Source organism: Desulfobacula sp. (assembly GCF_030611305.1).
Classification (GTDB): domain Bacteria; phylum Desulfobacterota; class Desulfobacteria; order Desulfobacterales; family Desulfobacteraceae; genus Desulfobacula.
In genome coordinates this window covers 1-44,448 of the sequence record NZ_JAUWQB010000024.1, presented here as the reverse complement: position 1 = coordinate 44,448, position 44,448 = coordinate 1, and the positions used below count along the sequence as shown (strand labels likewise).

The window sequence follows — 44,448 nt, the reverse complement described above, 5'->3', positions numbered from 1 at the left end:
AGCAAAGGCTTTCTCGTTCGACTTGCATGTGTTAAGCACGCCGCCAGCGTTCATTCTGAGCCAGGATCAAACTCTCCAGTTATAATCCTATACTTACTAAACTCTTTATGGTCTTGTTTTAAGACCCGCTTCAAAATTTCTCACTGACCAATTTTCAAAGATCAAAACTTACATGTTCGTGATCACTCTTTATATGATCGACAAAAACCTAAATAACATACACGAGGTGTGATTTATTGTCAATTAATTTTTATAATTAATTGACAATAATTTTATGGTATTTTTTCTTTCCGGCTCTCAAAAGGATTTCATTATCTTTGATATCATCTTCTAAGATCATTTGGTCAAAAACTGCTATCCTGTTACCATTAATATAAGCCCCGCCCTGTTTGACAAGTCTTCTGGCATCTGATTTGGATTTACACAAACCAACGTTCATGAATAAGTCAACCACAGGTATTTTACCTATATCATTTTTAGTGTAGGATGAAGATGGTACAGAATTATCACTGGCAGCACAATGAGTTCCTCTTGGGATACTGCTGCCTGGCAAAAGATCCTTGGAGATCACTATGGATCCAAACATTGACACAGATGCCTGCAAGGCCTTGATAGCCGCATCTTCTCCATGACAAATTTTGGTAGCTTCATATGCCAGAATTGCCTTGGCTTTATTCAGATCAGCACCTTTCAGATGTTTTACCTGATTCATCTCTTCCATGGGAAGAAAAGTAAACAAAGCAAGAAATCTTGCAACATCTGCATCGTCAGCATTTACCCAGAACTGATAGTACTCGTAAGGAGAAAATTTTTCGGCATCAAGCCAGACTGCTCCCTTATGGGTTTTACCCATTTTTATACCACTGGCAGTTGTGATCAAAGGAAACGTAATCCCAAAGGCTTGTTTTCCCAATGTTCTTCGAATCAAATCAATGCCGGCAACAATATTGCCCCACTGATCAGAACCCCCCATCTGCAAAAAACAGTCATATGATTTACTAAGCTGCATGAAATCATACGCCTGAAGCAGCATATAATTAAATTCGATAAAAGTCAGTCCATCTTCAGAATCCATCCGGGCTTTATAACTTTCAGCCTTAATCATGCGATTGATACTGAAATGCCTGCCAATATCTCTTAAGAACGGAATATATCCAAGTTTTGTGAGCCATTGAGCATTGTCCAAAAGAAGCGCTTTGTCATCTGAAAAATCAAGGAAGCGGGCCAGTTGATTTCTAATTCCTTTTTTGTTTCCGTCAATCTGTTTCTGGGTAATGATTTTACGAAGTTCGGTTTTTCCGGACGGATCTCCGATTAAACCTGTTCCACCGCCAACCAGTGCAATGGGCCTGTGTCCATGTCTTTGCATATGGACTAAAGCCATTATACAGACAAGACTTCCAACATGAAGACTTGCTGCAGTTGGATCAAATCCAATATAACAGGTTGCCCTGTTATTGGTTAAATAATCTTCTAGTTCTTCCGTATTGGTGAGATCTTCAATAAATCCCCGTTCTTTTAATATCGACAGGACACTCATGTGCTCGTCACCCTTTACTTTTTAGTATATTCCACTGCCCTTGTTTCCCGAATTACAACGACCTTAACCTGCCCCGGGAATGTTAGATTTTCTTCAATTTGGCGGGCAATATCTCTGGATAGAAGCACAGCGCTTTCATCGGTAATCTTTTCACTCTCTACGATGACCCGGATTTCACGGCCAGCCTGTATAGCATACGTATTGACAACCCCGTTAAAAGAATTGGCAATGTTTTCCAAATCCTCCAACCGTTTGATATAATTTTCCAAACTCTCTTTTCTAGCACCCGGTCGTGCACCGGACAATGCGTCGGCTGCCTGAACAATGTAATCATAGACAGATTCCGGGATTTGATCTTCGTGATGAGCCGCAATGGCTTTTACCACGCTTTCAATCTCACCATACCTCTTGGCAAGTTTTGCACCGATGATAGCATGGGCACCATCCACCTCATGATCCACCGCTTTCCCAATATCATGCAATAATCCCATGCGTTTGGCCAGCTTAAAATCCAACCCCAGTTCAGCAGCAATAGCACCAGACAGAAAAGCAACTTCAACAGAATGCTGTAACACATTCTGGGCATAACTAGTTCTAAACTTGAGTTTGCCAATCACTTTAATCAGTTCGGGATCAATCCCATGTACACCCAAATCAAAAGCAGCCTGTTCTCCAGCTTCTTTAATGGCAACATCTACTTCTTCTGTCGCACGTTCGACCACATCTTCAATGCGTGCAGGATGAATTCTGCCGTCAGATATTAATTTTTCAAGTGAAAGCCTGGCAACTTCTCTTCGGACCGGATTAAATCCTGATAATATGACAGCTTCCGGTGTATCATCAATAATCAGGTCAATCCCCGTAGCAGCTTCAAGTGCCCTGATATTTCTTCCTTCCCGGCCAATAATTCTTCCTTTCATTTCATCCCCTGGAAGATGAACAACTGAGACCGTCCGTTCTACCACATATTCACCAGCATATCTTTGAATGGAAGTAGAGATGATCTTTTTGGCTTCTTTGTCTGCAGTCTCTTTGGCTTCACTGGTGATCTTTTTAATCAACTTGGCCCCTTCATGCCTGGCTTCTTCTTCCATGACCTTAAGCAAAAGATCCTTTGCTTCCTCCAGTGTAAGTCCTGACACCTTTTCAAGTTCTTTTTTCGTTTTTTCTAATAACTCTTTATAGTGGTCTTCCTTTTTAGTGGCAGAATCAAATCTTTTCTGGGCTTCGCTTTCTTTTTTTTGGACACTCTGTTCCCGTTTTGCCAACTGATCTTCAAGCTTATCAAACTTCTCACTTTTTTTAGACAGCCTTCGTTCTTCCTTTTTAAATTCAGAACGGGTTTCCTCAGTTTCAGAATCAAAATTACTCTTCATTTCAAGAAGCCTTGATTTTGCTTCCAGCTTGGCTTCTTTTAGTAAAGTTGCTGCTTTAGTTTTAGCCTCTCCGATTAAACGCACCTGCTCTTCTTCAATATTCAGGTTATCCTGAACCACCTTTTTTTTAAGAATAAAAAAGGCGACGACTCCCAATCCCAACAAAACAACAGCAATTGATGAGAGCATAACCGTATATTCCATTAAACAATTCTCCTAAAGTATATTAATAGCAACACATCATGTTGTAATTGTCTGATTTTATTCCCTGTTTTCATAAAAGCTTGCCTTTATAAAAAGATGCTTATAAAAATATGAAATGGGACAAAGGCTTGAGGAAGGACAAAACTAAAACGTATTAATTGTTACAATTACCCCCACAGACTGCCGTGTTGCTTGTTAAGGCTTTGAACCAAAGGTCCAAAAGTGGGCGTCCAATATTACCTTTAGGCTTTTCCTTACCAGGAGGAACTTAGCACACCAGTAAAAGTGTGGACTCCCTTTTTACTATGCGTTAGGACAAAGACTGTCATACAATCACGCACATTGCAGGGGTAAAAATTTATAATAATAAACACTTTTCGTTTTTTTCAATTCCCGTATCAATTTTTTTTATCAAGGATGAAATTCTGTTGTCTATCTCTTTTTCAAGTTCAGAGTGTTGCAATTTAAGCTCATGAAAATCCTTTGACAAATTCATGGCTGCCAATAACAATATTGCAATTTTATTTTTCCCTGAAGCCTTGTTTTGAAACAGTTTTTCAGCTTCTTTTATATATTTTTTTAAATATTGTGCAATTTGTTCCGGATTTTTAACCTGATCATCAGGCTTAAACCTAAACTCCTCTCCGAAAAGATCAATTACAACAATTTCATCCAATGTAATCCCTTTTGCGAACCCATTTCGGTCACATGTTTGATTAATAATCGCCTGGAGCGCTATTTGAAAAATAGTTCAGTTTTTTCAAAAGCCCATCAATTTTAGATTGAACCAAAGCCTCTTGTTCTGAAAATTGTTCTTCAGTTTCATTTTTCTTATCAAGTTCTGCTTCAAGATCCTTAATTTTTAAGATCAAGCCTTTATTTTCCTGCTGAAGCGTATGGCAAAGTTCTCTCATAGAATCGATTTTCCCATCGATATCATCAAACTTTTTTTTAATAAGATCATTACCCAAATTCATACTCTCACAAAGCTTATTGAAGTTCAGTATAATTCAAAATATTTCATAAAGTCAAGGCAATTCATTTGCCAAGTTGTTGGATCAGGTATTCAGCTTTGCCAAGCTCTTCAAGCGTATTCACACCTATAACTTGTTTTGGATCATCCATAGTGATTACAGCCATTTTTTCGTGTCTTTTTTGCGCTATCTCGACAACATCTGTCAAATAGTACTCTTTCTGATTATTATCGGGTTTTATTTCATCAATTACAGATATGAGGAGCTCCTTATCAAAACAATATATTCCTGCATTCACTTTTTTGATTTTTTTTTCATTTTCGCTGGCATCCGCCTCTTCTTTAATACAAAGCATATTATTCTGCTGGTCAAGAACAATGCGTCCATAACCGGTCGGATCATCTACATCAGTTGCAAGAACGGATACTTTGGCCTGATTCTGTTTGTGTCCATCCATCAGATTCCGAAGAGTACTCTCCTGTATCAATGGCACATCTCCGCATAATACCAGAACATCTTTAATACCGGGCTTCAATCCTGGAATTGCAACTTTAACCGCATCCCCTGTTCCGAGAAGCTCTTCTTGTACGGCATAATCTACCTTAAAAAACTTACCGACTTCATCTTTCACTTTCTGAGCCTGATAACCGACAACAACGACCACATTATCCCGAGCAATTTTTATTGCACACTCAACCACGTGGACAACCATACTTTTACTGGCAACCCTGTGAAGTACCTTGGCAATATCTGAATTCATCCTGGTTCCCTTGCCTGCAGCAAGAATAACAACCCCAACATCGTTATAAGCCATCACTATACCCGTAAATTATACTTTCTTTAAGAAAAACCTTATGCACACAATTCAAAAAAGGGAGTGCTCCAAACCACAGAAGCCCTCCCTTTTTTTATTTACCAATCCGTTTTCCGGATACTGTTATACGTTTAACTAAAGGTCACCTTATTTTGTCTCTTTAATTCTAAGCCTGTGTACTGCACGTTTCAAAGCTACTTCAGCTCTTACAAGATCCGTATCAGCAGCCTTGGCTGCAAGGCGGTTCTCAGCTCTTTCTTTAGCCTTTGTTGCCCTATCAATATCAATATCCTTTCTATACTCAGCAGACTCCGCAAGGATGGTCACCTTGTCCGGTAAAACTTCCGCAAATCCGCCGTTAATGAAAAGATATCTTTCCTTTCCTTTGGCGTCTTTGTACCGAAGTGTTCCAACCTTCAGTGATGTGAGGAATGTAGTATGCCCCTTAAGCGCACCAAACTCACCTTCTGAACCTGGAGCAACCACAATTTCAACTTCTTCACTGACAATTGCTTTCTGCGGCGTAACGACTTCAAGAAATAATTTCTCAGCCATGATATCCCTCCAGATGTTTAAGCAGATTTTGCCTTTTCAATGGCTTCTTCAATAGAACCCACCATATAGAAAGCATTTTCTGGAAGATCATCATGTTTACCATCAATAATTTCTTTAAATGATCTTACAGTGTCTTCAACCTTGACAAATTTACCCGGCATACCGGTAAATGTTTCTGCAACGGTGAAAGGCTGTGACAAAAATTTCTGTAGCCTTCTGGCTCTTTGTACAGTAACCTTATCTTCATCAGAAAGTTCGTCCATACCAAGAATTGCTATAATATCCTGAAGTTCTTTGTATTTTTGAAGTGTCTGTTGAACCACACGGGAAACATTATAATGTTCTTCACCGATATACGCTGCATCAAGAATTCTTGATGTGGAGTCTAACGGATCCACAGCAGGATAAATACCCAGCTCAGCAATCTGTCGGGAGAGAACAACCGTACCGTCAAGATGACCAAATGTGGTGGCTGGTGCAGGGTCTGTCAAGTCATCAGCCGGCACATAAACACATTGAACCGCTGTAATGGACCCTTTATCCGTTGAAGTAATACGTTCCTGGAGTTCACCCATCTCAACGGCAAGTGTCGGCTGGTAACCAACCGCAGAAGGCATACGACCTAATGTCGCAGAAACTTCTGCACCGGCCTGGGTAAAACGGAAAATATTATCAATAAATAAAAGCACATCCTGTCCTTCTTCATCACGAAAGTATTCTGCACAGGTTAATGCGGAAAGTGCAACCCTTGCACGTGCTCCGGGAGGTTCCGTCATCTGGCCATACACCAGTGCACATTTTGGAAGAACACCGGAATCTTTCATCTCATGGTAAAGGTCATTACCTTCACGGGTTCTTTCCCCTACTCCGCCAAATACGGAAATACCACCATGTGCTTTGGCTATATTGTTAACCATTTCCATCATAATAACGGTTTTGCCAACACCGGCACCACCAAACATACCCATTTTACCGCCACGGGGAAAGGGTACGAGAAGGTCAATAACCTTGATACCTGTTTCAAGAACTCTTACGGATGTATCCTGCTCTGTAAAGGCAGGTGCGTGTCTATGGATGGGAAGCATTTTTTCCTGGGAGATATCTCCCAGGCCGTCAACAGCTCTTCCCACAACATTAAGAATTCTTCCTAAAGATGCTTCACCAACAGGCATCATGATGGGAGCGCCACTATCTTTAACAGGCATACCTCTTTGAAGACCGTCGGTTATGTCCATACCAATACATCTGACTACATTATCACCCAGGTGCTGGGCCACTTCAACAATAAGATTGTCTTCCATGTCACTGATATTCGGATTCGTTATCTTTAAAGCTGTCAGAATCTTCGGAAGATTTCCGGGTTTAAACTCAACGTCGATAACCGCACCGAGTACCTGTGATATTTTTCCTATATTTTCAGCCATTTTTTTCTCCTTAAAGCTGTTTTTATATTAAGTCTATTTTAAATTTATCCCTTAAGTGCTTCCGCACCACCGACAATATCCATAAGGTCAGATGTAATGCCTGCCTGCCTTGTTTTATTGTATATTGTCTGAAGTTCTGAAACAATATCATCACATGCGCTGGTTGCATTATCCATAGCACGCATGCGAGCGGCATGCTCACTGGTAGACGTCTGAAGCAGTGCATCATATATCTGAATAAAAATATTCTTTGGCAGCATCTGACCCAGTAAAGCATCAGAAGAAGGTTCACAGATGTGTTCCGGAAGGAATTCACCCTCTTTGTCCTTTTCTTTTTCTTCTGCCACATCTTCAAGAGAAGGAATGGGAAGAATTTGCTTTATTGTCGCCTCTTGTCTTGCCAGATTTACGAAGTCAGAATAAATCAAATATACTTCATCAACAGCTCCTTCAAGGAAAGAGTCTATCAATTTTTGTCCTGAAGAGGATGCCACGCTGAACTCAATATTTCCACCCACAACACCGATGAATTCATCATCAATGGGCTGGGGTTGTTTTTTTGCCCAGTCTCTTCCTCTTTTACCAAAACAGATAAAAGAGACATCCTTGCCTTCAAATTCCGATACAATTAATTTTTGAGCTTTTGTAATTAAATGTACATTAAAACCGCCACAAAGCCCCCTGTCGGATGTACAGAGGATGAGCGCCACTTTTTTTACCTCATCACGGGGAACAAGCAAAGGACTCGCATTGTCACCTGCTTTGCCGGCAATACTTCCCAGAACCTCGGCGAATTTGCCGGCATAGGGCTTAAACTGCTCCATGCTGTTCTGAGCACCGCGTAATCGTGAAGTGGCGACCATTTTCATGGCAGAGGTAATCTGTCTAGTCTTTTTTACGCTGACTATTTTTGATTTTACTTCTTTTAAAGTTGCCATATGATCCTGCCTTTTTTGCCTATAAGTTAGTGAATTATTTCACAAAAAATTCCAAGTGCCTATACTGCATCCTTGAATTCTTCGTCATAGGCTTCAAGGCATTGTTTTAATTTGCCTTCTATTTCTTCTGTAATCTCTTCTTTTTCTTTTAAACCAGAAAAAATTTCAGGGAAACGATTTTCAACAAACGGATAAAGACCTTCTTCATATTTAGCAACGGCTTCTCTTGGATATTTATCAATATAGCCTTTGGTTCCAGCATAAAGGGCAGTTACCATTTTGTGCATTGGAAGCGGTTTAAACTGAGGTTGTTTCAAAAGTTCAACCAGTCTCTCACCACGGGTCAGCTGTTTTTGCGTTGCTTCGTCAAGGTCAGAGCCAAATGCAGCAAATGCTTCAAGCTCACGGAACTGGGCAAGATCAAGACGCAGGGTACCTGCAACCTGCTTCATTGCCTTTACCTGGGCTGCACCACCTACTCGTGATACAGATAATCCAACATCAACAGCAGGACGAATACCGGCAAAGAAAAGATCTTTATCAAGAAAGATCTGACCGTCTGTAATGGAAATAACATTGGTTGGAATAAATGCAGACACATCACCTTCCTGGGTTTCAATAATCGGAAGTGCGGTCAAAGAACCGGCACCCTCTGCATCACTGAGTTTCGCAGATCTTTCGAGAAGTCTTGAATGGTTATAGAAAATATCACCCGGGAAAGCTTCTCGTCCCGGAGGACGCCTTAGGAGCAAAGATACCTGACGATAAGCTGCTGCCTGCTTTGAAAGATCATCATAGACAATCAGGGCATGCTCGCCCTTATCCCTGAAGTATTCACCCATTGCACAACCAGCATAGGGAGCAAGATACTGCATGGCCGCAGCTTCAGAAGCAGATGCAATAACAACTGTTGTGTATTCCATTGCTCCATGCTCTTCAAGGGCTGCAACCACCTGGGCAACCGTTGATTTTTTCTGACCGCAGGCAACATAGATACATTTCATATCGGTTTCTTTTTGTGCAATAATGGCGTCAACGGCAATAGCGGTTTTACCGATCTGGCGGTCACCAATGATAAGTTCACGCTGACCTCTTCCAACCGGGGTCATGCCGTCAACTGCTTTTGCACCGGTGTAACAGGGTTCATGAACCGATTGTCTGGCAATAACACCGGGAGCAACCAATTCCACATTCATAACAGTTTCAGCGTTAATAGGACCTTTTCCGTCAACCGGTTCTCCGGTTGTGGTTACAACGCGTCCCAAAAGCGCTTCACCAACTGGAACCGATGCAATGCGTTCAGTTCTTTTAACAATATCACCCTCTTTAATTTCTTTATCATCACCAAGGATAGCAACACCGACATTATCGGCTTCAAGGTTCAATGCAAGCCCTAAAATCCCACCTGGGAATTCAACAAGCTCCATTGCTTTTACTTTTTCAAGACCATATACGCGGGCAATACCGTCACCCGCAGAAAGAACAACACCAGTTTCACTCAGGTCGACCTCTGCATCAAACCCTTTGATCTGGTCTTTTATTATTTGGCTTATTTCTTCTGCTTTAATTTCCATTAGACACTCTCACCTTTTTTTAAAGTTTCTCTCATATTCATCAGCTGAGTTTTTACGCTGCCATCCATAACAAGATCACCTATTTTAGTTACCACACCACCAATGAGGCTTGGATCCTGCTGAACATTCAGAACAATCGTTTTTCCGGTCTTTTTTGATAAAGATTCTTTAATCTTTTCAACTGCTTCCGATGACAACTGGGTTGCAGAAACGATGCTGGCTTTGACAACACCCTTAAGCTCATCTGCCAGATCTTTATAATATGAAGCAATTTCTCTTAAAAAACCGATTCTATTTTTATCAAACAAAAGAATCAGGAATGATTTCATGATGGCTGACAAATCAGTGGCAGCTAAAACTGCCTCCAGAACATTTTTTCTATCATTTTTGTTGAACAAAGGATTTGTTAATGCCTTTTCAAAACCTTCCTGTGTATCAAAGAGCCCGACAATAGAATCAAGCTCTGCATTGTATTGTTCTGCCTGGCCGTCTTCCTGGCCGATTAGAATCAATGCTTTGGCATAACGCCTGGAAACCGCTAAATTTTTCATTATGCCACCACCTTTTTCAAATATTCATCAACAAGTTTGTCCTGATCATCGGATGAAATGGAGGCAATAATCACTTCTTCAGCCTTTTCCATGGCTTTTTCAACAATTTGTTGCTGCAGTCTGGCTCTTGCAGACTTGAATTCCTGTTCGATATTGCGTTTGGCCATATCTTCAAGTTTTTCTGCCTGTTCCCCTGCTTCAGTAATAATTCTCTTTTTAGCTTCTTCACCCTGTTTAATATAATCTTCAACAATCTGTTTCGATTCCTGATCAAGATTTTTAAACTTGGTTTGATATTCGGCAAGTTTCTTTTCAGCATTTGCTTTTTTTAATTCAAGCTCATTAATCTCATCTTTAATACTTTTTGCACGGGATGAGAAAAACTGGGCAACAGGTTTTCTTGCAAGAAAAAATCCAGCAACAGCAAGAACCCCAAAATTCAATACTTTCCAGGTATCGACTTTAAGCCACGCATTGTGCACTCCACCGCCTCCGGAAGCTGCAAAAGCAATACCGGTTAAAACAAAAACAAGTATTGCCACAAAACCCATAACTTGAAGTTGTTTCTTTTTTAATCCTAATTTTTTCATTAGCAAGCCCTCCTCAAAATCTTTTCGCCTATGGCTTTGGCATATGCCTCCACTTCACCTTCAAGCGCTTTGCGGGCCTGCTCAGTCTCATCTGCCACCTGTTTTTTAATTTCGACAAGGTTGGCCTGAGCTTTCTTGTTAATTTTGTCGATTATTTCCTTTTCTTCTTGAGATGCTTCTTCTATAAAGGTTTCTTTCTCTTTCAAACCTTCTGTTCTGGCTTGTTTCAATCCATCTTTATATGCATCTTCTCCGGCGACAAGGTCTTTTGAGGCTTTTTGAGCCCCAATTTGCATACCTTCAATTTTCGCCTTTCTTTCGAGAAGAACATTACGGATTGGTTTGTACAGAACCAGATTGAGCACAAAAAGCAGAACCAGGAAATTGATCATCTGATATATCGCCGATATATCAGGAATCACAGTTATCATAAAATTCCCTCCGCCAGTTAAGAATTATAAAAAAAATCAGCTACTTATACCTAATTAACTGTTTTTACGCAAAAACAGTCTAAATTCGAATCAAATCGTGACTTGAGTACCATCCAGAAAATCATTTGTCAACATTGAAAAACAAAATATTTCAGGCTTTGCTAAGTAATCTTTTTAAGAAGTTTCTGTTGAACAAAAAGCTAAAAGGGTAATTTTTTTTCACAATCAGGGCTTACCCAAAAAGAGTTTTTATTCCGATAGTTTTATGATTAACCGGATGAAAATTTCCGCATACTGATATTTAAAAGAATGCCAAATCCCACCATGTTGGTGACGACTGATGAACCTCCATAGGATACAAGGGGCAAGGGAACACCGACAACGGGCATGAGTCCCATGACCATTCCGATATTAATAAATACCTGCCAGAAAATCATGATTGTAACACCAAACGCAAGAATAGAGCCAAACATGTTCCGGCAATTATATGCAATGTTCACCCCCCATAATAAAAGAAAAAAATAGAGGATTAAAAGGATGCTGCATCCCACAAGTCCCCATTCTTCGGCAAGAACAGATGCGATAAAATCCGTATGCTGTTCCGGTAAAAAGGACAAGGCACTCTGGGTTCCTTTTAAAAACCCCTTGCCTGTCAGCATCCCCGATCCAATGGCTATTTTTGATTGAATGATATGGTATCCCGCCCCAAGGGGATCTCTGTCAGGATTCAAAAATGTCAATATTCTTAATTTTTGATAGTCTTTTAATACAAACCAGACCAAAGGGACGGCAGCAAAACAGATGCCTGATAATGTAAAGAATACCTTTCGTTCCACCTTGACAAACAGGGTAATTGAGCCTGCGATTAAAAGTAAAAGCAGTCCTGTTCCAAGATCCGGCTGCTTCACTATTAAAACAAATGGGATTGCACATAAGATTACCGGTTTGATCAGTTTTCTGAAATTGAGTCCGGCCTGGGAAGCCGAAGTTGAATAGACAGATGAAAGGCTTATAATCAAGGCTATTTTCATCAATTCAGACGGCTGAATCCGGACAAAACCAAGAAGAAGCCATCGTCTAGATCCACCGCCAATCTGTCCAAAAAGAATAACACTTATCAAAAGTCCAACACAGAACGCATAAATAAACAGATTCAATTTATCCAGATCTCTAAAATCAATCAGCAGTGTGATCATCATTATAGTGAAACCCGCACCCATCCAGATCATTTGCTTTTTAAAAAGGATGTGGACAACACCTGCGTCTTGTCCGGCAGCCAGGGCACTGTATAAAATCACAAGACCCATAGAGCCGATCAAAAGGATTAATACAATAAATCCCCAGTCAAAATTCTCTATCAGCCTCCTGTCAAACATGGGCTACTCCGTTAATATTTCTTCTGTTGAAAAGTCTTGCGTATACTGCTCAATTAAAGCGCCTGCTATAGGTGCTGCCGTGGTTGATCCATGCTCTCCATGCTCAATAATCACAGCTATTGCGATAACAGGGTTTTCAGCAGGGGCATAACTTACAAACCAGGCATGATCCCGTAATGAATATTTCAGATCTTCTGTTTTTATTTTCTCATCTTTTTTAATACTAAAAACCTGGGCAGTTCCTGTTTTCCCTGCTATTTCAACATTTTTCAGTCTAATTCCTCTTGCTGTCCCCCTCTTACCCTGAACAACTTTTAAAAGCGCGGTTCTAACTATATGCAGTGTCTCTTTGCTTGCAGGCAGGCCGCCTGTAATTTGAGGCTCAATTTTCTTAACAATTTTTCCATGGCTGTCCTCAATAGTTTTGACAATTCTGGGCCTGTACAAGGTGCCGCCATTTCCCACAGCAGCCATCAAGACCGCCATTTGCAAAGGTGTAACCAGATCGTAACTCTGCCCTATTGCCACTGAAAGTGTTTCACCACCTTGCCAGGATTCATTGTATCGTTTCTTTTTCCAGGCCGAGGTTGGGATGAGTCCTTTTTTTTCGTTTCCAAGCATAATACCTGTTTTTTTCCCAAGTCCGCTACCCCTTGCATACTGTGCCAGTGCATCCACCCCTGTTGTGACTCCTGCCTGATAATAAAAGACATCACAGGATTGTGCAAGAGCGTCAATAATACTTAGCTCACCGTGCCCACGTTTATTCCAGCAACGATAAACTCTATTGCCATATTTGAAAAACCCCGGACAATATGTAGTGGTGTTTATATCAATATGTTTTTCTTCAAGTGCTGCAAATGAGGTAATTATTTTATACGTGGATGCCGGAGGATATTCTGCCTGAATCGCCTTGTTGATCATTGGTTTACCCGGATCAGTAATCAGCACTTTCCATTTTTTGCTGCTGATGCCACCGATAAAATCGTTTTGATCAAAATTTGGACTGCTTGCCATCACAAGAACATCCCCATTGTCAGGATCAATGGCCACGACAGCCCCATCCTTATTTTCAAGCAATTTTTGAGCTGTCTTTTGCAAATCAAGATCTAATGTAAGATTTAAATCGAGTCCTGCGACAGGATCAATAGTTCTCAAAATCTTAATCGTTCTACCGTTGGCATCAACTTCTATTTGTCTTCCGCCCCGTTTCCCCTGTAAATATTTTTCAAAACTTTTTTCAATACCATATCTGCCGATTAAGTCTCCTGACCTAACATTGGGATATTTACCACTTTTCAGTTCCTTCCTGTTTATTTGTCCTATATACCCTAAAATATGGGAGGCAGTTTTTTTATATATATAATGTCTTGTGGGCTCTATATCGATATGAATTCCTGGCAGATCAAATTTATGAGCTTCAACTATGGCAAGCTGCTCTCTTGAGATATCACTTTTTAATGTTACAGATTTGTAAAAGGTTCCCTTCCCTGCCCGGGCGATACTGTCCATGAGTTCCTGAAAAGGGACTTGGATCAATTCGGCAACCTTTTTAACAGTCTTTTTAACATCGCCTGCATCTTCACGAACTATTTTAAGGTTAAAAGAAGGTCTGTTATCAACCATCAGTCTTTTATTTCTGTCAAATACAAGACCGCGAGAGGGCTTAATACTTTTAAGACGCACGGCATTTTTTTCAGATAAAAGTCTGTATTCCTCACCTTTGATAATTTGAAGATATATCAACCGAAAAAACAAGCTGGCAAAAACAAACAGAACGCATACACTTGCGCCGATAAGTCTTTGCTTTATCCATTCTCTATCTGGATTTTTATTGAATTCGGTCAATCCTGCCCTCTATCTTTTTAAGTAATCTGTTTCGCAAAAATTTTGTTACAAAAATCCAATTCTGCCAGCAAATATTTACCAACCAGATACTGGGTGGGATAAAAATAAAACCCCAAAATGCCTGTCTTATCAGAAGGCCGAAATCGAATGTCCAGATGGTGTTGCTGCCTTGATTGATAAAGACTGAAAACAACAACAATCCATGCTGGATGAATACGGATACAAAGCTGATAATAAAAATAAAAATGATGCTTTTTTGAAAAAGTAATTGTTTAACCAAGGACACGATTATATAAATCCATAAATACGAAAAAATATGGTAGTAGAATGGAACACCGGAGATACTGTCCATGATGCATCCAATAATAATGATAGCGGCAACCATTGAATAGTGGGATGAAATAAGGCTTAAAAAAAGAACATCGATGATAAGCAGATCAAAACACTGATCAAACCAGGAAAAAGATGGCAGGACAATCGTTTGAAGGATAATTAAAAAAATCGTGAGAATGATGAAAAACAATGTATTCATTATTGGACCATTTCAAAATAATTCATCTATCGTTTTTAAACACTAGGACTTCTTCTATTCTGTCAAAATCAACGCTGGTCTCTATAGTGATATCCTGAAAAAGTTGAGAATGGACCTTTGTCACTTTTAAAATTCTGCCGATTTTAAGCCCTTTGGGAAACACTTGATCCAATCCGGAGGAGATAATCATTTCACCCTCTTTCATCTCATCTTTTCTTAATGCATATACAAAAGAACAATTGTCCTCATTGTTCCCTTTTACAATACCGCGAACACGGGAATTCTGGACAAGAGCATCAACAGCAGAGTTTCTGTCCGTAATCAAAAGAACTCTGGAATAATCGTTTGCAACTTTGATTGTTTGTCCGACAATTCCTTCGGAAACAACCACAGGACTTCCTTTCACAAGACCATCTTTTGCGCCCTTATCGATTATAATGGTTTTAAACCATGGAGATGGGTCCCTTGCAATAATTTGAGCTGCCACATAAGTGTCCAGAACCTGGCCCGTAAAATTAACAAATTTTTTAAGCCGGGTGTTTTCAAGTTCCAGCTCTTCATACCGATTTTTGATTTCTATTGCTTTCCCAAGCTGTTTTTTAAGTTCAATATTCTCTTTAACGGCAAGGACCGACATAAAGTAAGTGTCCCAGACATTCTGGGTAAAATGAATGGTCGTGGTGACTGCCTGTTGAACTGGAGAAGTAATGGTAATGAATAATCGCTCAATGCCGCTGGTCGGTATTGATTCCCTGCTGCTCATGGTCATTACGATAAAATTGATAGCAATAAAGAGAGCAACTCCAACAAAGATAAGCAATTTTTGTGAAAACATTAAATCAACTAATGGTTACTTCTTTCAAAATATCGATATTGTCGAGGACTTTCCCGCAACCAAGAGCAACAGTAGACAATGGATCATCGGCTATAACAATGGGAAGCCCGGTCTTTTCTTTAAGTAGTTTGTCCAAATTTTTCAGTAAAGCACCCCCGCCGGTTAAAATAATTCCGGAATCAACAATATCTGCTGCAAGTTCAGGAGGCGTCTGTTCAAGTGCAATACGAACCGTTTCAACAATTGCATCAATCTGTTCGGAAATGGCGATTCGAACTTCCTCAGAATCAATGGCAAGTATTTTTGGAATACCGGATACAAGGTCTCGGCCCTTGACCTCTATAGTTTCAAGATTTTCAAGATCAGGATATGCATTTCCAATAGTTATTTTGATTATTTCTGCGGTTCTCTCACCAATCAGAAGATTGTATTTTCGCTTTATATGCTGACTGATGGAAGCGTCCATCTTATCACCAGCAACCCTTAAAGATCTCGTATAAACAATACCGGAAAGTGAAATGACGGCTACTTCCGTTGTTCCGCCACCAATATCAACAACCATATTACAGATCGGTTCAGAAATGGGGAGGTCTGCACCAATTGCTGCAGCCATGGGTTCTTCAATTAAAAAAACTTCTCTTGCCCCGGCAGATTCTGCCGATTCTCTAACCGCTCTTTTTTCAACCTGAGTAATACCAGATGGTACTGCTATGATAATTCTAGGGCGGACAAGGGTTTTCCTGTTATTGTGAACTTTTCGAATAAAATGCTTTAACATCGCCTCTGTGACTTCAAAATCAGCAATCACACCATCCCTCATTGGCCTTATAGCGACAATATTACCAGGGGTGCGACCCAGCATTCTTTTTGCTTCAGTACCCACAGCAAGCACTTTGCTTTTTGCCGTTCTATCCGTTCTAACAGCAACAACTGAGGGCTCGCTCAATACAATTCCTTTTCCCTTAACATAAACAAGTGTGTTTGCAGTCCCAAGATCAATGGCCAGATCATTGGAAAACGCCCCAAGCAAAGAGTCTATTATAAAATTCATTTTACCTCTTCCAAGAAAAATATTTATACATTGTATTTAAACACAAAAGATCTTATCAAAGATTATTTGCTAACAAACTTAACAGTTTTTTACAAGTCCAAAAAGCCTTAGCACCACAATATTTCATATTAATTCAGAATATATTAAATCATGTATTTGCGGACGGAATTTTTTTATCCCCTCGTTTGATCTTAAAGGGTGTACTCTATTGGTTAAAAAAATAATTATCAATGATGTTTCAGGATCAATCCAGAAAGAGGTGCCTGTAAACCCAAGATGGCCCACAGATGAGGCTGAAAAAAATTGGCCGGAAGAAGAATTCTTTTTTGAGGGAGTATCAAATCCTGCAACCATATCATATTGATTGTTCTTTTGAACAAAGGTTTTTATAATATCCGGTGCCAATACCTTTGTTGATTTATTTAGCAATGCATTCAATATTTCACAGCAAAGTTTATATATTGAGCCGGCATCTCCGAAAAGTCCGGCATGCCCTTCTATCCCTCCAACAGCCCAGGCATTATCATCGTCTACTTCACCTTTCAAAACTTTTTTTCTCCAGGGACATTTCTGAGTGGCCACAATTTTTTGTCGATACTTGTTAAATTTTTCATTTTTTAGATTCAGATCTATAAAAAACAGATCATCTATTTCAAGGGGATAATAAATTTGCTCTGAAACAAACCGATCCAGTCTTTGGCCGGCTATTTTTTCAATTATCCATGACAGGACCATAAAGCCTAAATCACTATATATCTGGCGTTCGCCAATATTATTCTCAAGTGGTTCATGGACAAGAAGATGCCTAAGATATTGCCTTGGATTTTCATCTGTTTTTATAATTTTTCTAAAATACTCACGAAGGGCGGGAAACCCTGAAGTATGTCTGAGCAGCATATCAATGGTAATGTCTGCTTTGGGGGATGTTTTAAATTCTTTCAGAATTGATCCTGTCTTCTGGTCCAAAAAAACCTGATGTCTTTCAATGAGCTTAGATAAGGCCAGTGTTGTTGCCAGGGGTTTTGTCAAGGAAGCAAGATCGAAAATACTATCTTTTCTCATTTTTCTTTTTTCAAAAATATCAGCCATCCCATAAGATTCATGAAAGACAATTTTCTGGTTTGCGGCACATAATAGAACTGCCCCGGGGAAAACACCTTTTAAAATGGCCTGTTCCATCTCTTTGGAGATTCTGTCTTTGTCCATAAAAAATTAAATCCAGTGAATTCTTGAAGATATTGTATCCATCTTAATATAAGCTCCCATGCATAAAGATAAATTAACCTTTCCGTGGCCGGAATCCAACCCTGAAAGAATCGGAACATTGTATTCCTCAAATATTTCAGACAGTATCTCTTCTATATACTCATCATTGTCACATTTTTTAAAGGCCCCGGTAATCACTCCCCGTATCCCGTTAAACAGACCTGCCATTTTCATCTGTGTCAGCATCCGGTCAATTTTATAGGCTGGCTCTCCGATGTCCTCCAGAAATAGAACAGTGTTCTTAAAGTCCGGTTGGAATTTTGTACCCAGGAGATGGGATATGGTTGAGATGTTCCCTCCCTTTAATACGCCTGTACACTTACCGGGTTTGATAATTTGCCCGTCCATCACTTCGATTTTATCCAAAGAGCCCATTAGTGTTTTGTAAAACGAATCAATGGTTTTTTCAGGGGCACTGGCAAATGAAACCACATTGGGCCCGTGAATAACTGAATTTCCTGTTTCACCAATGATAGACAACAATATTGCCGTATTGTCAGAGAACCCGATAAACGGTTTGGGATTTTGTTTGATACAGTTCCAGTTTAAGTGATTCAGGATTCTCATCGCGCCAAAACCACCCCTGGCACAAATAATTCCATCTATATCCGAATCTGAAAAAAGTTTGTTGATCACATTTGCCCGAAGTACATCATCTCCTGCAAGATATCTCTTCTTTTTAAAAATCTCTTCGGGGACTTTAACCTCAAAACCCAAATTTTTAAGAACATGAATCCCCTTGTTTAATTTTTCAGTATCAAAGCGTGCGGACGGAGCACAGACACCTAATATATCCCCGGATTTTAAAGGAGTGGGTCTTTTCATACGATTGCTGATTTTCATGGTTTAATTTTACCCGTCTTCTCATTAATTCAATTTTCAGAGGAGCAGAAAAACAGCCTTAAAAATACCATTTTATTTCTTGTTAAGCTATTAAAAAACTTCATCCCTGTAGAACGACACAGACAGCAAGGCTTTAACCACATAAAATGTTTGTGTAGCTAAAGCCTTGGTTTCTGTCAATAAATACTTAAATATCAGCTTAAAACATTGCGTAACCTTAAAACAGAACAATTGGCATTCTTAACGATCTTCTGGGCACAGGTCTGTGAAAACGCCTCATTAACCTTGCGCCTGTGGTTATGATAAACCACAATTAAATCTGCCCCCCATTTATCTGCCATTTCCAGAATCACCTCATGATGCTTGCCAACCAGCACTTTGGCGGTGACATTGTCCCCACAGTTTTTATCCATGAATTCTTTTAATGCTTTTGCAAATTCTTTTTTGGCTTCGTTTTTCATTTCATCTGTAACAAAAGAGGCCACTATGGGCATACCAAATCCCGGCATCACGCTAACCAAATGAATATCGGCACCACTCAATCTGGCAATATCTGCTGCATTATCATATACTGCCTTTGATGTTTTTGGATAATCCACATCAATGGGTACTAGTATTTTTTTAAACATAAGTTACTCCTGTAAAAAAAAATCAGGTTGGTGCAAGTTTATCCCTTCTTTTTCGCTGCACAAAAAAGACCAATGCCAGCAAACCCAGTGCCGGAATAAACATTAGTTGTTTTGACGGCCGCTTTGATGGAATTTTGACCATTAATATTTCCTGATCAAAATCAATTCCCATTTTCTCAGCATTGCTTGAAAAAACCACATTATCCACCAGGATCTTACCATCTTCAATGCGTGTTTCAAACCCGATCTCATTAAGCCTGTCCACACCGTTTTGGGCATTACCCACTGGAAACATTAAGGCTTTTGTATACTCCTTGCCTTTAATATTCTCGCCTTTGATTTTCAGACGAAGCATGGAACCGGGTTCCAGGTTTTCAACGATCTGAACCAATTGGGTCCCGGGCTTTTCCTCAAAGGGCGGATAAACCTTGTCCCAGAAAAATCCGGGCCGGAACAGGGTAAAGGTCACCAGCAGCAGAGCAATGGTTTCATAAAACCGGCTCTTTGTCAGGAAAAAGCCCTGGGTAGCGGCGGCAAATGCCAGCATGGCAATCACGGAGGAAACCACAACAGTGATCAGGTGGAACCAGCTACCGATCCCGATCATCAAAAGCTCTGTATTAAAAATAAACATAAAAGGTAGAATAGCGGTCCTGATATCATAGGTAAACCCCTGGATGCCCGTGCGGATTGGATCACCGCCGGATATCCCGGCTGCCGCAAAGGCAGCCAACCCCACAGGCGGTGTATCATCTGCCAGGATACCAAAATAGAACACAAAAAGATGGACTGCAATCAAAGGCACAATCAAGCCGTTTTGTGCCCCCAGTTCCACTATAACCGGTGCCATCAAAGTAGATACGACAATATAATTGGCTGTCGTGGGAAGTCCCATGCCCAGGAGCAAGCTGATTATTGCCGTAAAAAATAATATGAGCGGCAGATTTCCACCGGAAATAAACTCCACAAACTCGGTCATGACAAGACCGATACCGGTAAGGGTTACTGTTCCGACAACAATACCGGCGGCTGCCGTTGCCACACCAATGCCGATCATGTTTCTTGCACCCGACACAAGGCCGTTAACAAACTCATTAAATCCTTTTTTAAAAGAAAATTCATCCCCTTTTGTTTTTCTTATAAATCCCTTTAGCGGCCGCTGAGTCAATACAATAACCATGAGCAGCATGGTTGCCCAATAGGCTGATAAAGATGGTGACAGCCTCTCTACCGTCAAGCACCACATCAGGACAACAACAGGGAGCAAAAAATAATAGCCTGCCTGGGCTGTCTCACCAAGATTTGGTAATTCGTTAATTTCATGTGTGACTTCGAGTTCCGGCACCCTGCAGGCAAGCCAGACCAATGCAAAATATACTGCTGCAAGCAAAAGGGTTACTATATAAATAGTTGCCTTACCGGCTGCAACCTTTATCCAGCCAAGACCGTAATAGGTCGCACCACCAATGATAATAATAAAAAGAAAGGTCATAATAAAGGAGAATACTTTTTGGGCTACGGTTTTTGTAACCGTTCTTTTCATGCCCTTGAGCCCCATTTTACATGACTCAAGATGGACAATATAAACCAATGCAATATAAGAAATAATAGCCGGTAAAAACGCATGCTTTATAACGTCAAGATAGGAAATACCCACATATTCAACCATTAAAAAGGCTGCGGCACCCATAACAGGCGGGGTGAGCTGACCATTGGTGGAAGCGGCAACCTCAACTGCGCCTGCCTTTTCCGCCGAGAACCCGACTTTTCTCATCAAGGGTATGGTAAAGGTTCCGGTGGTAACGACATTGGCAATGGAAGACCCTGATACAAGCCCTGTCATACCGGAGGATACGACTGCTGCCTTGGCAGGCCCCCCTTTCATATGGCCCAGGCCTGCAAATGCTGTCCTGATAAAGTAATTACCCGCACCTGCTGATTCCAATAAAGATCCGAACAGCACAAACATAAAAACCATGCCTGTTGAAACTCCTATTGCCACCCCATAAACCCCTTCTGTACCCAGCCAGTAGTGAGACATGCCTTTCACAAGACTTGCACCTTTGTGGGCAATCACATCCGGCATCCAGGATCCGGCAAAGGTATAAAAAATAAAGACTGAAGCGACCACCATTAACGGTGGCCCTAAGGCACGTCTTGTTGCTTCCAATAATAAAATCAAGCCAATCACTGCAACAACAAGGTCAATAGTCAGGGGATCACCCGGACGTTCTGAAAGCCCTGCATAAAACAGGAATAGATAGGCTGCGCAGAATGCCCCGACCAATGCCAAAAACCAATCCTGAAGGGGGATATAATCTCTTGGAGATGATTTGAACGTGGGATAGGCAGTATAGGCTAAAAACATGGCAAATGCCAGGTGGATGGCCCTTGCTTCTGTGGAATTAAATACCAGGATATTGAAAATAAACGGCAAGGGAGAGGCATACCATAATTGAAAGAGTGTCCACATTAAGGGGATAAAAAAGAGGACTTTCTTGGGAAATGCGCCGACAGGATTTCTCGCTCCGGTATCCGCCTCGGCAATCATCTCTTGGAGTGCATCCTGATCGACTGCAGTGCTATTTGCTTCAGTCATTTTGATGATTCCTCCATGGGGAAAAGGGTTGTTTAGACAGACAATTACTTAATTCTTAAAAAAAACAAAGTGTGCAGCACCCGATCATAATTGTCTTGGCTGCACACTTCTTTATTCAAACCAAGGAAAGGATTACAACAGCCCTGCTTCTTTGTAGTATTTCTTTGCACCGTCATGAAGTGGTGCGGAAAGACCATCTTTGATCATCTCTTCTTTTTTCAGATTTGCAAATGCCGGATGGAGTTTTTTGAACTGATCAAAATTTTCAAAAACTGCTTTTACAATATGATAAATAACATTTTCAGGGGTATTGGTTGAGCTGACAAAAGTTGCACCCACACCAAAAGTTGCTGTATCAGTATCAGTTCCTCGATACATGCCGCCAGGAATTGATGCTGTTCTATAATAATCAGCTTCATTAACAAGTTTGTCAATGGCAGGACCTGTCACATTTACCAGCACAGAATCACAGGAAGTGGTAGCTTCTTTGATAGACCCTGAAGGATGACCAACCGTAAATACGATGGCATCAATTTTGTTGTCGCAAAGCGCAGATGACTGTTCAGCAGATTTAAGTTCTGAAGCAAGTTTGAAATCAGCTTTTGTCCAGCCAAGGGCTTTCATGACAACTTCCATGGTTCCGCGCTGGCCAGAACCAGGATTCCCGATATTGACCCGTTTACCTTTCAGGTCTGCGAAATTTTTTATACCGGAATCTTTACGCGCAACTACTGTAAAGGGCTCAGGATGAATACTGAAAACAGCTCTCAAATTTTTATTGGGTCCTTTAGCAGCAAACTTGCTGGTTCCATGATACGCATGATACTGCCAGTCTGACTGGCAGACACCCATGTCCAGTTCGCCTGCTCTAATTGCATTAAGGTTGTATACAGACCCACCCGTACTCTCCACTGAGCAACGGATATTATGAACTTTTCTGCCCTTGTTCACCAAACGCGAAATGGCACCGCCGGTTGGATAATACACACCGGTTACACCGCCGGTTCCAATGGTGACAAAGGTTTGGTCAGCTGCCTGAACAGGAGCTGAACCCATGAAAAGAACCAATCCAAAAAGTGCTGCGATACAAAAAACAAATAACTTCTTCATTTGAACCTCCAAAATTTAAATAATTAATTATCTTTGCTGTCATGCTAAAGAATAATCCTCAATTTCAAAACTTTTTATTTGCCTTTACCTCCTCCTTTTTTTATTTACAATTATAGTCAGGTTATCACGTTACCAAAAGAGCAATCTTCATGCCATAGCCACTTTTACATGAAACACCAAAACTCCCATACATGATTCATTCTCTTAGGATTGATGATATGATCAATTATTAAGCTTGAATCCTTATAGAATCAGTCAAATAGCAATCAGAAGGATGACCACAGTAAAATTTGAGTATCTCATCAAGTTTGATCATTTCATCAACAACTATTTTGCATTGTTGCTGCCAGAAATATACTTTAAAACCTATCGTTATCATAATAATTTGTAAAGTTATTTTTTCAATATAATTCTTGCATCTACAACATCCAGCCCCTGTTCATAAAGAATCACCGGATTGAGATCCATCTCCTCAATTTCAGGGTAGGATTCGATCAGCTCTGAACACATGGATATCAGTTTTTTTAATGATTTTTTATCATACCCTTTCTGCCCCCTTACGCCATCTAAAAGGATAGAAGAGCGGGTATCTTCCAGCATTTTTTTACAGGAAGTAGGATTAATGGGCAAAACCCAGAATGTCACATCTTTCATAATTTCAACCATGATACCTCCCAGTCCATACATGATAACCGGCCCGAACTGTTCATCTATCTTGGTTCCAATGATGATTTCAAGACCCTTTTGCGCCATTGGAGCAACAAGGATACCCCGGATGTCAGCATCAGGGTTATAGGCATTAGCGCTTTTAATAATCTGACGAAATCCTTTCCTGACATCACTTTCAGAACTCAGATTCAGCATAACTCCCTTGGCATCACTTTTATGCAGAATATCCGGTGAAACAATTTTTAATACAACGCTCGCTTTGATTTTACTTGCAATTTCCCATGCCTCATCTTCAGTTTTCGCCACCTGACCTATAGAGGTTGGAGCACCATGAAGCTTGATCAATTGTTTTGCCTCATGCTCTAAAAGCACATGACGGCCTTCTTTCCTGGCATTTTCAATAATCTGCACCCCTTCTTTTCTTGCCATAGCCCGCCAGTTAAAAATAAAATTGGTTTTTGCATGATATGATTTTAAATAATTGCCATATTTACAAAGCGAGGCTACGCACTTGCATGAGATATCCAGAGAATCGTGAACCGGTATATCATAGTGCCGCAGCAAATCCAGGGCCCGGGACTCATATGAGCTGTAAAGGGAATGCACAAAAATCGGTTTACTTTTCTTTTTTACCATTGCCCCGAATCGATGGGCTGCAGCTTCCTCTCCAATGGAAAGGCTTTCTTCAAACCTGATGCCATATCCGCCAAAAAGGCCGACAACCAGAAGCCCGCCAACACTTGGATCTTTTAAAATAATTTTGGCACAATCTGCAAAAAGGCTGGGATCAGAATCTGTTCCCCCTGCCACATCTACAGGATTGATAAGGGATGCTGCTTCAGGCAGAATTTTCCTTAATTTTTCCTTGGTTTTATCAGATAATTCCGGCATATTAATATTGTGATCCGTCAAAAGATCCGCAGCAATGGTTGCATGTCCCCCGCCATCAGCAAGAATAGCAATGGAATTGTTTTTAATCGACGGCTGACTGGAAAGAGTCTCTGCCACTGGAAACAATTCATCTGAGTTCTCAATCACGATGATACCGGCACGTTCATAGGCTCGATTTGCCACTTCACTCATCCCTGCCAGAGATCCGGTATGTGACCCCGCTGATTTTTTTCCTGTTGCTGACCGGCCGCTCTTTAAGAGGATAATCGGCTTTTTAATGCTTGTATTATGGGCTTCTTGCAAGAATTTGCGCCCCTCGCTCATTCCCTCGACATACATCAGGATGGATTTCGTGTCCGGGTCATTTCTGAAAAATTCAAGATACTCATGGAATTTGATGTCTGACTCATTCCCAACCCCGACATAATAGGTAAACCCCTCGTGCTTGCGGATTGTGGCCTCTGTAATCAGTGTCAGCGCCATGTTGCCACTCTGGCAGAGCAGTGCTATGTGTCCTTTAGGGGCATTCTGGATTCCCACAAGGTTCATATTGCTTTTCAGATTAATCATGCCGGAAGTATTGGGTCCGATTAATCTGACACCGGTTTCTTTTGCTGCAGCGACAAGATCTTCTTCAAGTTTTTTTCCTTTGTCTCCAAGTTCCCTGAAACCACCGGCAATGATGACAGCGCCGGCAACATTCTTTTCACCGCATCTTTTTAAAATACCCGGAATCGTTCTGGCAGGGGTTGTAATTAAAGCGAGATCTACGGAACCTTCAATATCCGTAATATCTTTATAACAGCGAAACCCGAGGATCATATCCTCCTTTGGATTAACCGGATAAATCTGTCCTTCAAAACCATCAGCTTTAAGGGTTTTAATGGCCTGGTATCCCCGCTTTGTTTTATTTTTTGATGCGCCGATGATGGCAACTGATTTGGCATTGAGCACTTTTTCTAACATTGTTTTTTTCCTTTGGTTATTTTTTTCTCTGCTCAAAATTATCTAATGACTGTTCTCTTTCCTTTGTTGAAACACAGGCGAGACATGCCTCAATCTCATAATCCATTAATGCCTCAAGACTAGTTTCTCCCTGGGCCATGAGAAATCCCTTTTTAATGAGTTTCAAGGAAAAAGACGAATTGGCAACAATCTTTTCGGCCATGGCAATTGCTTTATCCATCAACTCAACCAAAGGTACGGCTTTATTGACCAAGCCAATACGCTCAGCTTCTTCTCCGGTAATATTTTCTGCAGTAAAAAGAAGTTCTCTTGCCTTGCCCGGGCCGACCAGGTCCTGAACAAGACGGAATGCACCACCGGTTACAGATGAAGTTACCCTTGCCTCAGGGGACCCGATAAGAGCTTCTTTAGCAGCAATCCTGATATCACAGGCCAGGGCAAGTTCATAACCGGAACCCAGCGCATAACCGTTAATTGCTGCAATGGTTGGTTTTTCAAATCGTATGATCTTTCTTGATGCTTCCTGTAAAGATTCAAGATATATCCTGTAATCTTCAATACTTCTGTCTTTTGAATCCTTAAGGTCTGCCCCGGTTGAAAATACTCTGCCTTCACCGGTGATGATCAGCGCCTTGATATCATTGTCCTGTTTTACAGTCTCAAGGGCATCCTGCATCTCAACCCAGAGTTGCCGGTTCATCGCATTAAGCACTTTAGGCCTGTTCAGTTTGATCAGGCCGATCTTGTCTTTTTTTTCATAAATAATACATTCATAATCCATGGAATTCACCTATTGTGAAAGAAGTTAATGGAAATAAAAAACGATTGAATCTTTGTGTATTCATCATTTTGGGTAAATCGCTTTATCTAAAATTAAAACCAATTTTAAATCTAAAATCCACAGCAATTTTCATGCCATAAGCGGTAAGAACCTTGTGAGCCACAGAAATTCAAACATCAGGACTTGTAAATAATTTATCACTGCCCGGAAAAATATTTCAATGCTCCGGCATGCAGTTTTATACCGGCGTAGCTCGTTTGCTTTATGTCCGGTTTTTTTAATGCTAATGAAGGATGTGCATTGGAAAGTCTTTTGTGACTTCTGTATATGGCATTGAGCATGGCATATACTGTTTCTTCATCAAGGTTTTTTGACGCTACCAGAAGGGTCTGTGTTCCAAATGTTATGATGTCACTTGTCTGAGAAGGATAGGTTCCCGCCGGAATGGTGAATTTTGAAAAAGCTGGATGGCGGTGAACAAGGCTTTGAATATCATTATCATTCATGTCTGCTGCTTTTGCTTTACAGAGCTTGAATAGCTGTTGCAATGAGGGATCAGGATGCACACCGACATGGATCATTGCATCTATGTCGCCGTGACAAAAGGCCATGGTGTCCTGTGACTGGGAATCTGAAATTTCAGCCACCAGGCTAAAATTATTTTTTGACCAGGTTTTTGCCGTTAAAATCGTTTCAACCGAAAGACGTTGAAGGGATAGAGGCGCACCAACATTTATCCGTTTCCCTTTGAGATCGTCAAGTTTTGTGATACCGGTATTATCGCCCGCAATAAGGGTGAATGGCACATCATAAAGAGGGACAAGAATACTTAAGTTTTGATAATTGATATCAAGGAATTTGAAATTTCCGGTTTTGTTTATTGCATCATGCAGCATGCGTGAATCGATCAAAGCGATATCCAATGATCCCTGCGAGAGATTTGTAAGATTGTGAATATCCCCTGATGCAGGCACTGCCTTGCAGTTTATCTCCTTAATCTGTTTATTGATAACCCTTTCAAGTAGTCGGCCGGTAAAGTGAGAAAATGTTCCAGGGTTTGATGTTCCTATAAAAACATCAAAGGCACTGGCAGGAACAGAAAAGAAAACCAGGATCATTGACATGACCAAGATTAGCCAAACTGATTTTATAATTTTGCAAGAGATCATAATAGTTCTCCCTGATATAAAAATTATCTTGAATGAAACATACTATGCTTACTTTGATTTTTTCATGCGTTTTTATATTTTAAATAAACTATCATAATAAAGTCAAGAAATGTTTAGAAATACACAACAAGCAACGATTTCACCAAAGCTTTGATCTCCGTCGATTGCTCACCTGATACTATTTGGCAGTATTCTTGCAAATACAAAAACTTGTATATCTATTGGACTCTGTGATATTTGTCTGACAGGTTAATTTGTCCAGAATTATTAGATTGAATTGAATGAAAAAAACACTGGCTATAATAATTATACTTTTACTGTTCTTAGCTGCTCTGGCATCAGATTGCTGCAGTGATAAACCAACGTCTCTCTCATTACCCAAATCTGATCCGCCAATCATCTCTTTTCAAGGATTTAAAATTCCGCAATTTCCAACAGCCCGGGGCCAGTTAAACTATGCCAAATCGGTATTCCCTGATCCTGAAGAAAAAAAAGCAGCTTTAAAAATCCTGTTCAACTTTTTCCCTGAAGCCAAGCTTCAATGCGGCAATGCCGCCCTTAATCTCGCTTATATGAATCTTGGCTATGATTACAGGTTTGCGGCAAGGCAGGCTTATTACAATGCCATTAAAGATTATCGTGATGTGATTAAAAATTTTAAGGGATATCCGCAAATTCTTGTAAAAGCAAACTGGTATCTTGGGTGGATTCACTGTGACCTGCTAAAAGAAAAAAAAATCGGGATTCCGTATTTCCGGCATATTGTAAAAACTTATCCGGATTTGCAAATGGGGATATCTTCACCGGTTCCCTGGGTCAGCCTGGTTTACCCCTTAACCGTCACGGGAAAACAACCGACAAAGGATACAACAAACAAGCAATGGGCCAGCCTTGCGCTGTTGGAAATCATTCGGCATGCCCCAAACAGAAACGAAGTGTTTAACGCTTTTGATCTCTTGTGGAAGAACTATCAAAATAGTGTTCCGACAGGGCTTGCCATCAAATTATTGTTACAGGATGAAAGATATGCTCAAATAGCAATGCCATATATTGAAAAATATTTGGCCCTTAACATTGCCAACCCATACCTGGCCAGGGAGATAAGAAACAATGCAAAGGAGTATTAGCCCTTTATGTGGTTAAGAGAAAACTTAAGTATTTTCTGGCACTCTTTTCAGGTCAGGGTATTCTTGGCGCTGACTCTGATCATCGTCATTGTGATTCCGGGAACCGGTTATTTTTGCTACCTACAGGCCAGAAGGGTTGCAGAAAAGCAAATGCAGCAATATGCCCTTGGCACAGCAGTCCAGATTTCAAAACGGGTGGAATCTTTCTTATCCCACCATACCTATAATGCAAAACTGATTAAATCTTTTTTTGAAAATGATTTAATCAACCATTCTGATGACAAAGAAATTCTTAGATATCTTCACCTTTTTCAACAGGAACATCCTGAATTTTTCAACATCAATTTCGGGGATGAAACAGGTCGTTTTTTAATGGCACCGGCACAGATCCCCGAAGTTCACAAGACGTTTGACCCACGTGTCAGGCCATGGTACCGGGGTGCCATACAGACAAAAGATGTCCACTGGACTAATGTCTATCTGTTTGCATCCACACAGAAACCAGGTATGACCGTATCCGTTCCCATTTATGATAAAACAGGTTCTATCTGGGCTGTCTGCGGAATCGATATTGATATATCCTCATTTTCAAGATTTTTAAAAGGGATTAAAATCGGCAAACAAGGATTTGCCTATATATTTGAAAATAAACAAGGCCGGGTTATAGCACATCCCTCACTTGTTCAGCTTCCCTGGAACCCCTATCATATTGATCTTTTAAGAACCTGCCTGACCGATCTGAACCAAAAAAATATGAGATTCGGCATGTCCACATTTCAGGGTGACAAGTTTTTTACAGCCTATACAGATTATCCCGGAAATGATTGGACGGTTGGTGTTACCCTGCCGGTCTCGGATTTTCTTGAAAATGTTGAAGCCATTAAAAAGGGCATTATCACTCTCGTGATTGCAGGCATTCTTCTTTCCAGCCTCTTAAGCTATCTTATTGCCATGACCATCGTCAGACCTTTGAATATTCTCAAAAAAGGAATTGAAAGAATTTCCAGTGGAGATCTTGAATATAAAGTGAACATTACTGATCCTGATATTGCTTCTGCCCTGGCCGGTTCTTTTAATCAAATGGCATCTTCACTGGAGATGAGCACCCGTGAATTGGAAAAAACCTATGCCGAGCTTGCTCAAAAGGAGAAGCTGGCAGCTGTTGGGCAAATGACCGCCGGTATCGCCCATGAAATTAAAAACCCTTTAGGAATCATCCTTGGATCCGCACAGGTGGTATCAAACTCTAATCGCCCCATGGAGATGAGGGAAAAGGCAGCCGATTTTATTATAAAAGAAGTGGAGAGGCTTAACAAAACCCTGACAGCATTCCTTGATTTTGCCAAACCTGCTTCTCCCAATTTTCAGCGGATTGATATCACTGATCTTCTTGAAGAGATTCTTATCTCCACAGAAGAACGGTTTGTTGAAAAAGGGTACAGAATAGACCGGGATTTTCCGAGTATGGCCCCGACTATTCTGGCTGATCCGGATCAGATAAAGGAAGTGTTCTGGAATATCTTTTTAAATGCAATACAATCTATGCCCGACGGCGGAACCGTTACCGTCAAGATCAATATTGAAAAAGGAAAAGAAAGCATTGATGCGGCAATAATTCCCATCAAGGGGTTAATCCAGCACAACCCTGATTATCTGACGGTATCTATCATGGATCAGGGTTGTGGTATCAGCGATGAACAAATGGAAAAAATCATGGATCCCTTTGTCAGTTTCCGGGATGACGGTATCGGGCTCGGGTTGTCTATTGTTTCCCAGATTATCAAATCCCACAAAGGTCAGATTAAAATCAAAAGCATACCGAAAAAAGGAACACAGTTTAAACTATTGTTCCCTCTGGTATTATCAGGAGAATAAACATGGCAGCTAATGTATTATTAGTCGAAGATGAAGAAAGGATGCGTCAGGTTATTGTGATGCAGCTTTCCGATTTGGATCTTCACATCCATGAAGCCGTTGACGGTGAACAGGCAATCGACATATTTGAAAACGAAACGATTAGCCTTGTGATTACGGATCTAAAACTTCCCAAAGTTAATGGAATGGAAGTGCTTCAAACCATCAAAGAAAAAGATCCTGAAATCCCGGTGATTGTCATTACCGCCTATGGGTCTATCGAAAATGCAGTCAAGGCCATTCAAAAAGGAGCGTTTGACTATGTTACCAAACCCTTTAAAGAAGAAAAATTGCGTTCCAGCGTTATAAAAGCATTAAAAATCAGTCGCCTGACCTATGAGGTCCGGTATCTTCGACAGGAAATTGAGGATCGGTATACCTTTAAAAATATAGTGGGTGATTCGCCCAGAATATGCGATGTCCTTAAACTTGCAGGCTCCGTATCCAACACAGATACAAGCGTTCTGATAACAGGAGAAAGCGGAACCGGAAAGGAGCTTCTAAGCCGTGCCACTCATATCAACAGTCCCCGCTCCAGCGGCCCGTTTTTAACCGTAAATTGTGCAGCGATTCCCTCTACCCTCATGGAAGCCGAATTGTTCGGATATGAAAAAGGAGCGTTTACCGGTGCCCACAAAAGAACAATGGGGAAATTTGAACTGGCTTCCGGTGGTACACTCTTTTTAGATGAAATTGGAGATATGGAGCTTGATGTCCAGGCAAAGCTTCTGCGCATACTTGAAACGGGGGAATACGAGCGGCTTGGTGGAGGCAAAACTATTAAAGCGGATGTCAGGGTCATTGCGGCAACCAATAAAGATCTTGAAGAAATGGTTGAAGAAAAACGATTCCGGGAAGATCTTTTTTACCGAATCAATGTGTTCCCCATTCATATTCCACCATTAAGAGAAAGAAAAGTAGATATCCCGAAACTATCCAATCATTTTATCCAGAAATTCTCAAACGCATTTGGCAGGAAACCGCCGGAACTTTCAGAGAAAGCAATAAAAAAGCTGATCCAATATCCCTGGAAAGGAAATATCAGGGAGCTGAAAAATGTTCTTGAGCGTGCCATGATTCTTTGCAAGGGATCTCAAATCACCAGTAGCCATCTCATTCTCAATGAATCCCAGGAAAAATCATTTGAGCATATGAATATGAACACACTGATTCCCAGGATAATTGATGAGCAGGGGCTCAGTCTGGAAAATCTGGAAGGCTATTGTATCAAGTATGCGATGAAAACTTCAGAGAACAATGTTTCTAAGGCAGCCAGATTATTAGGCCTGTCACGGGCAACACTCCGGTACAGGCTTGAAAAAATGAACGAATAAAAAGGCCGCTTTACATTAATCTGTTTTCAGGACAGAAAGAAACGCAGACTGAGGGATCTCAACAGAACCCACCATTTTCATTCGTTTTTTGCCTTTTTTCTGTTTTTCAAGAAGTTTTCGCTTTCTTGAAATATCACCACCATAACATTTTGCAGTCACATCTTTTCTAAATGCAGATATGGTTTCCCGGGAAATAATTTTCCCTCCGATAGCACCCTGGATGGGTATTTTAAACTGCTGCCTGGGAATTTCTTCTCTCAATTTTTTACAAGCCGTTCTGGCCCTTGCTTCAGCCTTGTCCCGGTGAATAAGCTGGGACAAAGCATCCACCCGTTCACCATTAATAATAAAATCAAGTTTTACAAGGTCTGTCGCCTGGTATCCGGCAATTTCATAGTCAAATGACCCGTATCCCTGGGTAACACTTTTGAGCCGGTCATAAAACTCATATACCACCTCGGCCAGCGGCAGTTCAAATTTCATTTCCATCCGGCTACTGGTTAAATACTGGTAATTTTTGCTGACCCCCCGAAATTCATGGCAGACCTGCATGACATTGCCCATATATTTATCCGGAACAATGATGGAAGCGTTTATAAACGGTTCTCTGACCCGGATGATTTCGGCCGGGTCAGGATATTGGACCGGGTTATCAATAATTTTCACCGTCCCATCCGTATAAGTTATCTCATACATAACAGAAGGCGATGTCAAAATCAGAGAGACATCATATTCCCGTTCAAGCCTTTCCTGAACTACTTCGAGATGTAAAAGGCCCAAAAAACCGCATCGGTATCCAAACCCGAGGGCAATGGAACTGTCTTTCTCATAAATCAAAGAAGCATCATTGAGTTTAAGCTTTTCCAAAGCAGCAGTAAGTTCCTCATAATCATCAGAGGCAACAGGATACATGGAAGAAAACACAACCGGTGTCGGCTCCCTGAAGCCCTTCATGGGTTTGTCACACCGTTTATCAGCCATGGTAACGGTATCACCAATTTTTACATCACTGATATTTTTAATGCCGGCAATAAAGTATCCCACCTGCCCTGCAATAAGTTCTTTCTGAGGTTGCCGTTCTATTTGAAACAGTCCCACCTCTTCAACTTTGTACTGGGCATCATTGGACATAAGCTGGATCTTATCTCCTTTTTTAATGCTGCCGTCAAAAATTCTGAAATGAATGATGGTCCCTCTGAATGCATCATAATGAGAATCAAATATCAGGGCCTTAAAAACAGAATCTTCCTTTGAAACAGGTGCCGGAATTCCATCAACAACGGCCTGGAAGATTTTATCCACGCCTGTTCCTGCTTTTGCAGAAACTGCTAAGGCATCATCAGAATCAAGCCCCAGATCCTCTTCAATCTGATCTTTGGCCCAGTCAATCTGAGCAGACGGCAGATCTATTTTATTGATCACCGGTATGATTGAAAGATCATGCTCCACGGCAAGGTATAAATTTGCCAGCGTCTGGGCTTCAACCCCCTGGCTTGCATCAACCAGTATCAGCGCTCCCTCACAGGATGCCAGCGCTCTTGATACTTCATATGAAAAATCCACATGGCCCGGTGTATCTATCAGATTTAAAAGGTATGGGGTACCATCCTCTGCTGTATAGGGGAGAGACACAGTCTGGCTTTTAATGGTAATGCCCCTTTCCCTCTCAATGTCCATGGAATCCAGTATCTGATCTTTCATGTCCCTTTCCGAGATAATACCGGAAAGCTGAATCAGTCTGTCAGACAATGTTGACTTTCCATGATCGATATGGGCAATAATGCTGAAATTTCGAATATTCTTTATATTTAACTTCAATTCTACTCCAAATTAATATATTGACAAAACCCAAGTATACGACTAAGTATTATATCTATCAATTGAGTTGAAAAGAGTCAAGAAAAGCTCATACAGTAAAACATAACTTTGGAGAAAAGACTTGTGACATACTCTGTTTTGATCGTTGATGACGATACTGCAATTAAAGAATCCGTAAAAAAATATCTGAAAATTCAGAATTATGAAGTCAAAACCGCTTTAAATGCATATGAAGCACTGGAAATACTCAATTCATTTAAAGCAGATGTTGTACTGACAGATATTATGATGCAGGGCATGGACGGACTGGAACTCACCCGCAAAATAAAAGAATTATATAATATTGATGTCATGGTCATGACCGGTTACAGTGCCAAATACTCATATGAGAAGGCGGTGCAGGCAGGGGCCAGTGACTTTATTTTCAAACCATTTCGCTTTGAAGAACTGAATTTACGAATTCATAGAGTTTTAAGGGAAGCTTCGTTTAAAAAAGAACGCGCCGACCTCTTAAAGAGACTTAGAAAACTTGCCATTACAGATGCATTAACAGGACTTTATAACTCACGGCATTTTTTTTCCCAGATAAAAATTGAAATCGACCGATACAAACGATATTCACGAGCCCTTTCTTTACTGATCCTGGATATTGATTTCTTTAAAGTGTATAATGATACCTGGGGGCATCTTGACGGGGACAAGGTACTCATGGGGCTTGGAAAAACCATCAAACCCTGTATGAGATCCATGGACACGGCCTATCGATATGGTGGAGAAGAGTTTGTCATTCTTTTGCCGGAAACCGGGCTTCAAAAAGCCTGTGTGGTTGGAGCAAGAATAAAAGACAACATCGCCGCTCAAATGTTTGAGCCTGAACCGGGCATCAAAACATCAATCACTGTCAGTCTCGGCGCCACCGAACTTGTGGAAGGAGAAAATTCCAAATCATTTATCAGACGGGCCGATAAAGCCCTCTATAAATCAAAGGATACCGGCCGGAACAAATTAACCTATCTTGTCTCAGAACCCTGATTTTCCTCAAAGTATTTTTTACAGACAGGACTCAGGTTGTATTGATCCGCATACTTATGTCCACAGACCTTGCCTGATGGGTGAGCGCACCACAGGAAATTACATCTACACCTGTGGCTGCAATTTTGTTCAATGTTTCCAAAGAGACATTTCCAGAGGCCTCCACAACGGCCCTGCCGTTAATATGTTTTACCGCCTCGGTCATCTGGTCATAATCCATATTATCCAGCATGATCACGTGGGCTCCCGCATCAATTGCCTCTTTGACTTCATCAAGATTTGAAACTTCAACCTCTATTTTCATTAAATGGGATGTTCTGTTTTTAACGGCCCTCACCGCATTCTTGATGGAGCCTGCAATCGCAATATGATTATCCTTGATCAAAATGCCGTCATATAAAGACATACGGTGGTTATGCGCTCCTCCCGCTCTGACCGCTTCTTTTTCAAGACTGCGCAATCCGGGCGTTGTTTTTCTCGTATCTGTCAGGCGGACATTCGGAAAGCTTAGTTCTTTCACATAGGAACGGGTCAATGTTGCGATTCCCGAGAGTCGCTGTAAAAAATTTAAGGCCACCCTCTCTCCTTTTAAAAGAGATAAAAGATCTCCTTGAACCTTAAAAATAATCTTCCCTTCCTTGATAGGATCACCATCTGAAAATGAAGAAAAAAACACACAATCAGAATCCAAAAGTTTAAATACCTTTTTTGCCACTCCAATTCCGGCAAGAACAAACGACTCTTTGGCAACGGCCACACCTTTGCCTGAAAAATTTTGAGATAAAATACATTCTGTTGTGATGTCGCCAAGCCCTGAATCTTCAAAAAGGGCTAGCCTGATTATATTTTCAATTGTGTTCATGATCGCTCACTTCATTTCCTGTATTCTTTCAAGATTTTCCTTGAGTTTGTTATTCTTTTCCTCAAGATCGGCATGGTGGCCTTTTACTTTCCGGATCACTTCTTCCGGAGCCTTTTCAAGAAAACTTTCATTATGAAGTCTTTTTTGTACAGTCAAAAGCTCTTTGGTGTTTTTTTCAAGTTCTTTTTCAAGCCGCTTAATCTCCTTATCAAAGTCAACAACCCCCTCAAGCAAAACAAAGCATATAGTGTTCCCGGTGACGGAGGATGCACTGGATGAAGGGATATTATCCGCTTCACAAAAATAAAAACTTTCAAGCGTTGCAAGATTTACAATAATGGATTTATTTTCAGCAATACTGATTTTTTCTTTTTCATCCATAGTATGTGCCAGCACTTTTATTTTCATGGACGGCTGAATATTCATCTCGCTTCTGATATTCCGAATACCGGAGATCAAATCAAATACAAAGGCCATCTCCTTTTCAACAGCTTCATTCCTGTTGGTTTCATATTCTTTTTCACTATATGGAAAACAGGCGGCCATAACAGATCCTTTGGTTGCCGGAAGGATATGATAGATTTCCTCGGTAACAAAGGGCATAAACGGATGAAGCATAATCATAATGTCTTCTATGATTTTTGAAAGAACACCTCTTGCACAATCTCTTCTTTGAACGCCCTCTTTTTCATAAAGCGCAGGCTTTGCTGTTTCCAGAAACCAGTCACAGAATTCATGCCATACAAACTGGTAAGCGGCAGATGCGGCTTCATTAAACTTATAGTTTTCAATGCCTTCTTTTACAGCCAGGGATGTGTAGGTACATCGTGAAAGTATCCATTTTTCAGCCAGATTAAGTTTTTTATAATCAATTTGGGTGTCTTTTGCTGTAATATGCATGAGGGAAAATCGTGATGCATTCCAAAGTTTGTTGACAAAATGGCGGTATCCTTCCACCCTTGATTCAGACATCTTTACATCACGCCCTTGTGCCGCAAAGGCAGCCAAAGTAAACCTGAACGCATCTGCACCATATTCATCAATCACTTTTAACGGATCAATAACGTTTCCTTTTGATTTACTCATCTTTTTACCATGCTCATCCCTGACAAGGGCATGGATATAGACATCATCAAATGGTACCTCATCCATAAAATGGGTGCCCATCATCATCATCCTGGCAACCCAGAAAAAAAGAATATCAAAACCGGTTACCAGCACATTGGTGGGATAAAATGTCTTTAAAAGATCCGTAGTTTCCGGCCATCCCATGGTTGAAAACGGCCAGAGTGCACTTGAGAACCAGGTATCCAACACATCTGTCTCCTGCGCAATCTCTTTTGAGCCGCAGGCCGGACATTGAGTCGGATCAATCTCTTCAACAATAACCTCTTTACAGGCCGGGCATTTCCAAACCGGAATTCTGTGGCCCCACCAGATCTGCCTTGAGATACACCAGTCCCTGATATTGTCCATCCATTCAAAATAGGTTTTTGACCAGTTGTCGGGGATAATCCGGGTTCTTCCATTGCGAACAGCATCTGATGCTTTTTTTGCAAGGGGGGCGACTTTAACAAACCATTGTTTTGAAATGATGGGTTCAACCACTGTCCTGCACCGGTAACAATTACCCACACTGTGTTTTAACGGTTCTTTTTTTACCAGCAATCTCTGATCTGTAAGCGCTTCAACAGCCTTAATCCTGCACTCAAACCGATCCAGGCCTTTAAATTGCCCCGCACCGTCAAGCATCCGTCCGTCATCATCAATTACCTTTAATTTTTGAAGTCCATGTTTTTCCCCCAGATGAAAATCATTGGGATCATGGGCCGGGGTAACCTTTAATGCACCGGTTCCAAACTGGATATCCACATAATCATCTTTAATAATAGGAATAACCCTGTCCGTCAAAGGAAGCATCACCTCTTTCTCTTCAAGGTTCTTAAATCGCTCATCATCAGGGTTTACTGCAACTGCTGTATCACCAAACATGGTTTCAGGCCGAGTGGTTGCAACGGTAAGTCCCTGTTTTTTATTCACAAAGGGATACTTGATATAATATAGGTAAGCGTCTTCTTCTTCATACTCAACCTCAAGATCAGCAAGGGCTGTTTTGCATCGGGGACACCAGTTAATAATATACTGACCCTCGTAAATCAGTCCTTCTTTATAAAGCCTTACAAAGACCTTTCGGACAGCATCGGAAAGACCTTCATCCATGGTAAACCGTTCACGATCCCAGTCACAGGAAGCACCCAGTCTTTTAAGCTGGTTGATAATAGCTCCGCCGGATTTCTCACGCCACTTCCAGACCTGCTTTATAAACTCCTCCCTGCCGATCTGATCTCTTGTCTGTCCTTTTGCGGCAAGGTCTCTTTCAACAACATTCTGGGTTGCAATTCCGGCATGGTCTGTTCCCGGCATCCAGAGGACATTATATCCCAAAAGCCTTCTATACCTGCACATGATATCCTGAATAACATTATTTAAAGCATGACCCATGTGAAGTACGCCAGTGACATTCGGCGGTGGAATAACAATAGAAAAGGCATTTTTATCACTCTTATCCTCTGCCTTAAAAAATCCATTATCAAGCCAGTACTTATACCATTTTTCTTCAATACCCGATGGCTCATATCCTTTATCCATAGAACCAGAACCCATAAATCAACTCCTAAAACCCTTTATTAATGAAAAAGGGGACCTTTTAATGAATCCCCATAACCTTTTTTATATATAATTCGCCTGAATTTAGACGTTTCCTGCCGGGTCAAGATCTTTTTTCAACCTCTCCTTGATCTCGGCAATTTCTTTTTCAATTTCTTTTTCCATGACCTCAAACAGAAGAGTTTCTATTTTATCGCCAAACTTTTTTTCAATTACCCGCTCCAACGCAGCCTCTAATTGTTCCGAACTCAGAGTCAAATCTTGAGGTGAAACTATCTCTTGGTCATGTTCAAGCGAACTATCCTCTATTGGCTCCTCCATTGGCTCATCTATTTCAAACTCAAACTCCTCGTTGAAAGAGGTTTCATCTTCCAGTTCAAAATCTCCTTCAAGTTCGTCATTCTCTTCCTTAACAATATCCAGATTGAGATCGGCACTTCCTTCTTCAACAATACCCGTCAATTCAATGACATCTTCTTTGGTTGTGTGGTCGGAACTCTCCTTAACAATATCCGTCAGTTCGATAATACTGTCATCTGTCTCATCTTCACCTGAAATATCATCATTCCAATCTGTCGTATCGGCCATAAAGTCCTCACTTGATTAAGATATTAAAAACAATGTGCTGTCCAATATCCGCGAACGTCAAAAAATACCAAAGCAAGATCAAAGTGTCAACTATTTAAAAAACCCATTTACAATGTCCATCCTTTGTTTTAAACAATCACATAATGCAAAAATTTATCATTCAAAAAATCAATACTATACCGTCAAAAGCAAACATCCAGGGTCAGGATGCAAAACATATTTCTAAAGTTCTCCGGTTAAACAAAGGAGACCACATCGGAATTACCAATGGTGAAGGAAAAGATTTTACAGCAATAATTACTTTTGTCTCCCCTGCTAACATAGAACTTGATATTATTGATGAGCATGACTCTTTAACGGAGTCTCCCATTGATATCACACTTTGTTCAGGCATGCTGAAAGACAAAAAAATGGATCTTGTGATCAAACATCTGACACAGCTTGGCATCCAAAAATGGATTCCCTTTTTTTGTGAACGATCCATTCCCACCCCTGACGCAAAAAGAATGGAAAACCGAAAAAAGCGGTGGGAAACTATTGCCAGAGGATCTTTGAAACTATGCCAAAGAAGCAGGCTGCCCCATATTTCAAAGCCATTGAGTTTTGAAAAACTGTTAAACCAGTCCGCATCCTATGATTTAAAAATTGCGTTTTGGGAAAAGGCAACCCAGCGGCTTAATACACTGAAAAAAACCTCTTCCAATGGAAAAATACTTATTCTTATCGGACCTGAAGGGGGATTTTCAAAAAATGAAATGGAATTAGCAAAAGAAAAAGGGTTCCTGTCTTATTCCCTCGGCCCCAGAATTTTAAGGGCTGAAACTGCCTCTATTTCAAGCTGTACCCTGGTTCAACACATCCTCGGTGATATGTAAAAGCATAAATTTATCAAAGATTTTTCCTTGACATAGATAGTCAAAAAGAATATAAACCCTTCTGTTGTTTGAGCCCAGGTAGCTCAGTCGGTAGAGCAGGGGACTGAAAATCCCCGTGTCGGCAGTTCAATTCTGTCCCTGGGCACCACAACATAAGAGGCTTTAGGTGATTTTTACCTGAAAGCTTTTTTATTTGATACAGTTCGTTATTGTGGTTCTTAACGTGGTTTTTTAATTCTGACACACCCAATAAAAAAACCCAGCCAAAATATGACCAGGTTTTTTTTGCTCCTGAGATTGGATAGAATTGTTTGCAGGGTACAATATTTTCATGGACTTAATAGATTTTTTCTGTTTTTTAAATCATTGGATATAAACGGGCTTGAATTTGTTGATAGAAAACATTTAGGTGCATTCATCGAATATTTACAAGACGATAATTTGATGGCATCTTCTATTAATGGATACTTAAGAAGCCTGTATGCGATTTTTGGATTTCTGGCTGAAAAAGATGTGATCAGTTCAGATATCATTAAAAATAAATTTAGATTAAAAATTCCGGATTTACTTCCAAAAGCGATTGATCCAGACGATATCAAGCTTTTTCTATCTGTTATAAATACTGCCCGGGAACGAGCATTAATCCTGGTTCTTTTAAGAACGGGCATGAGGATAGGAGAATTACTGGGAACAAAAATCAAAAAGATTACTATTTTCCTGATATATTATTTTTTTCTATATCCATTTTTAGTTTCAGCAGAAGAATATAACGGCTGGTAACGCCTAAGATTTTTTTCTCCTGCATTGCACTTACTATAATTGCGTTAAACCGTTCCGAGGACAATGGTGCCTGAATGATATGGGTCAATTCCCATCCTGCCGGTTCCAATATTTTATAATAATCCGTCAGCAGGATTGCGTTTTGCGTTTCTTCTTTTAAAGCAGGACAACTTTGAAAATCACGCCAGTCAGAATTGATTAAGGCAAGCCTGGTGGTTTTCTTGGCGGTTGTTTTGAGAAACCTGAAAAAATTTTCCAGAAAATGCAGGTATTCAAGGCGGGGCAGCCGGGCTATGCTGTTTTCCCCGTAGCTTGCGGCCTTTTTCTGAAAATAGGGAGGATCAAAAATAATCAGGTCTGGCTTTTCCCTGCTTTCCAGAATCGTATCTTCCCAGCTTTTAATCGTCATATCCCAGTAATAGTGTTCAATTTCAGGGCGAAGGTCTGCCCGGTCTTCCATATCCAGACTCCAGCACCTTCTACCTAAAGCCAGACACGTATCTGCTGTTACACCGCCACCTGCCATTGGATCAAAAATCAAGTCATCGGGATTGGAAAAATAAAAAAGTATGTGTCCGATCATCTGGGCTGGAATACGTCCCGGCCAGTCATCTCCGAACCGGGGATCACAATCATTGAAGTTCCACAAATCCCATGTGCGCAACCCCCAACCTAAGTTTTTAAAACGGGTTTGATCGGGTTTTCCCTCTAAAACCAGCGACCACAGCATGGGCTCGCTCCACCCATGTTTGGCAGCCACCTGGGGAATAGTTAATCCTTTGGACAAATCGCTATTTGGGGATTTTGCCATAATTGGCATTTCCCCCAAATGGCTCCGGATAACATCTCTGGTCTCCCCTAAACGCCTGGCAATTCTTTCTTGAGGAATTCCCAGCCGGTTCATCCGCCAGATTTTTTGGTCAATCTTAATTTGTCGAACTGCTCTTAGATCTGCAATATAATTGTCAATTGTCTGTCGGGATCTGCCAATGAGTTTGCCAATTTCAGAAGAGGTTAACTGGGGATTATTTTGAAAAGCGCGTCGAGCTGTAGATCTGGTTTCCTCTTCAGTGAGCTGCTTTGGACCAATTGCCATTTTAGCGGCATAAAGCAAAGGATCAATTCCTTTTAAATCTTTAATAATCACCGGTATATCAGTTAAACCAACTTCTTTATGAGCGTTCCATCTATGCACTCCATCCAATATCCGGTATTTCCCTTCTTTTTCAGGATGAATTTGAACTTGAATCGGTTCAAATTTAAAGCCATCCCTTAAATTTTCAGCAAAAATACTGACACGTTTATGGTCAATTTTTTCTCTTGGATAGATAGACTCATCCAATGTGACATCTGATGTGGCAACTCTTTCGTTAACTTCTTCGCGCATAGCCATTTAAATTAACCTGATCCTGATTTGTCTTTCCCATACAGCTTCTGTAACTTCCCATTCAATTAATCGCATTGATCATCTCCCTATTAGGCTTGAATGAATATATAATTCTCAGATTTTGCTTTGATAATTGTAATTAATTATTTCTTCTCATACCAATATTCCTGGGAGAGACTTTAGTCAATGGAATTATCTAAGATAGGCGGTGTTTCTGACTTAAACATCACCTTCCGGGAATGGCGAAGAGGCTCCCTCAAGTCAATGATTATCCTTATGGAAACTGTTATATGGCTTTCAAAGTATCAATGATATCAATTCAATTCTTGATAAATTATTTGAAGATTTGACAGATATAACCGAAAGAATTTTGGGTGGGGACTGGCTAAAATCAGGTTCAAAAATTTTCCGAAAAATACCGGACGTATAGACATAATCAACACCATATCAGAATGGATATCCATTACTTTTTTTCTCCAATAAAACGTAATGGGATCTTGATTCATTTGGTCATGCGGTTTCCCATATAGATGAATCTCACACCAAAGACTACAAATCTTGTTTATACCAGATGTGGTATTCTGGAAATATTTAAAAAGCCCGGACTGGTTGATGAAGCGCTCGGTAATTTGTAGAATTTGACTCCTAAGCGATTATACCATCTATAAGCGATAGTACTTCAAGAAAAATCAGAGACTTTTTCATTGAAAATGAAGTGCTGCTGTATTTTTTTATTATAAAATATGTTCTGAAAGAATTGCTTCAGAAGCCGTTTTTGGCTCATATAGTTTAACGTTGAGTTTACCCGCCAATTACCTAAACATCATGTTATGGAAAGGTAGGGGGCCGATGAAACAAATAAATATCCGGCAAGCTACTGTAGGTTTCTTATGCTCTTTCTGAACCAGTCGTTTGTTCTATATAAGGTGTTTTTGACCTAACTGTATCTGCGCTCTCCATCATGTTCCCGCTGATACCAGCGATAAAAGTGCTTTACATTAAAATCAAAATACTTTTCCTGATAAAGCATACAAACATCCAGTACCTCATCAAGTGGCGCCCTTCTGTGATATGCTTATGTAAGCCGTTTATCATAAAGCCCCTCCCTGCTTTCATCATCATATTGATTGATATAACACCTGAAAGTCCTTTCGCAAACACCTAAAATCCTGGCTGCTTGTTTTTGGGTAAATTTTTTGGCTCTCCAACCTGTATAAATCCGTTCAAATTCCATTTTCCGAATCTCCTGTAGTATTTGTGCCCGTTTCATGAAAGCCTCCTTTATGGCCTCCAGTATAACCGAACAGTTTATGTGCTACAAATCCGGACAATTCATTTGCTCCCAACAAATAACAGAAATAGCTTGACAAATACCGAGATAGAGTAAGTAATAAGCCTATTCAGTTCGGGGTTTTTTTGGAAAAGGCTTTTATGCTTCCTTGGCCTATATTATCAGGAATAATAGGTGGAGAAACAATTGGTAATAGAGCCTCTTGCAGAGATAAAAAACAATTCAATTTTTTTGAATCAACAAGGGTTAATAATTGATGAAAAGCTGCAACTGTGGTATATTTCAGTAGTTCAATCACAACAAAAAACAACTGAACCAGAGAAGCAGCTTTATGAGAAAATTATCACAGATTTGGTTTGAAGTACAAGAGGTTCTTTTCCCTTTTATCGAAAAACAGGTCGAAGAACCGCTTACAGAGAAATTAAAACACCTGGTAACCACTTTAGAGCTTATCAGGATTGAGGATATGGTCCGGGTACCGGGATACTGGCAGGGTCAATCTCCAAAGAGCAGAAAACAGATAGCAAGGGCATTCGTAGCAAAGGCTATTTATAATATGGATACGACAAGGGAATTAATTGACCGGTTGAAGATCAGCCCGGCTTTACGAAGGATTTGTGGTTGGGAAAAAGCCTGTGATATTCCTCATGAGTCATCTTTTTCCCGTGCGTTTAAAGAGTTTTCAGAATCAGGATTAACTCAGATTGTCCATAGCCGTCTCATTAAACAGTATATGGGTGATAAAATTGTCGGGCACATATCAAGGGATTCCACATCAATTGATGCCCGAGAGAAGCCTATGAGAAAAAACAACAAACCGCCAAAACAAAAGAAAAAAAGAGGCCGTCCCAGAAAAGGTGAAGTGCGAATAAAAGAGCCAACCCGGTTAGAACGACAACAATCAATGGGGACAAAAGAAATGCTTGAAGAGTTGCCCAAAGTCTGTGATGTGGGGACCAAAAGGAACAGCAAGGGTTACAAGAAATCCTGGATCGGATATAAACTGCACATAGATGCAGCAGATGGGCATATCCCCATAAGTTGTGTCCTGACTTCAGCTTCGCTGCATGACAGCCAGGCGGCACTTCCATTGGCTGAGCTTACCAGCCAGCGAGTAACCAATTTATATGACTTGATGGATTCTGCATATGATTCACCCATTATCAAACAACACAGCCGATCTCTGGAACACGTCCCAATAATTGATATAAATCCTCGTGGCAATAAAAAAAGAAAA

At 40.6% G+C, this 44,448-nt stretch carries 39 protein-coding genes, 1 tRNA gene, 1 rRNA gene and 1 other RNA gene; 9 read left to right on the top strand and 33 right to left on the bottom strand.

Annotated elements, in window-relative coordinates; genetic code table 11:
- The 27 genes from QAI40_RS06820 to QAI40_RS06690 all read right to left on the bottom strand — a co-directional run.
- A 16S ribosomal RNA gene (locus tag QAI40_RS06820) occupies positions 1-82 on the bottom strand; the annotation flags it as partial.
- Between the two features lie 174 nt (positions 83-256).
- Positions 257-1,540 carry a tyrosine--tRNA ligase gene (gene tyrS / locus QAI40_RS06815; RefSeq protein ID WP_299979584.1) on the bottom strand — a complete coding sequence of 428 codons (1,284 nt, stop codon included), beginning with the start codon at positions 1,538-1,540 and terminating at the stop codon, positions 257-259.
- Between the two features lie 14 nt (positions 1,541-1,554).
- Positions 1,555-3,120, bottom strand: a complete 1,566-nt coding sequence (rny, locus tag QAI40_RS06810; protein WP_299979586.1) for a ribonuclease Y — start codon at positions 3,118-3,120, stop codon at positions 1,555-1,557.
- 166 nt (positions 3,121-3,286) lie between these two features.
- Positions 3,287-3,474: non-coding RNA, 6S RNA (gene ssrS, locus QAI40_RS06805), on the bottom strand.
- A 4-nt stretch (positions 3,475-3,478) separates the two neighbouring features.
- Positions 3,479-3,796: a cell division protein ZapA gene (locus QAI40_RS06800; RefSeq protein WP_299979589.1), complete on the bottom strand. Its 318-nt coding sequence runs from the start codon at positions 3,794-3,796 to the stop codon at positions 3,479-3,481.
- Positions 3,797-3,836: 40 nt separating this feature from the next.
- On the bottom strand, positions 3,837-4,097 hold the full coding sequence (locus tag QAI40_RS06795; RefSeq protein ID WP_299979592.1) for a DUF904 domain-containing protein: 261 nt from the start codon (positions 4,095-4,097) through the stop codon (positions 3,837-3,839).
- A 61-nt stretch (positions 4,098-4,158) separates the two neighbouring features.
- On the bottom strand, positions 4,159-4,908 hold the full coding sequence (locus tag QAI40_RS06790) for a sugar phosphate nucleotidyltransferase (RefSeq protein ID WP_299979595.1): 750 nt from the start codon (positions 4,906-4,908) through the stop codon (positions 4,159-4,161).
- A gap of 147 nt (positions 4,909-5,055) precedes the next feature.
- A complete protein-coding gene (locus tag QAI40_RS06785; RefSeq protein ID WP_299979598.1) occupies positions 5,056-5,463 on the bottom strand; it encodes a F0F1 ATP synthase subunit epsilon in 408 nt (135 codons plus the stop codon).
- Positions 5,464-5,480: 17 nt separating this feature from the next.
- A complete protein-coding gene (atpD, locus tag QAI40_RS06780; protein WP_299979600.1) occupies positions 5,481-6,887 on the bottom strand; it encodes a F0F1 ATP synthase subunit beta in 1,407 nt (468 codons plus the stop codon).
- Positions 6,888-6,931: 44 nt separating this feature from the next.
- Positions 6,932-7,825, bottom strand: a complete 894-nt coding sequence (gene atpG, locus QAI40_RS06775; RefSeq protein ID WP_299979602.1) for an ATP synthase F1 subunit gamma — start codon at positions 7,823-7,825, stop codon at positions 6,932-6,934.
- A gap of 59 nt (positions 7,826-7,884) precedes the next feature.
- A complete protein-coding gene (atpA, locus tag QAI40_RS06770; RefSeq protein WP_299979605.1) occupies positions 7,885-9,399 on the bottom strand; it encodes a F0F1 ATP synthase subunit alpha in 1,515 nt (504 codons plus the stop codon).
- Positions 9,399-9,950 (bottom strand): ATP synthase F1 subunit delta, encoded by a 552-nt coding sequence (gene atpH, locus QAI40_RS06765; protein WP_299979607.1) that lies wholly within the window; start codon positions 9,948-9,950, stop codon positions 9,399-9,401. Before atpH ends, atpA begins: the two co-directional genes overlap by 1 nt.
- Entirely contained in the window at positions 9,950-10,540 is a 591-nt protein-coding gene (locus QAI40_RS06760; RefSeq protein WP_299979610.1) for an ATP synthase F0 subunit B, read from the bottom strand. Before QAI40_RS06760 ends, atpH begins: the two co-directional genes overlap by 1 nt.
- Positions 10,540-10,971: an ATP synthase F0 subunit B gene (locus QAI40_RS06755; RefSeq protein ID WP_299979613.1), complete on the bottom strand. Its 432-nt coding sequence runs from the start codon at positions 10,969-10,971 to the stop codon at positions 10,540-10,542. The genes QAI40_RS06760 and QAI40_RS06755 overlap by 1 nt, the downstream gene beginning before the upstream one ends.
- Positions 10,972-11,240: 269 nt before the next feature.
- A complete protein-coding gene (rodA, locus tag QAI40_RS06750; protein WP_299979616.1) occupies positions 11,241-12,347 on the bottom strand; it encodes a rod shape-determining protein RodA in 1,107 nt (368 codons plus the stop codon).
- A gap of 3 nt (positions 12,348-12,350) precedes the next feature.
- On the bottom strand, positions 12,351-14,195 hold the full coding sequence (gene mrdA, locus QAI40_RS06745; protein WP_299979619.1) for a penicillin-binding protein 2: 1,845 nt from the start codon (positions 14,193-14,195) through the stop codon (positions 12,351-12,353).
- A complete protein-coding gene (locus QAI40_RS06740) occupies positions 14,179-14,727 on the bottom strand; it encodes a hypothetical protein (protein ID WP_299979622.1) in 549 nt (182 codons plus the stop codon). The genes mrdA and QAI40_RS06740 overlap by 17 nt, the downstream gene beginning before the upstream one ends.
- 22 nt (positions 14,728-14,749) lie before the next feature.
- A complete protein-coding gene (mreC, locus tag QAI40_RS06735; RefSeq protein ID WP_299979624.1) occupies positions 14,750-15,562 on the bottom strand; it encodes a rod shape-determining protein MreC in 813 nt (270 codons plus the stop codon).
- Between the two features lie 4 nt (positions 15,563-15,566).
- Positions 15,567-16,613: a rod shape-determining protein gene (locus QAI40_RS06730; protein ID WP_299979626.1), complete on the bottom strand. Its 1,047-nt coding sequence runs from the start codon at positions 16,611-16,613 to the stop codon at positions 15,567-15,569.
- A gap of 123 nt (positions 16,614-16,736) precedes the next feature.
- Positions 16,737-17,819, bottom strand: a complete 1,083-nt coding sequence (locus QAI40_RS06725) for a serine hydrolase domain-containing protein (RefSeq protein ID WP_299979629.1) — start codon at positions 17,817-17,819, stop codon at positions 16,737-16,739.
- 6 nt (positions 17,820-17,825) lie between these two features.
- Positions 17,826-18,722 (bottom strand): S66 peptidase family protein, encoded by an 897-nt coding sequence (locus QAI40_RS06720; RefSeq protein ID WP_304511522.1) that lies wholly within the window; start codon positions 18,720-18,722, stop codon positions 17,826-17,828.
- Positions 18,723-18,916: 194 nt separating this feature from the next.
- Positions 18,917-19,351: a universal stress protein gene (locus tag QAI40_RS06715; protein WP_299979635.1), complete on the bottom strand. Its 435-nt coding sequence runs from the start codon at positions 19,349-19,351 to the stop codon at positions 18,917-18,919.
- A gap of 22 nt (positions 19,352-19,373) precedes the next feature.
- Entirely contained in the window at positions 19,374-21,950 is a 2,577-nt protein-coding gene (locus QAI40_RS06710; RefSeq protein ID WP_299979638.1) for a TRAP transporter permease, read from the bottom strand.
- 132 nt (positions 21,951-22,082) lie between these two features.
- The gene (locus QAI40_RS06705) at positions 22,083-23,060 is read right to left on the bottom strand and encodes a TAXI family TRAP transporter solute-binding subunit (RefSeq protein ID WP_299979640.1); all 978 of its coding nucleotides are present in this window, start codon (positions 23,058-23,060) and stop codon (positions 22,083-22,085) included.
- Between the two features lie 393 nt (positions 23,061-23,453).
- Complete coding sequence (locus QAI40_RS06700) at positions 23,454-25,586, bottom strand: acetate--CoA ligase family protein (RefSeq protein ID WP_304511521.1); 2,133 nt, start codon at positions 25,584-25,586, stop codon at positions 23,454-23,456.
- 16 nt (positions 25,587-25,602) lie between these two features.
- Positions 25,603-26,367, bottom strand: coding sequence for an enoyl-CoA hydratase/isomerase family protein (locus tag QAI40_RS06695; RefSeq protein WP_299979645.1), 765 nt, complete (start codon positions 26,365-26,367; stop codon positions 25,603-25,605).
- A gap of 197 nt (positions 26,368-26,564) precedes the next feature.
- Positions 26,565-27,536, bottom strand: coding sequence for a TAXI family TRAP transporter solute-binding subunit (locus tag QAI40_RS06690; RefSeq protein WP_299979648.1), 972 nt, complete (start codon positions 27,534-27,536; stop codon positions 26,565-26,567).
- Between the two features lie 281 nt (positions 27,537-27,817).
- On the opposite strand from QAI40_RS06690, the gene QAI40_RS06685 reads away from it, so the two are divergent.
- From QAI40_RS06685 to QAI40_RS06675, 3 genes are read left to right on the top strand one after another with little or no spacing between them, the layout of a single operon-like run.
- On the top strand, positions 27,818-28,663 hold the full coding sequence (locus QAI40_RS06685) for a hypothetical protein (RefSeq protein ID WP_299979651.1): 846 nt from the start codon (positions 27,818-27,820) through the stop codon (positions 28,661-28,663).
- A gap of 6 nt (positions 28,664-28,669) precedes the next feature.
- Positions 28,670-30,538: a cache domain-containing protein gene (locus QAI40_RS06680; RefSeq protein WP_299979654.1), complete on the top strand. Its 1,869-nt coding sequence runs from the start codon at positions 28,670-28,672 to the stop codon at positions 30,536-30,538.
- 2 nt (positions 30,539-30,540) lie between these two features.
- On the top strand, positions 30,541-31,911 hold the full coding sequence (locus tag QAI40_RS06675) for a sigma-54-dependent transcriptional regulator (RefSeq protein ID WP_299979657.1): 1,371 nt from the start codon (positions 30,541-30,543) through the stop codon (positions 31,909-31,911).
- A gap of 15 nt (positions 31,912-31,926) precedes the next feature.
- Here QAI40_RS06675 and lepA read toward each other — a convergent pair whose 3' ends face one another.
- The gene (lepA, locus tag QAI40_RS06670) at positions 31,927-33,729 is read right to left on the bottom strand and encodes a translation elongation factor 4 (RefSeq protein ID WP_299979660.1); all 1,803 of its coding nucleotides are present in this window, start codon (positions 33,727-33,729) and stop codon (positions 31,927-31,929) included.
- A 123-nt stretch (positions 33,730-33,852) separates the two neighbouring features.
- Here lepA and QAI40_RS06665 point away from each other — a divergent pair, with 123 nt between their 5' ends.
- Positions 33,853-34,761: a diguanylate cyclase gene (locus QAI40_RS06665; RefSeq protein WP_299979663.1), complete on the top strand. Its 909-nt coding sequence runs from the start codon at positions 33,853-33,855 to the stop codon at positions 34,759-34,761.
- Between the two features lie 31 nt (positions 34,762-34,792).
- On the opposite strand, the gene nadC is transcribed toward QAI40_RS06665, so the two are convergent.
- The 3 genes from nadC to QAI40_RS06650 form a co-directional block, all read right to left on the bottom strand.
- Entirely contained in the window at positions 34,793-35,623 is an 831-nt protein-coding gene (gene nadC, locus QAI40_RS06660; protein WP_299979666.1) for a carboxylating nicotinate-nucleotide diphosphorylase, read from the bottom strand.
- A gap of 6 nt (positions 35,624-35,629) precedes the next feature.
- Positions 35,630-38,287: a valine--tRNA ligase gene (locus QAI40_RS06655; protein ID WP_299979669.1), complete on the bottom strand. Its 2,658-nt coding sequence runs from the start codon at positions 38,285-38,287 to the stop codon at positions 35,630-35,632.
- A gap of 87 nt (positions 38,288-38,374) precedes the next feature.
- Positions 38,375-38,878, bottom strand: coding sequence for a hypothetical protein (locus QAI40_RS06650; protein WP_299979672.1), 504 nt, complete (start codon positions 38,876-38,878; stop codon positions 38,375-38,377).
- A gap of 143 nt (positions 38,879-39,021) precedes the next feature.
- Between QAI40_RS06650 and QAI40_RS06645 the strand changes: the two genes are divergently transcribed.
- From QAI40_RS06645 to QAI40_RS06635, 3 genes are all read left to right on the top strand, one after another.
- Positions 39,022-39,753: an RsmE family RNA methyltransferase gene (locus QAI40_RS06645; protein ID WP_299979675.1), complete on the top strand. Its 732-nt coding sequence runs from the start codon at positions 39,022-39,024 to the stop codon at positions 39,751-39,753.
- 72 nt (positions 39,754-39,825) lie between these two features.
- Positions 39,826-39,901: transfer RNA gene (locus QAI40_RS06640), tRNA-Phe, on the top strand.
- Between the two features lie 149 nt (positions 39,902-40,050).
- Positions 40,051-40,533, top strand: a complete 483-nt coding sequence (locus QAI40_RS06635) for a tyrosine-type recombinase/integrase (RefSeq protein WP_299979678.1) — start codon at positions 40,051-40,053, stop codon at positions 40,531-40,533.
- Here QAI40_RS06635 and QAI40_RS06630 read toward each other — a convergent pair.
- Positions 40,463-41,926 (bottom strand): DNA methyltransferase, encoded by a 1,464-nt coding sequence (locus QAI40_RS06630; protein ID WP_299979681.1) that lies wholly within the window; start codon positions 41,924-41,926, stop codon positions 40,463-40,465. The two genes, QAI40_RS06635 and QAI40_RS06630, sit on opposite strands and share 71 nt — an antisense overlap.
- 1,069 nt (positions 41,927-42,995) lie before the next feature.
- Positions 42,996-43,190 carry a helix-turn-helix domain-containing protein gene (locus tag QAI40_RS06625; protein ID WP_299979684.1) on the bottom strand — a complete coding sequence of 65 codons (195 nt, stop codon included), beginning with the start codon at positions 43,188-43,190 and terminating at the stop codon, positions 42,996-42,998.
- Positions 43,191-43,385: 195 nt separating this feature from the next.
- Between QAI40_RS06625 and QAI40_RS06620 the strand changes: the two genes are divergently transcribed.
- Entirely contained in the window at positions 43,386-43,571 is a 186-nt protein-coding gene (locus QAI40_RS06620) for a hypothetical protein (RefSeq protein WP_299979686.1), read from the top strand.
- Positions 43,543-44,448: transposase (locus QAI40_RS06615; protein WP_304511520.1), on the top strand; the 906-nt coding region annotated here is incomplete at its 3' end. The genes QAI40_RS06620 and QAI40_RS06615, both read left to right, overlap by 29 nt.

What these genes read in the sequence shown, in the direction of transcription:
- tyrS (WP_299979584.1), bottom strand. Translation starts at nt 1,540, where the DNA reads ATGAGTGTCCTGTCGATATTAAAAGAACGGGGATTTATTGAAGATCTC.
- rny (WP_299979586.1), bottom strand. Translation starts at nt 3,120, where the DNA reads ATGGAATATACGGTTATGCTCTCATCAATTGCTGTTGTTTTGTTGGGA.
- QAI40_RS06795 (WP_299979592.1), bottom strand. Translation starts at nt 4,097, where the DNA reads ATGAATTTGGGTAATGATCTTATTAAAAAAAAGTTTGATGATATCGAT.
- QAI40_RS06790 (WP_299979595.1), bottom strand. Translation starts at nt 4,908, where the DNA reads ATGGCTTATAACGATGTTGGGGTTGTTATTCTTGCTGCAGGCAAGGGA.
- QAI40_RS06785 (WP_299979598.1), bottom strand. Translation starts at nt 5,463, where the DNA reads ATGGCTGAGAAATTATTTCTTGAAGTCGTTACGCCGCAGAAAGCAATT.
- atpD (WP_299979600.1), bottom strand. Translation starts at nt 6,887, where the DNA reads ATGGCTGAAAATATAGGAAAAATATCACAGGTACTCGGTGCGGTTATC.
- atpG (WP_299979602.1), bottom strand. Translation starts at nt 7,825, where the DNA reads ATGGCAACTTTAAAAGAAGTAAAATCAAAAATAGTCAGCGTAAAAAAG.
- atpA (WP_299979605.1), bottom strand. Translation starts at nt 9,399, where the DNA reads ATGGAAATTAAAGCAGAAGAAATAAGCCAAATAATAAAAGACCAGATC.
- atpH (WP_299979607.1), bottom strand. Translation starts at nt 9,950, where the DNA reads ATGAAAAATTTAGCGGTTTCCAGGCGTTATGCCAAAGCATTGATTCTA.
- QAI40_RS06760 (WP_299979610.1), bottom strand. Translation starts at nt 10,540, where the DNA reads ATGAAAAAATTAGGATTAAAAAAGAAACAACTTCAAGTTATGGGTTTT.
- QAI40_RS06755 (WP_299979613.1), bottom strand. Translation starts at nt 10,971, where the DNA reads ATGATAACTGTGATTCCTGATATATCGGCGATATATCAGATGATCAAT.
- rodA (WP_299979616.1), bottom strand. Translation starts at nt 12,347, where the DNA reads ATGTTTGACAGGAGGCTGATAGAGAATTTTGACTGGGGATTTATTGTA.
- QAI40_RS06740 (WP_299979622.1), bottom strand. Translation starts at nt 14,727, where the DNA reads ATGAATACATTGTTTTTCATCATTCTCACGATTTTTTTAATTATCCTT.
- mreC (WP_299979624.1), bottom strand. Translation starts at nt 15,562, where the DNA reads ATGTTTTCACAAAAATTGCTTATCTTTGTTGGAGTTGCTCTCTTTATT.
- QAI40_RS06730 (WP_299979626.1), bottom strand. Translation starts at nt 16,613, where the DNA reads ATGAATTTTATAATAGACTCTTTGCTTGGGGCGTTTTCCAATGATCTG.
- QAI40_RS06725 (WP_299979629.1), bottom strand. Translation starts at nt 17,819, where the DNA reads ATGGACAAAGACAGAATCTCCAAAGAGATGGAACAGGCCATTTTAAAA.
- QAI40_RS06720 (WP_304511522.1), bottom strand. Translation starts at nt 18,722, where the DNA reads ATGAAAATCAGCAATCGTATGAAAAGACCCACTCCTTTAAAATCCGGG.
- QAI40_RS06715 (WP_299979635.1), bottom strand. Translation starts at nt 19,351, where the DNA reads ATGTTTAAAAAAATACTAGTACCCATTGATGTGGATTATCCAAAAACA.
- QAI40_RS06710 (WP_299979638.1), bottom strand. Translation starts at nt 21,950, where the DNA reads ATGACTGAAGCAAATAGCACTGCAGTCGATCAGGATGCACTCCAAGAG.
- QAI40_RS06705 (WP_299979640.1), bottom strand. Translation starts at nt 23,060, where the DNA reads ATGAAGAAGTTATTTGTTTTTTGTATCGCAGCACTTTTTGGATTGGTT.
- QAI40_RS06700 (WP_304511521.1), bottom strand. Translation starts at nt 25,586, where the DNA reads ATGTTAGAAAAAGTGCTCAATGCCAAATCAGTTGCCATCATCGGCGCA.
- QAI40_RS06695 (WP_299979645.1), bottom strand. Translation starts at nt 26,367, where the DNA reads ATGGATTATGAATGTATTATTTATGAAAAAAAAGACAAGATCGGCCTG.
- QAI40_RS06690 (WP_299979648.1), bottom strand. Translation starts at nt 27,536, where the DNA reads ATGATCTCTTGCAAAATTATAAAATCAGTTTGGCTAATCTTGGTCATG.
- QAI40_RS06685 (WP_299979651.1), top strand. Translation starts at nt 27,818, where the DNA reads ATGAAAAAAACACTGGCTATAATAATTATACTTTTACTGTTCTTAGCT.
- QAI40_RS06680 (WP_299979654.1), top strand. Translation starts at nt 28,670, where the DNA reads ATGTGGTTAAGAGAAAACTTAAGTATTTTCTGGCACTCTTTTCAGGTC.
- QAI40_RS06675 (WP_299979657.1), top strand. Translation starts at nt 30,541, where the DNA reads ATGGCAGCTAATGTATTATTAGTCGAAGATGAAGAAAGGATGCGTCAG.
- nadC (WP_299979666.1), bottom strand. Translation starts at nt 35,623, where the DNA reads ATGAACACAATTGAAAATATAATCAGGCTAGCCCTTTTTGAAGATTCA.
- QAI40_RS06655 (WP_299979669.1), bottom strand. Translation starts at nt 38,287, where the DNA reads ATGGGTTCTGGTTCTATGGATAAAGGATATGAGCCATCGGGTATTGAA.
- QAI40_RS06650 (WP_299979672.1), bottom strand. Translation starts at nt 38,878, where the DNA reads ATGGCCGATACGACAGATTGGAATGATGATATTTCAGGTGAAGATGAG.
- QAI40_RS06645 (WP_299979675.1), top strand. Translation starts at nt 39,022, where the DNA reads ATGCAAAAATTTATCATTCAAAAAATCAATACTATACCGTCAAAAGCA.
- QAI40_RS06630 (WP_299979681.1), bottom strand. Translation starts at nt 41,926, where the DNA reads ATGGCTATGCGCGAAGAAGTTAACGAAAGAGTTGCCACATCAGATGTC.
- QAI40_RS06625 (WP_299979684.1), bottom strand. Translation starts at nt 43,190, where the DNA reads ATGAAACGGGCACAAATACTACAGGAGATTCGGAAAATGGAATTTGAA.